Consider the following 55,008-nt stretch of genomic DNA (forward strand, 5'->3'; position numbering starts at 1 on the left):
TCCGCGAGACGTTCGAGGAGACCGGCCTGCTGCTCGGCACCAAGGAGTTCGGCGCCCCGGAAGGTGTGCCGGAGGGCCCGTGGTCGGAGTTCGCCGGCCACGGCGTGTTCCCGGACCTCGAGGCCCTGCACTTCGTGGCCCGCGCCATCACGCCGCCGCGCCGGCCCAAGCGCTTCGACACGCGCTTCTTCGCCGTCGACAGCCGCGCCATCGCCGGGCAGGTCGAGGGCGTCGTCGGGCCGAACACCGAGCTGGTGGAGCTGTGCTGGGTCACCACGCGCGAGGCGCAGAAGCTCGACCTGCCGGTCATCACCAGCGTCATCATCAACGAGCTGGTGCAGCGGATCGAGGCCGGCATGCCCCTGTGGAAGCCGGTTCCCTTCTTCTACGAGCGCCAGCGCCAGTTCCAGCGCGAGGAGCTGTAGAGCGCCTCGCCCCCGCCTTGACAAGCGGGCGTTTATGGCTAGTTTGCCGGCCAACGCACGGCCGGTCCCTGACCGGCCCGCTTGCTTTTGAATTCACGACACTGGTCGCCCCCGGCGGCTGACACGAAGGAAGACCGCCATGGCGAAGGCGACCACCATCAAGATCAAGCTGCTGTCGACGGCCGACACGGGCTATTTCTACGTGACGAAGAAGAACTCGCGCACGATGACCGACAAGCTGTCGCTCAAGAAGTACGACCCGGTCGCGAAGAAGCACGTTGAGTTCAAGGAAACCAAGATCAAGTGATCTTGGCCGGCGTCGCCGACCGGCGGCGCATCAGTTTTCCAAGGAAAGAGCCGCCTTCCGGGCGGCTTTTTTGCGTTTTCGCGGCGCCCTCGCAAGGTCGCGCCGCGGGCCGCTGCTCGAGAGTGTCGGATCGCCAAGAAAAAAGCCGCCCATCGGGCGGCTTCTTGACCTGCGGCGCTGGCGCGATTCGCGCGTGACGCCCGAAGAGGGTGGCCGGCCAGGAACGTCGGAGGAGGCCTCTCCTTCGCTCCTGAGCCGGCCGAACCCCACGGGACCCAGGAGATGCGGCGGACCTGAGCATCCGTAGGGTGGGTTGAGCGGAGGGCCATCCGGAGAAGGCGTCCCCTGCTCTTGATGAAACACTAGCGCAGGGTTTGGCGGTCGCCAAGCGTTCGGAGGCGACTGAATTTGTTGACCTTGCATTAACGTAAAGCGACAGCGTTAAAGCAACGCACGAGCCCGGCGAAGGTTCCGCTCAAGCATCCCCGAGGTAAGTCCGGACCGTCTCCAAAAACTTGGAGACGGAGATCGGCTTGGACAGGTAGGCCTCGCATCCCTTGCGGCGGATGCGCTCCTCGTCGCCCTTCATGGCGAAGGCGGTGATGGCGATGATGGGGATGGCGCGCAGGGCCTCGTCGCCCTTGATCCACTCCGTCACGTCCTCGCCCGAGACCTCCGGGAGCTGGATGTCCATCAGGATCAGGTCGGGCGTGTGCCGGCGCGCCAGCTCGATCGCCTCGACGCCGCTCGAGGTCTTCAGCGTGGCGTAGCCGTGCGCTTCCAGCAGATCGTTGAAGAGCTTCATGTTGAGCTCGTTGTCTTCGACGATCAGTACTGTCTTGCCCATTCGAACGGTCCCTTGGCGTCGCCGCCTCGCCGGAGCGCCCGGCTTTCGGATATAACCAAAACATGTTGATGAAACACAAAACCGATCCGGAGTCCCGCATGAACAGGCCGGACCGCGCCCAGGACGCGGCGCAGGCCCTCGCCGTCGAGGCGCTGGGCTTTCTCGCCTCCGATCCCGAGCGCCTGACACGCTTTCTGGACCTCACCGGCCTGACCCCGGAGACGGTGCGGCGGGCGGCCGAATCGCCCGGCTTCTTCGTCGCGGTGCTCGACCACCTCGCCGGCGACGAATCGCTGCTGCTGACTTTCGCCGCCAACGCGGACGTGCCGCCGCAGCGCGTGCTGGCAGCCCGCGACCTGCTGGCCGGGCCGAACGCCATGGGCCTGCGCGAAGGCTGATCGTCGATGTCGCAGCCCGGCCCACCCGCCGAAGCGTCCCCGGAACGGCCCGTGCCGGTCTGCCGGGACTGCCTGGCGCGCGGGCCGGCTCGCCCGGGGCGGCGCTGCTCCGCGTGCGGCTCGCCCCGCCTGCTCGACCACCCCGAGCTCGACGCGCTCGCCATCGCCCATGTCGACTGCGACGCCTTCTTCGCCTCGATCGAGAAGCGGGACGACCCCTCGCTGGCCGACAAGCCGGTCATCGTGGGCGGCGGCAAGCGCGGCGTCGTCTCCACCGCCTGCTACATCGCCCGCACCTACGGCGTGCGCTCGGCCATGCCGATGTTCAAGGCGCTGGAGGCGTGTCCCGACGCCGTCGTCATCAAGCCCGACATCGATAAATACGCGGCCGAGGGAAGGCGCATCCGCCAGATGATGCTGGACATGACGCCTTTGGTGGAGCCGGTGTCGATCGACGAGGCGTTCCTGGACCTCTCGGGCACGCAGCGCCTGCACGGGGCGAGCCCCGCCGTGACGCTGCTGCGCTTCGCCCGGCGCGTCGAGGAGGAGACGGGGCTCGGCGTCTCTGTCGGGCTCTCCTGCAACAAGTTCCTCGCCAAGATCGCCTCCGACCTCGACAAGCCGCGCGGCTTCGCGATCATCGGCCGCGCCGAGGCCGAGAGCTTCCTCGCCGGCAAGCCGGTCGACATCTTCCCCGGCGTCGGCCGGGTGACGCAGGAGCGCCTGGCGCGCGACGGCGTGCGGCTGGTCGCCGACCTCCAGCGCTTCGGCGAGCGCGAGCTGGCGCGCCGCTACGGCGAGGAGGGCCTGCGCCTCGCCCGGCTGGCGCGCGGCGAGGACCGCCGGCCCGTCCGCCCCGAGCGCGAAACCAAGAGCATTTCGGCCGAGACCACGTTCGACGAGGACATCGGCGACCTCGAGCGCCTGCTGCCGACTTTGCTGCGCCTGTCCGAAAAGGTAGCCCGCCGCCTGCGCCGCGCCGGCTTCGCCGCGCGCGGCGTGACGCTGAAGCTCAAGACGCACGACTTCAAGACGCGCACCCGCGCCCGCATGATGCCGCCGACCCAGCTCGCCGCCCGCCTCTACGAGGCCGGAAGGGAGCTGCTCGCCCGCGAATGCGACGGCACGCGCTTTCGCCTCATCGGCATCGGCGCGTCGGAGATCGTGCCCGGCGACGACGCCGACCGCGGCGACCTCGTCGACACCAAGGCCGCCCGGCAGGCCACCCGCGAACGCGCCGTCGACGCCCTGCGCGACAAGTTCGGCGGCGAAGCCGTCATGAACGGCCTCGTCTTCTCGGCGCGACGGCGGAAGGACTGAGGAGGTGGAAATTCTCGGCGCGACGGCGGATGGACTAGAGCGCGCCGCTTCCGGGCGGACGCCAGTCCGCCCCTGAAAGTGCGGGCTCCCAGCCCGCACGTCCCCGGAGCGGTGCAGCGCAAGCGGAACCGCATCCGGGGGCCAGCGCAATATGTCGCGCGTCAGCGCGTCCATATGGAAAAGGCTGATAAAGCGCCGCTTCTCGGCAACATCCATGCGCTGGGTCCCGGATGCCCCTCCGCTTTCGCTCCGGGGCTCCGGGAACGGGACGGGCGGACGAGGTCCGCCCTTTGGGTTCCGGGAATGGGCGGATGGGGTCCGCCCTTTAGGCTGCGGGCCTCTGGCCCACCCTTTGAGATTATGCTTCGGGGCTTCGGGGCCGGGGCCGGCCCGACTACTTCGCGCACTCCGCGCTCTTGAGCACGTCGAGGCGCTTGAGGTCGCCGACGAGGCTGAAGTCGCCGTAGTCGAGCTTGAGCTTGCGCGAGACGCCGTTCTCCAGCACCTCGAAGGAGATGACATAGGCCGGCTGCTGCGTCGCCGAGCCCTCCTCGAAATAGGAAATCGACACCGGCCAGCGCGGGATCTTGTCCCAGCCGGCGGCCTTCAGCGGCTCGTCGGCCGCGTCGCCTTCGGCCTTCTTGCCGATCACGGCGAAGGTGTCGTAGGCCTTGCGACCCTTTTCCGAGCCGTCGTAGACGCGCGTTTCGAGCGTCGACTTGCCGTCCTGCGCGGCGGCGATCAGCGCCTCCATCTGGGCAGTCGGGAACATCGCGTCCTTCAGCTCGACGCTGGCGCGCTCGGGCTTGCGCAGGTCCACCGCCAGCTTGCCGCCGACCCGCCTCGCCTCCCCGTCCGTCGCCTCGGAGGGCTGCGGCGGGGTGCGAGTATCGGTGTTGAAGCGCATGCTCGCGCCATCCGCGGACTCGAAGGTCGAGGAGCGCGAGTCGGAGACGCGGCGGCCGACATCGCCGCCCGACAGCTCCGTGACCTGCCGGAAATTCACCGTGTAGCCCTCGCAGGCCGAGCCGGTGAACTCGTAGACGATGCGCCCGCGCGCGTTCTCCAGCCCGCCCGACGAGCTGCCCTCGGCGAGCACGAGGTCGTAGGTGGCGCGGTGCGCGGCCATGACGATGGCCTGCCCGGCCGAGGCGGACGACGCGGCGGCGAACAGCGCGACGCCGGCGAGCAGGGCCGCGAGACCGGCGCGGGCGGGGGAGCAAGGACGGGGCATGGGAGTCTCCGTTTGGCGACTAAGATAGGCGCGGCCCCTTGCGGCGGCAATGCGGCGGCGGCGTGTCGGACCGGCGTCTCGCAGGCGCGCCGCTGTCATCCCTCCGAGCGCGGGCTTGAAGGCGGCCGGGCGATGCGCCACAAGTCGGGCCTCAGAGCGTTTCGGGCCGGATCGCCGGCCGCCTGCCAGCGAGGACCGTCATGACCGTGGAAGCCCGCCTCAAGGACCTGGGCATCGTGCTGCCCTCCCCCGCCGCCCCCGTCGCCAACTACGTGCCGGCGGTGCGCAGCGGCAATCTGCTGATCGTCTCCGGCCAGCTCTGCCTCGGGCTCGACGGCAAGCTCGCGCCCGAGCATGTCGGCAAGCTCGGCGCCGAGGTGACGGCGGAGACCGGGTACAAGGCCGCCCGCCTGTGCGCCATCAACGTGCTGGCGCAGGCCCGCGCGGCGCTGGGATCGCTGGACGCCGTCGCCCGCTGCGTGCGGCTCGGCGGCTTCATCAACGCCGTGCCGAGCTACGCGGCGCTGGCCGGCGTGATGAACGGCGCTTCCGACCTGATGGTCGAGGCGCTCGGCGACAAGGGACGGCACGCCCGCTCCACCATCGGCGTCGCCGAACTGCCGCTCGACGCCTGCGTCGAGGTCGAAGCCATGTTCGAGGTCGCCTGATGGCGGCCCCCGCCTGGCTGACCGCGCGGCCCATCGCCCATCGCGGCCTGCACGACCGCAAGGCCGGGGTGATCGAGAACTCCATCGGCGCGGCCCGGGCGGCGATCGCCGGCGGCTTCGCCATCGAGTGCGACGTGCAGCTGACGCGCGACCTCGACGCGGTGGTGTTCCACGACTGGACGCTCGACCGCCTCACCGCCGCGACCGGCCGCGTCGTCGAGCGCACGGCGGCGGAGCTGGCCGGCCTGACGCTGCGCGACAGCGCCGATGCCATCCCCACCCTCGCCGCCTTCCTCGGCGAACTCGCCGGGCGCACGCCGCTGGTGCTCGAGATCAAGAGCGCCTTCAATGGCGACCTGCGCCTCGCGCGGCGGGTCGCCGAGGTGGTCGGTGCGTACAATGGACCGGTGGCGCTGAAGTCGTTTGACCCCGACGTCGTCGCCGCCCTGCGCGACCTCGCGCCGGACCGGCCGCGCGGCGTCGTCGGCGAGCACGACTACGAGCACGGCGAGTGGGAGGCGCTGACGCCGGCGCGCAAGCACGCCTTGCGCAACCTGCTGCACTGGCCGGACTCGCGGCCGGACTTCCTGTCCTGGCAGGTCAAGGACCTGGAAACCGCGCCGCCCTTCCTCGCCCGCCACGCCATCGGCGTGCCGGTGATGAGCTGGACGGTGCGCACCCCCGCCCAGCGCGAGTTGGCGGCGGCCCATGCCGACCAGATGGTGTTCGAGGGCTTCACGCCCTGACCCGACACTGACGCGACCCGGGCGCGCAAAGCCGCCGCGCGCTCGCCCGGGTTGCGGCGGCCGCGCGCGGCCCTAGCTTAGAGGACACCGTCGCCCGAGCGCCCGCCCGCATGTCCACGACACTGCCGCCAGACCTGACGCTGCGGATCGCTCCCAGCCTGGGCGCGATCCGCGCCGAGGACTGGGACGCCTGCGCCAACCCCGTTGTTCGACCCGAAGTGCCGGTTTCCGCATCGGACGACATTGGAACAGCGCAATTCGATGAATCGAGGTGCGAACTCGATACGGAAAACCCGTTCATTTCACATGCTTTTTTGAAGATTCTGGAGGACTCGGGCTGCGCCGTGCGGCGCACAGGCTGGGCCGGCGCGCACGTCCTGGTGGAGGACTCCGCCGGCACTCTGCTGGCGTGCGCCCCCACCTACGTGAAGAGCCATTCGCAGGGCGAGTACGTGTTCGACCACGGCTGGGCGGAGGCCTATGCGCGGGCGGGCGGGAGCTACTACCCCAAGATCCAGGTGTCCGTGCCCTTCACACCCGCTACGGGTAGGCGTCTGCTGGTCCGCCCGGGCCCACGCGCCGGCGAGGCGACGGACGCGCTGGTGGCCGGGCTGAGGGCGCTGCGCGCGCGAACCGAGGCGTCGTCCATCCACCTCACCTTCCTGCCCCGCGAGCAGTGGGACGGGCTCGGCGAGCGCGGCTTTCTGCTGCGCAAAGACCAGCAATTTCATTGGTTTAACGAGGGATATTCGACCTTCGAGGACTTCCTCTCCGCGCTCGCCTCGCGCAAGCGCAAGGCGATCCGGCGCGAGCGCCGGGAGGCCGTGGCGGACGGCATCGTCATCGAGAAGCTGACCGGCGGCGACATCAGGGAGGAGCACTGGGACGCCTTCTACGCCTTCTACATGGACACCGGCTCCCGCAAATGGGGCCGGCCCTATCTCAACCGCACCTTCTTCTCCCTGGTCGGCGAAAGGATGCCCGAAAAGGTGCTGCTGGTGATGGCGCGCCGGGCCGGCCGGTATATCGCTGGCGCGATCAATTTCATCGGCGCTTCAACGCTTTACGGCCGCAACTGGGGATGCATCGAGGACCATCCCTTCCTGCATTTCGAAGTCTGCTACCACCAGGCCATCGAGTTCGCGATCCAGCGGAAACTGGCACGCGTCGAGGCCGGCGCGCAGGGCGAGCACAAGCTGGCGCGGGGCTACCGGCCGGTGACGACCTACTCCGCCCACGACCTCGCCGACCCCGCCCTGCGCCGCGCCGTCGCCGACTATCTGCGCCGCGAGGCGGCCTATGTCGACGCCGCCCAGGAGGAGCTGAGGGAGCACGTCCCCTTCCGCAAGGACGCGCCGGATTGACCGCTTGACGCCGGCCCCGCCGGTTGCGAGACGAAGGCGACCGTCATCGGAGCATGCCCATGAGCGAGACCTACGACAGCAACAACGTGTTCGCGAAGATCCTGCGGGGCGAACTGCCTTGCGAGAAGGTCTACGAGGACGAGCACACGCTGGCGTTCATGGACGTCATGCCCCGCGCCGACGGGCATGTGCTCGTGATCCCCAAGGTTCCGGCGCGCAATATCCTCGACATTCCCGCCGACGCGCTCGCCCACCTCGCCCGCGCCGTGCAGACGGTCGCCCGCGCGGTGAAGGCCGGGATGCAGGCCGACGGGCTCACGCTCCAGCAGTTCAACGAGCCGGCCGGTGGGCAGGTGGTGTTCCACATCCACATGCACGTGCTGCCGCGATGGAACGGCGTCGCTCTGCGCCCGCACACCGGCGCGATGGCCGATCCGGCCGTGCTGAAGGCCCATGCCGAGCGCATTCGCGCCGCCCTCGCCTGAGCGCGGCGCGTCAGGCGGTCAGGGCTCGCGGGCGGCGTCCTTGCCGGACATGATGCTGAGCAGAGGCGCGGCCTTCACGTAGTCGCGCACCTGGAGCCAGCCCCACCACGCGGCGAGCGCCAGCGCGGGCACGACGATCCAGGCGACGATTTCCTCGAACCGCTCCCGCCGACGACGCCGCTCGCGCCGCTTCTCCAACCACGTGGCCACCTGCCGCCCAAGCTCCCCACCTTCAACCGCGTCCCGGACGGACACGGACGAGGCTCATCCTAGCGAAAAACGCCGCCGGCGGACAGGGATCCGCGCGACGGCGTCTCGCAAAAGCGTCTTCAGCCGCGCAGAAGCGGCACTTTCGGCACGGTGCGCACCGGCGGCTTCCCGCCGCCCGGGCCCGCCGACGGGCCCGGACCGCCGCCGCCGGAACCCTCCCCGCCCCCGGCGCGGCCCTTGCGGGCCGCCTGCGCCTTGCGCTTCTCCGCGCCCTTGCGGGCGGCGGCCGAGCGCTTTTCGCGCGCCTTGCGGGCCTCGATCACGTCCTTTTCCGGCTTGGGCGTCACCGGCCCCTCGGGAAACTCGAAGCCGAGCCCCTTCTTGCCGTTCTCCTTGTCGACGACGACGACCCTGACCGCGCCGCCGTCCTTGAGCCGGCCGAACAGCACCTCGTCCGCCAGCGGCGTCTTGATCGTCGTCTGGATCAGCCGGGCCATCGGGCGCGCGCCCATCGTCTCGTCGTATCCGTTCTCGACCAGCCAGTCGCGCGCCCCATCGGTCAGCTCGATGGTGACGTTGCGCTCGGCGAGCTGGGCGTCGAGTTGGGCGACGAACTTGTCCACGACGCGCGCCACGACCTCCTTCGGCAACTGGCCGAACGAGATGATCGCATCCAGACGATTGCGGAACTCGGGCGCGAAGAGCCGCGAGATCGCCTCGTTGTCATCCCCGTCCCGCTTGCTGCGGGTGAACCCGAAGGCGGGCTTCGCCAGATCGGCCGCGCCCGCGTTCGTGGTCATGATCAGGATGACGTTGCGGAAATCGACCTGCTTGCCGTTGTGATCGGTCAGCTTCCCGTGGTCCATGATCTGCAGGAGGATGTTGAACAGGTCCGGGTGGGCCTTCTCGATCTCATCCAGCAAAAGCACGCAGTGCGGGTGCTGGTCGACACCGTCCGTCAGCAGGCCGCCCTGGTCGAAGCCGACATAGCCGGGAGGCGCGCCGATCAGCCGCGACACGGTGTGCCGCTCCATGTACTCGGACATGTCGAAGCGGATCAGCTCGACGCCGAGGCTGGTGGCGAGCTGGCGGGCGACCTCGGTCTTGCCGACGCCGGTGGGGCCGGCGAACAGATAGTTGCCGATGGGCTTCTCGGGGTCGCGCAGGCCGGCGCGGGCGAGCTTGATCGCCGAGGTCAGCGCGGTGATGGCCGCGTCCTGCCCGTAGACGACGCGCTTCAGCGTTTCGTCCAGCGACTTCAGCACCTCCGCGTCGTCCTTGGAGACGGTCTTGGGAGGAATCCGCGCCATCGTGGCGATGGCGGCCTCGATCTCCTTCACGCCGATCGTCTTCTTGCGCTTGTGCTCCGGCAGCAGCATCTGCGACGCGCCGGTCTCGTCGATCACGTCGATCGCCTTGTCGGGCAGCTTGCGGTCGTGGATGTAGCGCGCCGACAGCTCCACCGCCGCCTTGATGGCGTCGTTGGTGTAGCGAATGTGGTGGAAGTCCTCGAAATAGGGCTTCAACCCCTTCACGATCTCGATCGCATCGGGCACCGACGGCTCGTTGACGTCGATCTTCTGGAAGCGGCGGACGAGCGCGCGATCCTTCTCGAAATACTGGCGGTATTCCTTGTAGGTGGTCGATCCGATGCAGCGCAGCGTGCCCTGGGCGAGCGCCGGCTTCAGCAGGTTGGAGGCGTCCATCGCGCCGCCCGAGGTCGCCCCTGCGCCGATGACGGTGTGGATCTCGTCGATGAACATGATCGCCTTGGGGTGGTTCTCGATCTCCTTCATCACCTGCTTGAGGCGTTCCTCGAAGTCGCCGCGATAACGCGTGCCCGCCAGCAGCGTGCCCATGTCGAGCGCGAACACGGTCGCGTCGGCCAGCACCTCCGGCACCTCGCCGGTCACGATCTTGCGGGCCAGGCCCTCGGCGATGGCGGTCTTGCCGACGCCCGGCTCGCCCACCAGGAGAGGATTGTTCTTCTGGCGGCGGCAGAGCACCTGGATGGTCCGCTGCACTTCAGACTCGCGGCCGATCAGCGGGTCGATGCGGCCCTCGCGGGCGCGCTTGTTCAGGTTGACGCAGTAGGCGTCGAGCGCCTCGCCCTTCTTCTTTCCGCCCGGGGCTTCCTCGCCCGGCGTCGCGCGGTCCGTCGACTCCTCTTCGGCCCCGCGCGGGGAGCGGGACTCGGACATGCCGGCCCGCTTGGCGATGCCGTGCGAGATGTAGTTCACCGCGTCGTAGCGGGTCATGTCCTGCTCCTGCAGGAAGTAGGCGGCGTGGCTCTCGCGCTCCGCGAAGATCGCCACGAGCACGTTGGCCCCCGTCACTTCTTCCCGGCCGGACGACTGGACATGGATGACGGCGCGCTGGATGACCCGCTGGAAGCCCGCCGTCGGCTTGGAGTCGTCGCGCGAATCCGTGACGAGGTTGCTCAGTTCCGCGTCGACATACTCGGTGAGATTGCGGCGCAACGCCTCGATGTCGACGTTGCACGCGCGCATGACCGCGGAGGCGTCCTGGTCGTCGACCAGCGCCAGAAGGAGATGTTCGAGGGTGGCGTACTCGTGGTGGCGCTCATTGGCGAGCGCCAGCGCCTTGTGAAGGGCCTGTTCGAGATTGCGCGAGAAGGACGGCATCGATTCTCAGCCTTTCACTTCTTTTCCATGACGCACTGCAACGGATGCTGGTGCTTGCGTGCGAAATCCATCACCAGCGTAACCTTGGTTTCGGCGACCTCGTAGGTGAAGACGCCGCATTCCCCCACGCCGTGCTGGTGGACGTGGAGCATGATCCTTGTCGCCTCGTCTGCGTCCTTGCTGAAGAAGCGTTGCAAGACGTGGACCACGAACTCCATGGGTGTGTAGTCGTCGTTCAGCAGCAGCACGCGGTACATGCTCGGGCGCTTCGTCCGCGTCCGAGTCTGCGTGATCACCGCCGTGCCGGAACCGTTGTCGCCGGGGCGGACGGGCCCGCGACGGCGCTCCGCCATCTGGGTCGGACGCCCGCGTCCGAACCCCGACGCCAGGGCCAGCGCCGAAGCCATGACGATCCCGGAGGCGAGTTCACGCCCCCTCGCGAGGGCCTGTCTCAACCGCTGAACCATGAGGGGAAGCGTCGGTATCAAATCCATCGCGGGAAACGGCTGACCAAAGGAGAGGAAGCGTCGCTGGCCCAACGAGGCTGCGCCACCGCCGGTTCCTGTTAATCTAATGCCGGTCGGGCCACTTCGCCAGACCGCAATCGGGCCGGCGGACAGGCCTTCGCGTCGCATCTTCGCGAGCGTCGCATGGCCCAATCTCTCCATCCCGCGTGGGGCTGAAAAAGGCTGCTCGAACGCAAAAAGGCCCGGCTTGCGCCGGGCCTCGAAACTCGCCGATGAATGCGGCGGAATTACTTCGCGGCAGCGGCCTGCGCCTTGGCGAAGATCGTCTCGTACGGCTTCACCGTGTCCTTGGCGAGGTTGGTGTAGAGCTCGCCGAGCTTGGAGGCGTAAGCGACGAAGCCCTCGTAGGCCGACTTGAGGTACTCGGTCTGGATCTCGACGGCCTTGTCGAGCGTCTTGGCGGCGACGAGCTTCTCGGCGGCGGCCGAGGTCTGCTCGAAAGCCTTCTTGGAGAAGTCGGCGGCCTCGGTGGCGATCGCCTGGACGCTCTTCTGCGTCGAGCCGAAGCTCTTCATGGCGACGTCCACATTATCCTTGCCGAGCTTCTGGAAATCTTCGAACTGAGCGAACATGGTGCACTCCTTCGCAAAGAGTCGCCCCGCGCGACCCGTCTCGTGGAATGGTCCTGCCCCGCTTCGCGACCGCAGCGACCTCTCTCCATGGCTTATAGGTGCACTGCACAACACCCGTCAAGAGATTTGTTGCACCGCAACATAACACCTTGGACGGGCCTCGGCCGATGGTCTGCAAACCTCAATTTAAGCAGCCTCTTAACCACCCCGTAACCTCATCTCGATAGCTTTTGAGCCTGTGCCGCGGATGTGACAGGGGGCCACGACCTCTCTCGGAGCCGGGCAACGGCCCGTGGCGGTGCGGGTCGGCAGCATTGGGGACGTAATACGAATGACAGGTCTCGCTCGCGCGCGCCTTGGCGCGCTCGCAACGGCTGTTGTCGCGGCAACGGTAATGGTTTCGGTGGCGGCTTCGCCCGCCGAGGCGCGCAGGCGTCACGTCTCGAAGGGCGGCGGCTATAATCCGCCCTATTCCGACATGGTCGTCGACGCCAAGACCGGCCGCGTGCTGCACGCCGTCAACGAGGATGCCCTTCGTCATCCCGCCTCGGTCACGAAGGTGATGACCCTCTATCTCCTGTTCGAGCAACTCGAAAAGGGGCGCTATTCGCTCGACTCCGAGCTCAAGGTTTCGGCCCACGCCCAGGCCCAGGCGCCGTCCAAGATCGGCGTGCGCGCCGGGCAGACCATCGAGGTCGAGGACGCGATCAAGGCGCTGGTCACCAAGTCCGCCAACGACGTCGCCGTGGTCGTGGCCGAGAACATCGGCGGTTCCGAGGACGAATTCGCCGACATGATGACGCGCAAGGCGCGCCAGCTCGGCATGACACGCACGGTCTACAAGAACGCCTCCGGCCTTCCCGACCCCGCCCAGGTGACCACTGCGCGCGACCTGGTGACGCTCGGGCGCGCGCTGCAGGACCGTTTCCCGCGCTACTACACCTACTTCCGGACGCCCTCCTTCACCTATCGCGGGCAGACCCACCGCAATCACAATCACCTGCTCGGCCGCGTCGAAGGCATGGACGGCATCAAGACGGGCTACACCCGCGCCTCGGGATTCAACCTGCTGACCTCCGTGAAGACCGAAGGCCGCCACGTGGTCGCCGTCGTGCTGGGCGGTCGCTCCGCCGCCGCCCGCGACAACCAGATGGCCTCGCTGCTCGACGACACAATCGAGCGCGCCTATGCCGGCGCGCGTACCGCCCCGCCGATGGGCGAAGGCGCTGCCCCGGTGGCGGTCGCCGACGCGTCGCCGCAGCCCCGGACGCTGCGCTCGGCCTACGTAGAGGATGAGTCGCCGGCCACCACGGCGGCGGTCTCCCCGAAGCAAGCCGCCCGCCCCAATGACCCGCCGGCGCTCGTGCTCTCCCCACCCGCCGCCGTTCCGGCGACGACGACGCCGACGGCGAACGTCCGCCCCGCCCCGGTGCAGGTGGCGGCCAACGCCCCCGTTCCCGTGACGCTGGCTCGTCCGGCCGTGGTTGCGGCAAGCGGCGCTGCGACGACGACCCCGTCCTCGGGCGGCAACATGAAATGGGTGGTAGGCGCGCCCAGCCGCGGCGAGGCCGACACCAAGACATCCCGCGCCGAAGCCAAGCCCGGCAAGGCCGAGAAGGCGGAGCCGAAGGTCGAAGCGTCCCGCATCCCCAAGTCGGCGCTTTCGGGCTGGGTCATCCAGCTCGGCGCGACCGACGACGAGGCCAAGGCCCGCCAGATCCTGGCGAAGGCAAAGGCGAAGACCAAGAGCGGCGTTCTCGCCAAGGCCGACCCGTTCACCGAAAAGGTGTCGAAGGGCGGCGAGACGCTGTATCGCGCCCGCTTCTCGGGCTTCGACGAGGACAAGGCGGCCTCGGCCTGCAAGCAGCTGAAGCGCACCGGCTTCGCCTGCATGGTCGTCCGGGGAGGCTGACGCTCATTCGCCCCGTCGCCCTGTCGCGACGGATCGTTCGCCTGCGCAGGCAGGCCTGATTTCGGTCGAGTAGACCGCCGGGACGCGTGTGGAGTTCAGCGATGCCGGTTCAGCAGGACATCCTTGGCCTGGTTCACCCGGGTGGCCAGATACGTCGACCCCCCTTGGTCGGGATGGAGTTTCTTCATCAGAGCGCGGTGAGCGCCTCGGACCTGCTCCTCGGTCGCCCCCGGCTGAAGGCCAAGGATCTCGTAGGCCTCCTGCTCGGTCATCGCCCCGCTGTCGCGACGCGGGGGCGCCCCCGCGTCCGCATCAGCCTCTGCTGCTTTACTCCGGCCGGGAAACCGGCGGTCGAGATAAGCCTCAAGTAGCCGCAGCCCATCGGGGTCCGAGCGTCGGCACGTCGCGGCGAGCTGGGCCAGCTCCGGCTCGCCGAGGCTGTCCAGGCTTCGGCCCTCGAGCGGCCCGGCCAACACCCGCCCGCCCAGCGCGCCGGTGTCGTGGTCCAGCACCATTTCCAGCATCGCCGACCGCACGCGCGATGTCCCGCCCGGGGTCTTCGTCGTGCTGCCGAACCCCGGCAGCGGAATGCCCTGAATTCCGAGCAGCCACGCTCCGAAGCCGCCGAGCGGGATCGCGATGTCGATCCGTCCGCGAAACGCCAGCAGGCCGGCCGCGCCGAGCGCGGCGACGCCGCCCATCTTGCGGGTCGCCGACGCCAGGCGCGTGGGGTTGGCCCCCGCGAAGCTCTTGGCGAGCCACCAGATCAGGATGAGGGTGGCGACTCCGGCGATCAGGGACACATGGACCTCGTCATTTCATCTGCCGCAGCAGGCGATGCGCCTCGCCGCCTTCGGCATGGGCCAGGCGCTCCAGCGCGGCGCGCCCGCCGGCCGCGTAGGCCGCGGCGGCGCGGAGAAGTTGGGCGAGTTGGTCGGCCGCATTGGCGTCGAACCGCGCATAGGCCCCGCCGGTGAGGCGCGCGATCTCCCGGAACGCCGTCTCGGCGGCGCGATCGTGCCCTTCGTGGAACATGAACGCCTTGACGCCAAGCAGGCCGATCTCCCCGGCCAGCCCGCAAAGCGCGTCCAGGTGTTCCTCCATGGCGTCGCCGACATAGACCAGCGCGCCGACCGGCCGGACGCGGGCCTCGCCGCGGACATGTTCCAGCACGCGGCGAATCTGCGTGTTGCCGCCCTGGCAGGCGATCTGCGTCATCAGGCCCGTCAGCGCCCGCCCGTCGCGCACGAAGCGGGAAGCGCGGCACTCGGCGAAGCCCCGGAAATAGACGAGTTGCACATCAAGGCCGCCGATCGAGGCGGCCGTCTCGAACATCCGCGCCTGGACGGCGCAGGCCATGTCCCAGGTCGGCTGGCGGCTCATGGTCGCGTCCAGCGCGAAGATCAGCCGCGCCCGCCCCGAGGCGCGATCGGCGGACACGCTCTTCGCCTGGTCGAGGAAAGCGTCGATCTTGCCGGCCGTGTCGCGGCGCGCGACGTCGCCGGCCGCTTCCGGCCGGCCCGTCAGGTCAGTGCCGTCTCGTGAACTCATGCTCGCTCCGCCCCGCTGATAGATTGGCGGGAGCGCGCGCGATTGCAACAGCGAGGACGGCGGGGATCAGGGACGGTTGACGTTCATCTCGCCGCGCACGCGGCCCTGAACGCGCAGTTCCGTGCTGCCGAAGCGAAACGTGTTCGCTTCCGGCGGCGTCCTGAACATGTCGGACGGCAGGTCGACCGATGCGGGGCGGTCCTGCGGGCGGGCGTAGAACATGGGGCAGTTCGCGTTGCGCATCTTCACGCCCGGCGCGACCTCGGTGACGGCGCAACGCGAGTCCGATGCGTGCGCGGCAGGCGCGAACGCGCCCAGCGCGACAAGAGCAACGACGTAGGTTCCACGCATCAAGCCGACTCAGCCCCCGACAACGACAATCGTACCAGCACTTCAAACATGGGCAGAATGAGGCAGATCAGTTTCCCGAACGGCGTGATGAGCCGGCCGGCGCATCCGACGGGCCTCAGATCAGCCCCAGCTGGCGCAGTTCGCGACGCAATTCCTCGGGCATCGCCACCAGGTCGCCGCCGCCCGCCCCGAGATCGCGGGGAGCCTCGCCGGCCTTCAAATAGCGCCAGCCCTGGAATGGCCGGCACGGGCGCGGCTCGACGGCGGTGACGACCGGCTCGAGCACGAGATGGCAGCGCCCGATCCCCTCGGCGTCGGTGAACGGCCTGATGTCGACGAGGCGCTGGCGGCAGGCGACCTGCCCCTTGATGACCCAGTAGAGCGAGCCGCCGTCGAGGATGTCTTCGACGCGCTTGGGCGTCATCCTGGTGGTGTGGACCTGCTCCTCGGCCTTGCCGAGGCGGCGGTACAGGGAGAGCGTCTCGTCGATCCAGCTTTCGAGGTCGGCGATGGAGTCGCAGCCGACGCAGAGCTTGATGAGGTGAAGGGCCATGCCGAACCTCTAGCGCGCCGCGCGGCGCGCGCCAATGCGCGGCGTCGCCCTGTGGACAACCGTCGGCGGGTCAGCCGTTCTCGCCGATCACCGCCAGCCGCGCTCCCTCGGCGACCTGCTGGCCGGCTTCGGCCAGCACCTCCGCGACGACGCCGGCGCGCGGGGCGACCAGCGCGTGCTCCATCTTCATCGCCTCGACGATGGCGACGCGCTGGCCCTTTTCCACGGCCTCGCCCTCGACCACGAAGATCGCGACGACCTTGCCGTGCATGGGCGACTTCACCACGCCCCCGCTGTCGCCTTCGTCCAGCGCGACGCCAAGCGGGTCGTGGAGCCGCACATGGGTCTGCCGCCCGGACGCGAGCGCGATGATTCCGTCGTCCGTGGTGACGAGCGTGAAATCGGCCTGGCCCGTCAGCTCGGCTCCCGGAACATCGAGCATCGGCCCGGCCGCGTCCCAGCCGAGCGCCGCCTCGATCCGCTCTCCCTCGACGACGATCGGCAGGCCGGTGCGGCGAGGCCCGGAGAGCTGGAAGGCGTCCGCGACGTCCCAAGGCCCCTGCCCCGACCCGCCGGCTGCGCGCGCGGCCTCGCGCACCCCCTCCTGGCGCTCCCGCACCAGCGCCAGCGCGCCGGCCGCCGCGGCCGCGAGATCTGGTCCGCGCGGGGCCGCGCCGAGCGCATCCATGTTGCGGTCGATGAACCCGGTGTCGAACTCGCCCGCGCGAAACCCGTGCGCGTCGCAGAGCGCCTTCAGGAAACCGACATTGGTGCGCGGACCCGCGACGACCGTCTCCTCCAGCGCCTGCGCCAGCAGGTCCAGCGCCGCGAGCCGCGACGGAGCGTGAGCGATCACCTTGGCGATCATCGGGTCGTAGTACGGCGTCACGACATCTCCCTCGGCGACGCCGGTATCCACCCGCACTCCTTCGGCTTCCGGAAAGCGCAGGGCCCAGAGCCGCCCCGTCGAGGGGAGAAAGCCGCGCTCCGGGTCCTCGGCGTAGAGGCGGGCTTCCACCGCGTGGCCGTGGACGGCGAGCTCCTGCTGGGCCAGCGGCAGCTTCTCGCCCGCCGCGACGCGGAACTGCCATTCCACCAGATCGAGCCCCGTGATCGCCTCCGTGACGGGATGCTCCACCTGCAGGCGCGTGTTCATTTCCATGAAAAAGAAGCCGTCCGGCCGCAGCCCGTGGCTGGCGTCCGCGATGAACTCCACGGTGCCGGCCCCGACATAGCCGACCGCAAGCGCGGCATCGACCGCGGCCTTGCCCATCGCGTCGCGCACCGCGTCGGTCATGCCGGGCGCGGGAGCCTCCTCCATCACCTTCTGGTGGCGGCGTTGCAGCGAACAGTCCCGCTCGAACAGATGCACCGCGTTGCCGAACCGGTCCGCGAACACCTGCATCTCGATATGGCGCGGGGACCGGATATATTTCTCCACTAGCACGCGCGGATCGCCGAAGGCGTTGGCCGCCTCCCGCTGCGCCGACAGCAGCGCGTCCTCGAAGTCGATCAGCCGGTCGACGCGGCGCATGCCCTTGCCGCCTCCGCCGGCCACCGCCTTGATCAGCACGGGGAAGCCGATATTGGCGGCGCGCTCCCTCAGAAAGGCCGGATCCTGCTTAGCGCCGTGGTAGCCGGGCACGACGGGCACGCCGGCCCGCTCGACCACGGCCTTGGCGGCATCCTTGAGGCCCATGGCGCGGATGGCCTTGGGAGGCGGGCCAACGAACGCGATTCCGGCCTTGGCGCAGGCTTCGGCGAACTCCGCGTTCTCCGAGAGGAAGCCGTAGCCCGGATGGATGCAGTCCGCCCCCGCCTCCTTGGCCACCGCGACGATGCGGTCGCCGATCAGATAGCTTTCGCCCGCGGGCGCGGGGCCGATCCGATGCGCCTCGTCCGCTTGCGCCACGAACAAGGAATCGCGGTCGGCGTCGGAATAGACCGCGATGGTGCGCAGGCCGAGACGTCGGGCGGTGCGGATGACGCGGCAGGCGATCTCGCCGCGGTTGGCGATCAAAACGGACGAGAACATGAGCGACCCAACCTTGGACGACGCCGAAGGCTAGCCCGTCGCGCCCCGCCGCGCCAAGCATTGTCTGAGGGCCGCGGGCCGGCCCGGCCGCTCAGTGCCGCAGCAAGCGCTGGACGATCCGGCCGACGGGGCCGGTCAGGCGGAGCGGCGCGTCGGTGACGGCGAAGCAGATGCAGTCCTCGCCCTCCCCGGCGCGGGGGCGATGATCGACTTCGGAATCGGCGATTGCGATGTCGCCGCGCCCGTAGTGGCCCGACGCGTCCGCAAAGCTGCCCTTCAGGACAAGCGTGATTTCGGACCCCTCGTGGGTGTGCGACGGAATGGCCCGTCCCGCCGCGATCCAGTACAGGGTGGCTTCCGCTCCCTCGGCCGCGTCGACGTGGAATTCCCGAATCCCCGGAAGGCGCTTGCGCCACGGCACTTGGCCGAAGGGACGGCCGAGATAACGCGCCAGCGCCGGGGGCACGACGGAACAGGCCGGCGGGGCCAGTTCGCAAGGCGGTCGCGCGGCTCCCTCGAAAATGGCCGACAGGCAGGCGTCGCGGCGCGAAAACTCGAGCGGCGGCATGTCCTCGATGGCCGCGCCACCAAGATCCTCGAGCGCGGCCACGAAGGCGCGGTTCTCCGGCCGCAGCTCGAGATGCGCCGCCACGAGGCTTTGCAGGGGAGCCGGAAGCGTGCCGGCCGCATAGGCGGCCAGCAGTTCGTCGAGCGGCCGGCCGGCGCTGGAAAGGGAAGTGCTCACGTCGTCGGTCCGGCCTCTGGCGTGTTTCGGATAGGCGAGTGTCCATTGTGCCATACGCGGACTTGCGGGCAACGGATCACGCGCCGGTGAGCGAACCGGCCTTGCCCAGGCGCGCGACGCCGTCTTGCCCTCCCGCCGACCCCGCTTTAGCGTCGCGGTCCCGTCTCACCCGGACCCCCTCCATGGCGACAGCACTGCTCTTCCGCGACGATGCCTACCAGACCTCCTGCGACGCGACCGTTCTCGAGGTCAACGACCGCGGCGGCGTGATTCTGGACCGGACCGTGTTTTACCCCACCGGCGGGGGCCAGCCGGGAGACCGCGGCGTCCTCGTGACGAAGGACGGGCGCGAAATCCCCATCGCGACGACGGTCTACGGCGAGGACAAGGCGACGGTCGTCCATGTCGCCGAGCCCGGCGCGGAACTCCCTCGCCCCGGCGACGTCGTGTCGGCCCGAATCGACTGGGACACTCGCCTGAAGCGGATGCGCATTCACACCGCCCTTCATCTGCTGACCACCGTCCTGCCCTACCCGGTGACGGGCGGCGCAGTCGGAGAGGGCGAAGGACGGCTCGATTTCGACATCCCCGACGCGGGGCTCGACAAGGAGGCCATCGCAGCGGAGCTGGCCTCGCGAATCGCCCGGAACGCGCCGGTCACGCAGCGGTGGATCGCCGACGAGGAACTGCTCGCCAATCCGGGCCTGGTGAAGACGATGTCGGTCAAGCCGCCCATGGGAACGGGGCGGGTGCGCCTGGTGGAGATCGAGGGCCTGGACCTCCAGCCCTGCGGCGGAACGCATGTCCGCAACACCAGCGAGATCGGCGCGGTGCTCGTCACCGCCATCGAAAAGAAGGGCAAGATCAACCGGCGCGTGCGGATCGCTCTCGCCTGACGGCATCGCCGGCCGCATCGGCCGGCCGCAACCTCGGGGACGCCATTATGAACCTCGTCTCGACCCAGTGGCTCGAAGACCACCTGTCCGCGCCCGACCTCGTGGTCGTCGACGCCTCCTGGTACCTGCCCGCCCAGAACCGCAACGGCCGCGCCGAGTACGAGGCCGGTCATATTCCCGGAGCGGTTTTCTTCGATATCGACGAGATCTCGGACAAGACCTCCGCGCTGCCGCACATGCTGCCCAGCCCGGAGGAGTTCGCCCGCCACATGCGACGCCTCGGCATCGGCGACGGCATGCGGATCGTGGTCTACGACGGAGCCGGCCTGTTCTCCGCCCCGCGCGTCTGGTGGACGCTGCGCACGTTCGGCGCGCGCGACGTCTCCGTTCTCGACGGCGGCGCGCCCGCGTGGCGCGCGGAGAACCGTCCATGGACGGCCGAGCCGACGGTCCGGCAGCCGGCGACCTTCACGCCGCGCCTCGATCACGGCGCGGTCGCGACCGCCGACGACGTCGCCCGCCACCTCGCCGGCGGTGGGGCGCAGGTGGTCGACGCAAGGCCGGCCGAGCGCTTCCGGGGCGATACGCCCGAACCCCGCCCGGGTCTGCGCTCCGGCCATATGCCTGGCAGCTTCAACGTTCCCTCATCCCGGCTGATCGAGAACGGCCGGCTGAAAGCGGCCGAAGCCTTGCGCGCCGAGTTCGAGGCCGCGGGGGTCGACCTCACGAAGCCCGTCGTGACGAGTTGCGGCTCCGGGGTCTCGGCGGCGATCTTGAGCCTTGGCCTGGAAACGCTCGGCAAGCCCGGCCTCGCGCTCTACGACGGCTCCTGGGCGGAATGGGGCCTCGGCGCCGAGCGCCCGGTGGTGACGGGCGACAGGTAGCGCCCTCGCCTTCCGGCATGAAAAAAGCCGGACGGCCACGCCGTCCGGCTTCGATGCTGTCGCACCCGCCCGGCGAGCGCCGGGGTTTAGTGCAGGATCTGGCTCAGGAAGAGCTTGGTGCGCTCGTGCTGCGGGTTCGAGAAGAACTGGTCGGGCGTGTTCATCTCGACGATCTGTCCCGCGTCCATGAAGATCACCCGGTTGGCGACCTGCCGGGCGAAACCCATTTCGTGGGTCACGCAGATCATCGTCATGCCTTCCACGGCGAGCGACACCATGGTGTCGAGCACCTCCTTCACCATTTCCGGGTCGAGCGCCGAGGTGGGCTCGTCGAACAGCATGATCTTCGGGCTCATGCACAGCGAGCGGGCGATGGCGACGCGCTGCTGCTGGCCGCCCGAGAGCTGGCCCGGATACTTGTTCGCCTGCTCGGGGATCTTGACGCGCGTGAGATAGTGCATCGCGATCTCCTCGGCCTCCTTCTTGGGCATCTTCTTCACCCAGATCGGCGCGAGCGTGCAGTTCTCCAGAATCGTGAGATGCGGGAACAGGTTGAAGTGCTGGAACACCATGCCGACCTCGCGGCGGATCTCGTCGATGCGCTTGAGGTCGTTGGTGAGTTCGATGCCGTCGACGATGATGCGGCCCTTCTGGTGCTCCTCCAGCCGGTTGATGCACCGGATCATCGTGGACTTGCCGGAGCCCGACGGACCGCACACCACCACGCGCTCGCCGCGCTGGACGGTGAGGTTGATGTCCCGCAGCACGTGGAAATCCCCGTACCACTTGTTCATGCCGATCATTTCGATGGCCATTTCGTTGTTCAGCTTGGCCGGCTTCAGACTGGCGGGAGCAGCGCTCATCGGAGGTTTCCTCAGCGTTTGTCAGCTTTGGCCAGGCGCGCCTCGACGGTACGCGCGTAGCGGGACATCAGGTAGCAGCACGTGAAGTAGAACACGGCGGCGTAGGCGTAGCCCGTCGCCGACACCGTCGGCGCGGCCCAGCGCGGGTCGATGCGCGCCGCCTCGATCGCCTTCAGGAAGTCGAAGATGCCGACGATCACCACCAGCGTAGTGTCCTTGAACAGGCCGATATAGGTGTTGACGATGTTGGGGATCGTCACCTTCAGCGCCTGCGGCAGGATGATGAGACGCATCATCTGCACATAGGGCAGGCCGAGCGCCATCGCCCCTTCGTACTGTCCCTTGGGCATCGCCTGCAGGCCCGCGCGCACCACCTCCGCCATGTAGGCCGAGGCGAACAACGCGATGCCGATCAGGGCGCGCAGCAGCTTGTCCGGCTGGAGGTAGTACGGCACGAACAGCGGCAGCATCACGCTGGCCATGAAGAGCACCGTGATCAGCGGCACGCCGCGCACGAACTCGATGAAGATCACCGAAATCAGCTTCGCGGCCGGCATGGTCGAGCGACGGCCCAGCGCCAGCAGGATGCCGAGCGGCAGCGACACCACGATGCCGACCGCCGAGCACACGATGGTGACGAGGATGCCGCCCCACAGCGTCGTCTCGACATAGGGCAGCCCCAGCGCCGGCGCGCCGACCAGCAGCAGGTACGAGACGATCGGCAGCACCACGAAGGCGTAGATGGCGCCGATGTCCCGCCGGGGGGCGCGAAGCCAGAGCAGCCACACGACGCCCACGGCGAGCAGCGTGAAGAACACGTCCACCCGCCACCGCTGCGGCATCGGGTAAGCGCCATAGGTGAAATAGGCGGCCCTGTCGCGCACGAACGCCCAGCACGCGCCCACGACCGGCCGCTCGGGTGTGATGATGCAGGCCTCGCGGTCGGCGCCGGACCACACCGCGTCGATGAACATGAAGCGGATCAGCCCCGGCAGCACATAGAGCCCGAGGGCCACGATGAGCAGCGTCAGGATGATGTTCACGGGCCCTGTGAACAGGTGCTCGCGCATCCAGGCGATCGGCCCCACGATGGACGAGGGCGGCGGTGACGGTTCGATCGCGACGCTTCGCACGAAGCGCTGGCCGTCCCTCGCGGGGGCGTGAGCCGACATGTCGGTGGCGGTCATCTGCGGGCCCTCACCGTTCCACCAGAGCCTTGCGGCTGTTGTACCAGTTCATCAGCGTCGAGGTTCCCAGGCTGATACTGAGGTAGACGAGCATGGTGACGCCGACCACTTCGATGGCCTGACCGGTCTGGTTGAGCACCGTGCCGGTGAAGACGTTGGCGAGGTCCGGATAGCCGACGAACACGGCCAGACTCGAGTTCTTCGTCAGGTTGAGATACTGGCTCGTGAGCGGCGGAATGATCACCCGCAGCGCCTGCGGAATGATGATGAGCCGCGTGGTGAGGTTCGGCCGCAGGCCCAGCGCGTAGGACGCCTCGGTCTGTCCGTGCGACACGGCGAGGATGCCGGCGCGCACCACCTCCGTGATGAAAGCTCCCGTGTAGATGACGAGGCCGAACAGCAGGGCCAGGAACTCGGGCTGAACGACCATGCCGCCCGAGATGTTGAAGCGCCCGGCGCTCGGGAAGTCGAATTGCAGCGGCGCCCCCGTGGCGAGGAACACGAGAACGGGCAGTCCCACGACGAGGGCGAGGCGCACCCATAAGACGGGCGATTGCTGGCCCGTCCGCTCCTGCCGGATGCGCGCCCACCGCGCATAGAGACCCGCGCCGAGCAGGCCGGCGAAGAAGGCGGCGATGACGAAGTTGAACCCCGGCTGCGCGATGGGCTGCGGCATGAAGAGGCCGCGCTGGTTGAGATAACTGCCGAACGGCAGGCCCATGCTGTCGCGAACGGCAGGCAGCGCCTTCAGCACCGCGTTGTACCAGAACAACAATTGCAGCAGCAGCGGCAGGTTGCGCACGATCTCGACGTACCAGCGCGCCACGCCCGAAACGAGGATGTTCTTGGACAGGCGCGCCACGCCCATCACAAAGCCGAGCAGCGTGGCGAGAACGATGCCGATGGCTGCGACGAGCAGCGTATTGAGCAGACCCACCCAGAAGGCCTGCCCGTAGCTGCTGACGGCTTCCGAATACGGGATCAGCGTCTGGCTGATCGCGAAGCCCGCGATGTTGTCCCAGAACCCGAACCCGGACGCGATTTTCTGACGCTGCAGGTTCTCGCGGGCGTTGTTGATCGCGGTGAACACGGCGAAGCCGATGACCAGCACCAGCATGGCCTGGAAAACGAGGCTTCGCACGCGCGGATCGTTGATCGGCGAGACACGCGGTTTGGTGTCGGCGGCGCCGCTGGCCTGGCTCATGGATTTCCCCCACCCCTGCCCCGCAGAAGGCAATTGTTATGCCGGATTTTGGTCTGCGGGAAGGACGGGCGCGGCGACGCGCCCGTCCAAGTCATATCTTGACGGCCGCTTAGCGGATCGGAGGCGCGTACTGCAGGCCGCCCTTGGTCCACAGGGCGTTCAGGCCGCGGGCGATCTTGAGCGGAGAGCCCTGACCGACCGTGCGCTCGAACATCTCGCCGTAATTGCCCACGTGCTTGATGATCCGGTAGCCCCAGTCGTTCGGCAGGCCCATCGCCTCGCCGAACTTGCCTTCCGTGCCGAGCAGGCGCTTCACGTCCGGGTTCTCGGACTTCATCATCTGGTCGACATTGGCCTGCGTCACGCCGAGTTCCTCGGCGGTGAGCTGGGCGTAGAGCGTCCACTTCACGATGTCGAACCACTGATCGTCGCCGTGACGGACCGACGGGCCGAGCGGCTCCTTCGAGATGATCTCGGGGAGAACCATGTGCTCGTCGGGCTTGCTCAGGCGCAGACGCTCGGAATAGAGGCCCGAGGCGTCCGTCGTGAACGCGTCGCAGCGGCCGGCTTCGTAGGCCTTCAGCGTCTCGTCCGAGGTGGCGAACGTCACCGACTTCAGCTCGAGCTTGTTGGCGCGGAAATAGTCGGCGAGGTTGAGCTCGGTGGTCGTGCCCTGCTGCACGCAGACGGAGGCGCCGCCGAGTTCGAGCGCGGACGCCACCTTCAGGCTCTTGCGGACCATGAAGCCCTGGCCGTCATAATAATTGACGCCGGTGAAGTTCAGGCCGAGCGACGTATCGCGCGAGATCGTCCAGGTCGTGTTGCGGACCAGCACGTCCACTTCGCCGGACTGGAGCGCCGTGAAGCGGTCCTTCGCGGAGAGCGGGGTGAACTTGATCTTGGTGGGATCGTTGAAGATCGCGGCCGCGATGGCGCGGCAGGTATCGACGTCGAGGCCCGTCCAGTTGCCCTGGGCGTCAGGCTGGCCGAAGCCCGCGAGGCCTGTGTTGGCGCCGCATTGCACGAAGCCCTTCTGCTTCACCGTGTCCAGCGTGCCCGCGGAGGCTACGCTCGACACCAGCGCGGCGAGCGCGCCGGCCGCGGCTGATACGAGGATTTTTTTCATCGAGTGCGACTCCTACTCGTGTGCTGCCCCTCTGGGCAATAGCCTGTTCTCGCGCCCGCCCGATGCGGCGGTCGCGCCGGCTTGAGAGCATTGGATTGAACTTTCGGAAAGCGGTCAAGCCCGGGGCAAAGCTCGCGCTTAAGCCCGGTTGCGATCCGCGATGGTTGCTCCGGGAACGTGCCGGCGCGGCGCTTTCGGTTTTGCAGTGTTGGAAAAGCCGCCTGCCCGGCCTTGACCGGGCGATCTTGGCGCGCACCAATGGCGCCCGCTCGCCCGCGTCGGCATACCTGGAAGTGACCATGACCAAGATGACTCCCGAGGCGCTCAGCCGCCTCGGTTCCCGCACCCGCCTCGTCCACGCGGGCCGCGACCCATGGGAACAGCACGGCTTCGTCAACACGCCGATCTATCGCGGCTCCACCGTGCTCTCGCCCACCATGCACGACCTCGTGCATCGCACCGGCCGCTATACCTACGGGACCAAGGGCACCCCGACGACGGAGGCGCTCGAGACGGCGTGGGCCCAGGTGAGCGGCGCCGCCGGCGCGGTGGCGGTCCCCTCCGGACTCGCGGCGGTCTCGCTGGCCCTGCTGTCGTGCCTGAAGGCCGGCGACCACGTGCTCGTCACCGATTCCGTCTATCGCCCGACGCGCCTTTTCTGCGACGGGTTGCTGAAGCGGTTCGGCGTCGAGACCACCTATTACGACCCGCTGGTGGGCGGCGGTATCGAGGCGCTGATGCGCCCGAACACGGCGGCCGTGTTCACCGAGGCGCCCGGCTCGCAGAGCTTTGAGATGCAGGACATCCCGGCAATCGCCGAGGTGACGCACCGCCGAGGCGCCGTGCTGCTGATGGACAATACCTGGGCGACGCCGCTGTTCTTCCCGCCGCACGACATGGGCGTCGATCTCTGCATCGAGGCCGGCACCAAATATCTCAGCGGCAGTTCGGACCTGCTGCTCGGGCTCGTGTCCGCCAATGAGCGCTGCAACAAGGCGCTGCGCGACACCTACGATTCGATGGCCATCTGCCCGGGACCGGAGGACGCGTTCCTGGCGCTTCGCGGGCTGCGCACCATGCAGCTCCGGCTCAAGGAGCACGAGCGTCAGGCGCTCGATCTGGCCCGGTGGCTCGAAGCCCGCCCGGAGGTGAAGCGCGTGCTGCATCCCGCGCTGGAATCCTGCCCCGGGCACGACATCTGGAAGCGCGACTTCAAGGGCTCGTCGGGCCTGTTCTCCGTCATCCTCAACCCCGCCCCGCAGGAGGCCTTGGCCGCCATGCTGGACGGGCTCACCCTGTTCGGCATGGGCTATAGCTGGGGCGGTTTCGAGAGCCTGGTGATCCCGTTCGACTGCTCCACCTACCGCACCGCCACGACGTGGAACCCCGGCGGGCCGGCGCTGCGCTTCCAGGTGGGGCTCGAAGACCTCGACGACCTGAAGGCCGATCTCGACGCCGGCTTCGCGCGGCTGCGCGGGGCGACCTCCGTAGGCTGGGAGCCGGAGCCGTGAGGGTCACGCGGCCCGGCGACGCTCCCGCAGGATCAGCATGACATTGCGGACGTAGATAACGACGGAGAGGAGCTGGCCCATGATGATGACCGGCTCCCTCCGGACCAGTCCGTAGACCAGCGTCATGAGGCCGCCCGCCATGGAGAACATCCAGAACGCCATCGGAATGACGCTGCGCCCTGCCCGCTCGCTGGCGATCCACTGCACCAGGAACCGGGCGGTGAAGAGCAACTGCGCCAGGATGCCGAAGGCCAGCCAGAAGTCGAACCGCGCGACGAAGACGTCGTAGAGGTAGTCGGTCAGGCCGTGGGAGAAGGCGACGAGCATCACGCGTCCTCGGTGACGACGGGCACGCGGCGGCGACGGCGGATCAGCCACCAAACTCCCATCAGGTCCATGATTCCGACCCAGAGCCGGTCGAAGAAACCGTAATTGGACTGTCCGGTCAGGCGCGGACGGTCGACCACGTCGACGAGGACGACGTCGTAGCCTTCGCGGCGCACCAGCGCGGGCATGAACCGGTGCAGGGCGTCGAAATAGGGCAGCGCCAGGTAGACGTCGCGCCGGAACCCCTTGAGCCCGCACCCGGTATCGCGCGTGCCGTCCTTCAGCACGGCGCCGCGCACCGTGTTGGCGATGCGCGATTGCAGCTTCTTGAAGCCCGTGTCCTTGCGCCCGAGCCGCTGCCCCGCGGCGATGCCGGCCCGGGGGCCGGCCGTGTCGAGGGCCGCGACGAGCTTCGGGATATAGGCCGGATCGTTCTGGCCGTCGCCGTCGAGGGTCACGACGAGGGGCGCGCGGGCGGCGCGGACGCCGGTGCGGACCGCGCAGCTCTGCCCGCAGGAGGCGGCGTGGTGCAGTCGCCGCAGCCAGGGCCGCGTCGCGGCGAGGTCGCGCAGCACATCGCCGGTCGCGTCGGTGGAGCCGTCGTCGACGTAGATCACCTCGAAAGCCGGGAAATTCGCGCAGGCGGCCTCGATCTCCGCGACGAGGGGGGCGACGTTGCCGGCCTCGTTGCGGACCGGCACGACCACCGACACGGCCGGGATGGAGCCGGCGCTTCCGGAGGGCTGCGAAAGGGGCGACGATCCGTTCATTGCCGTCTCATTGTCCGAGATAGACGCCGATGTCGAGCCGCCGGCCGCCATTGAGGTTGATACCTTCGACTCGCGACAGAAGCTTCGGCGACACGCCCGCGCCGATCCCGGCCGCGACGAAGGCCGGCTCCAGCCGCTTCTCGACGAAGGCGATGCGACACCCGCCCTTCTGGACGAAATCGGCCGCGCCCGCTCCGTCGGTCATGACGAGGTCGGTGGAGGTGAGGAAGACGAGGCTCGGCTCGCGATAGCCTGCCGTCGCATAGCCGACGGGCTGGCAGCCCGCTGAAGCGGTAGCTGCGACCAGCCGGGGGCTGATCGCCACCGAGCGGAACAACGGCGCCGCAAAGGCGAACGCACCCCAGGACAGCAGCGCCGCCGCGGCCGCCGCCCGCAGCGCCGCGGTTCCGAACGCCCCCGCGAAATAGGCGCGCCAGGCGAGCACCCCCACCGCGAGCGCCGCGACGAAGACTGCCAACGCAGCGATCGGCACCACGCGGTCGAGCCAAACCAGCCCGGCCGTCGCGGCGACCGCCAGGATCAGCACGAGGCCCGGCAACAAGCCCATGACCACGCGCGGAACCCACCCTTCGCGCGGCAGCTTCTGCTTCTCCGCCGCGACCGCGACCAGGATCGCCAGCGCCGGATAGAGCGGCAGCACGTAGTGAGGCAGCTTGGTGGGGACGAGCTCGAACACGATCCACATCGGGACGGCCCAAGCCAGACAGAACAGCACGGCCGGGTCGCCCCGGAAGCGCCACGCGAACGGCAGAGCGAGCAGAACGAACAGGGAGAGCGGCCAGGCCGTGCCCATGAACACGGCGAGATAGGTGCCCGGGTATCCGAAATGAGACTCCTGCCCGCTGCCGACCTTCGCGAGCATGTCCTGCCCGACCGATTCCGCGAAGAACGCGCCGCCGCTCTTGAACGTGATCGCGACCAGCCATGGCGCGGCGATCAGCGCGACGATGGCGAACCCCGTGAGCGGGCGCAGCCGCTTGAGCCAGCCCGCCCGGCGTTCCGACACGGCGAGGACGATCGAGGCCAGCAACGGCACGGCCGGCGTGACTGGCCCCTTCACGAGCACCCCGACGCCGATCGAGATCCAGAAGGCCAGCGTCCACCCCCAGGAGAGGCGGCATTCAGGCTCGGCCCGGCGCACCCACGCCCGCGCCAGCGCCGCCATGGACAGGCATACGGTGGCCGCCACCACGGCGTCCGTCTTGGCGAGCCGCGCCTCCACGCCGAGCAGAATCACCCCGGCCATCAGCGCCCCGGCCATGAAAGCCGCCCGCCTGGTGGTGAGTCCGGCAGCCGCCACGTAGGTGAGGAGCACCGTCAGGATCGCGCCGAGCAGCGACGGGATGCGGTACAGCCAGATCGACCGGCGGGCGTCGGGGACGCCCAGCGCCTCTCCAGCGGCCACCGCCGCACTCTGCATCCAGTAAATGCCGACCGGCTTCTTGAACCGGGCCTCGGTCTGGAAGCGAATGTCGACGAAGTCGCCGGTCTCGAGCATTTGCTTCGTCGCTTGGGCGAAGCGCGGCTCGTCGCGATCCATCGGCTGCAAGCCGACGAAACCCGGCATGAAGCAGAGGAGCGCGAGCAGGGCGAGCAGCGCCATGGCGCGGCCGTGGCTGCGCTCTGCGAAGGAGAAGACCTGGCCCGCGATGGACGACGACATGGGAAAACCTGGCGAAGGAGCGTCGGACGCGCCATGCACCGGCGCTCCCGTCGAGCCCCGGGTTCATAAGGGCTTTTCACGCCGAACTAAACCCCCCTGGGGACAGCGGCGCCCGCGGGAGCTTCGCGGCGCCGGGAACAGTGGCGCGGCCTTGGGCGTTCGTCGGGACCTTCAAGGGAGACAGAACCATGCGAACCATCAGCCTCGCTATCGCCGCAACGCTTTTCAGCGCGCTTCCCGCCCTCGCCCAGAGCAGCACGACCGTGATCGAGCACCGTGACCCGCCGCCGTCGGGTGTGGTCATCGAGGAGCACAAGGCCCCGACCGCGGTGATCGAGCACCGCACGACGGAAACGACCGGCTCGGTCCGCGAGTGCGAGTCGACCTCGGTGAAGAAGGAAGGCGTGCTCGGCGATTCAAAGGAAGTGACGAAGAAGACCTGCAACTGACGGCCTCGCCGACAGTTTGCAACCGGCCGTCCCGCCCCCGAGGCGGGGCGGCCGCGCGGGCCGTCGAGGCGTTTCAGGCGCTGGCGACCCCGGCAGGGCTCGAACCTGCGACCTGCCGCTTAGAAGGCGGCTGCTCTATCCAGCTGAGCTACGGGGCCGTCACTCGATGCCGGGCGACGCCCGGCGGTCGCCGTCAATGGGTCCGGATCAATGGGTCCAGGGCGTGACCCGATTGAAGCGGAAATTGTCGGAATACGAGATGGTTCGCCGCTTCGCTTCGTGCGGTTCCTCCACACGGGCGGCGATGCCATTGCGCGCCGCATAGGCGAGCGCCTCTTCCTTGGTGTCGAACCACAGCTTCACCTGCTGCGTCGTGTCGCGAGAGCTGGTCCAGCCCATCAGCGGGTCGATCTCGCGCGGGACCTCCGACACAAACTCGAGCAGCCACCGGGTCGTCTTCGCGGCGCCCGATTGCATCGCCGTCTTGGCGGGCCGGTAAATCCTGGCGTTCATGACCGTTCCAAGTCCTGCTTCAAGGGTCCACGGGCCTGTCGCGCCTCATGACGGCGCGGCACGCCACTGCTCTTCGTGTCGCATTTTCCGGCGAAAAGCCCCACACGCCTTTCGCAGCATGCGCCGCGACCGGCGATGAACCGCACCGGCGCCGGCTTGGTCGGGGCAGCAGGATTCGAACCTGCGACCCTCTGCTCCCAAAGCAGATGCGCTACCAGGCTGCGCTATACCCCGCCGCCATGGCGCCGGAAACGGCTCGCCACCGTCGGCATCGCGTAGCATCCGCTCCCGGCCGCGGCAAGCCTCGCGCCTATTTCGCCGTGCCGAAAAGCGCGTGTTGGACGCGATCCCCGGGCTTGATGCCGTCCTTGGCCGCCTGACCGCCGTTCAGTTCCAGGACGCCCAGCACGGGCTCGCCGGACGAAATGGTCCGCGTGGAGTGAGGCTCGGTGTTCTCCGCGATGCGCGCGATGGTCCCGTCCTTGCGGATGAACACCATGTCGAGCGGGATGAACGTGTCCTTCATCCACATCATCGCGGTCTGGACGTCCTTGAAGTCGAACAGCATGCCCCGGTCCGGCGGCAGATAGCGGCGGAACATCAGGCCGCGCGCCCGCTCCTCGTCCGTGCGCATCACCTCGACTTCGAAGGTCTTCGGGCCCTGCGCGGTGACGATGACCAGTTTCTCGAGCGCCGCCTCGGCGCGGGCGCCGCCCGCCCAGATCAGCGGCAGGAGGCCGAGCGCCAGCGACAAAACCGCGGCCAGGAAACGATGGACCGCGAAGCGGTGACGTAGGGATGTGTTCGACATGAAGACGAGATTGCCCTGCCGCCGCCGAGCCGGTCAATCGCTCTCGAGCCGCCGATGAGCGCAAAAAACCGCAAAACCGGGCGATGCCGGGACGCTCAGTGCGAGGCTGGCGACGCGGAGAAGTCCAGCGGGCGGATTTCGGCGGCCATCAGCCCTTTCGGACCGTCGCCGAACCGCACGAGCACGAACTCGCCGGGGCGTAACTCGGTGATGCCGTGGCGGCGAAGCGTCTCCATGTGGACGAAGATGTCCGGAGTGCCCTCCCCGCGCGACAGGAAGCCGAAGCCGCGCAGGCGGTTGAACCACTTCACCTCGGCGCGTTCGAAGCCGCCGCTGGGCGTCACGCTGACGTGGGTGCGGGCCGGCGGCATCTGCGCCGGGTGTACCGCGCGCGACACGTCCATCGAGAGGATGCGGAAGGCCTGCAGGCCGCGCGCCCCGCGCTGGGCCTCGCAGACGATCCGCGCTCCCTCGTGGGCGGTCTGGTAGCCGTCGCGTCTCAGGCAGGTGGCGTGCAGCAGAACGTCGGCCCCGCCGCCATCCGGCACGATGAACCCGTAGCCCTTGCTGACATCGAACCACTTGATGACGCCGGCGACCTCCACCAGCTCGATCGCTTCGCGCTCCTCGCGGGGACGCTCGTCGACATGGCCGCGGGGGACGGGCGGAATAAGTCTGCTCTCGGCGAAATCATCCGACATCTGGCCGCACCACGAAAGAGACCGAGGACCAATAAGACTTGGGACTGCTGCCTGCTGGGTTTGATTCTCAACAACAGCATAGCATCCGCGTCGAGTCGGGACAGTCCTTTCCGGACTTGGTCACAGCCAATATTTCGAGCGGGGGCGCGTCAGAGCACGCGCGAGAGCGCATCGCCGATATCGGCCCGCAGAACGAGGTCCGCGAAACCGTCCAGCGGCGTCGGATCCCGGTTGAGGATGACGAGCGCGGCGCCCTCCGTCTTGGCGATCAGCGGCAGACGGGCCGCCGGCTGCACCACGAGTGACGACCCGATGGCGAGCAGCAGGTCGCAGCGCGAGACGGCGTGCATCGCCCGGCGCATCGCGTCCTCTGGCATGGGCTGGCCGAAGGAGATGGTGGCGGACTTCACCGGTCCCCCGCAGGCGTCGCAGCGCGGGGCCTCCCCGGTCCGTTCGAAGGAGGCGCGCACGTCGGCGAGTTCGTGGCGCTTGTCGCAGCCGAGGCAGACGGCGTAGGAGCCGTTGCCATGCAACTCGATCACCTTCTCCGGCGGCAGGCCCGAGCGAAGGTGAAGATTGTCGATGTTCTGCGTCACCACGGCGCGCAGCACGCCGCGCGCATGCAGCGCCGCCAGCGCCGCGTGGCCCCGCCCGGGCTCGGCGTGGCGGTAGGTGTCGTCCATAGCGAACTTGCGCCGCCAGGCCTCCCGGCGGGCCTGCTCGCTCGCCATGAAACTCTGGTAGGCGATCGGCTTGTGAACGAGCCAGGGGCTGCCGGGCGAGCGGAAGTCCGGTACGCCGCACTCGGTCGAAATCCCAGCCCCGGTGAACGCGACGATGTCTCGCGCTCCGGCGACGAGGTCACGCAGTCGGTCCAGGCCGTCATGGGAAGGTGGAAGGAAGCGGTCCGTCATCGCGGCATTAGATGGGGCGCGGACAGCGGCCGTCAAAGGGCGAACAGCCGCGTCTCGAGCCCCTCGCCCGCCGCCGCGACGCTGGCCGGAAGCCCGTCCAGGTCCGCCCAGGCATAGCGCCCCCCGAGTGCGTCCGACGCCACGAAGCCCCGCGTCCCGGACAGGCCGACCGCCAGACGGCGGGGATCGACCGCGAAACCAACCCCCGCGGCCTTCAGCAAGGCTTCCTTTCGCGTCCATGCGCGCAGAAAGGCCGCCGTTCGCTCGGCCAGCGGAAGCGCGCGGAACTCGCGGATCTCGGCGTCGCCAAGAATGGTGAGCGCCACGGCCTCGAAATCGGGCGGCGCGGTCTCCTCGATGTCCGCCCCCACCTCCACGCCGGTCCCGACCGCCGCCAGGACGCGAGTCTCGCCCACCGAAATGCTGAAGCGCAGGTCGACGTCGTCACCGCCCGCGAGGCGCGGCTTGCCCGATGGCGGAACGTCAAGGGCAAGATCCGCCGCCGGACGGTTCAGGACGCGGCCCAGCACGCGCCGCAGCAGGATGCGCCCGTCCACGAACCGCGCCCGGCTGCCCGGATGCGAGATCGCGGCGGCTCGTCGACGCTCCTCTCGCGAGAGCACATCCTCGGTCGCCCCGAGATCGGCGCGGCGCGCAGCGACGGCGAACAATTCGCCCGGGCCGGGCGGCGCGTCGGGCAGGCGCGCGGGAGCCGGCGTCACGCGCCGGCCTTGCCGGAGCGCAGCGGGCGCTCCTCCATGCGCGCGATGAACGCCAGCGCGACCGCCAGCAGCGCCGCGGCGGCGAGGAAGAGATGGCGGAACGCGGCCAGGACCTGGTCCAGCGACCCGGCGACATTCCCCCCGCCGATGCCGTGGAACCCCGCCGCGACGCCGCCCCCCAGCAGAATCGCGCCGAAGGCGGCGACCACCATCGCGCCGCCGAGGCTGCGGAAGAAGTTCACCCCGCCGGTCGCAATCCCCATCTGGTGGATGGAGACGGCGTTCTGGACCGCCACCGTCGTCACCGGCAGCACGGTGCCCAGCCCGGCGCTCAGGCAGCCGAACAGCGCCATGAGCCCCGCCACGGGAAGCCGTGACGCAAAGAGGGCCAGGCCCATGGTCGCCGCGATGGCGATCGAAAGGCCGATCAGCGGCGACCGCTTGTAGTGCTCGATCCGCTTCATCGCCTGGCCGGACACCGTCGCGCCGACGACCGTTCCCACCATCAGCGGCAGCAACGCGAGGCCCGAGGAACCCGCCGACAGCCCCGCGACCAGTTCCAGATAGACCGGGACGTAGATGGTGAGGCCGACGAACACGCCCATCGCGCAACAGGCCGCGCCGGTGGCGTGCCGGACCACCGAGTTGGCGAACAGCGACAGGGGAATCAGCGGTTCGTCGGCGTGGCCGAGGCGCAAGCCGAACAGCACCCACAGCACCGCCGCCGCCGCGATCAGCCCCAGAATCGGCACGGACCCCCACGGATAGCGCACCCCGCCCCAGCTCAGCGCCAGCATCAGCACGCTCGTCGCCGCCATGATGAGCAGGGCTCCCGGCACGTCCAGGGCGTGCGGCCTCTCGTGCCTCGGCAGTTTGCGCAGCAGCGAATTCGTCATGGCGAACGCGACCGCGCCGAGCGGAACGTTGATCCAGAAGATCGCCGACCAGTGCAAGTGCTCGGAAAACAGGCCGCCGAGGACCGGCCCAAGCAGGCTCGCGCTCGTGTACATACCGGCGATGTAGACCTGGTACCGGCCGCGCTCCTTGGGAGCGACGATGTCGGCAATGATGGTCTGCGCCAGCGAGATCAGGCCGCCACCACCCAGGCCCTGCAGCGCCCGCGCCGCGATCAGCGAGAGGATGTTGGGCGCGAGCGCGCAGGCCACCGAGCCCGCGACGAAGGTGAGGATGCCCACCAGCAGGGTCGGCCGCCGCCCGACGATGTCGCTCACTTTTCCATACAGGGGCGTAATGGCCGTGGAGGTGATGAGGTAGGAGGTGACGATCCAGGGCAGAAGCTCGAACCCGCCGAGATCGCGCCCGATGGTCGGCAGCGCGGTGGCCACGATGGTCTGGTCGAGCGCGGCCAGGAACATCGCCATCAGCACCCCGACGATGATCAGGCGAATCTGGGCGTGGTCCAGAGGCGGCGCGACAATCGGGGCGACAGGCTCGGGGGCGTTCATCGGGGGGGCCTCTCACCGTGGCCGGATCGGGGTGGAGCGAGTGTCATAAGCCGCCCACCGCGCCTGTCCAGAGGCTGCGTGGGCTCCGCATGTCGCGATAGGCTTCCGGCAAGCGAGTGAGGCGCCGCCATCTGGCCTTCCACTTGCAAAGTGCTCCGGCATCGCAGCCCTCGATCCCGCCGACAGGAGCCGATCGCCATGACGCCGCACCGCGCCGCTCACGCCGTTGCCTGGATTTCAGGCAAATTCCGCTTGTCCGCGAGGCACTCCGCACTCCTCGCCTCGCTCGTCCTGTGCGGCCCGGCCTGCGCTCATCCGTCGCCCGACGCGTCCGGCCAAGCGTCCGCCATGGCCGGCCTGTTGCATCCGATGGCGGGATTGGACCATGCGCTCGCCATGGCGACCGTGGGGCTGCTCGGCGCGGCAATCGGCGGGTGCGCCCGGTGGACCGTGCCCGCGAGCTTCCTGACGGGGATGGCGCTGGGCGCGCTGGCCGGCGTCCTGGGGCTCGTCATGCCGTTCGCCGACCTCGCGATCCTGCTGTCGGTCGTCGCGCTGGGTCTCGCTTTGGCGCTGGTCCGGCGCATGCCCCAGGCAGCGGTCTATATGGCGGTCGGCCTGTTCGCCCTGTTTCACGGCGCGGCGCATGCATTGGAGGCGCCGACGCATGGTCTTTCTGCGTGGTTGGTCGGCGTGCTGGCCGGGACCGCCCTGCTACACGGCCTGGGCGCGGCTGGCGCGGTCGCCTTGCTGCGATTCACGCCGCGCGCCGAGACGAAGCTGCGCGGCCTCGGCGTGGTGATCGCCGCCTCCGGAGTCGTGCTGGCCGTCGGCTGACCCCCTTCGGCGCCATTCACATCTCTGCGAACTAAGTACCTGCTCGCGCGTTGCCCGCGCGGGTCGGAAGGGGTGTGAAGAGGACGCATCGCATGAAAATCCTGACAATGGCTGTCGCCGCGGGCGGCATGGCTCTGGCTCTCGCAGCCTGCACAACAACCCAGGAACGAGTCGGCGGCGCGGGCGTGGGCGCCGTGGCCGGCGCGGCGGTGGCGGGCCCGGTGGGCGCGGCAGCGGGCGGCGTCGCCGGAGCGGTGGCCGGGCCTGCGGTTGCGACCGCGGCGGGCACGCCGAAGAAGGCGACGCACAGGACCGTCCACAAGCGCAAGACCACGACGACCACCACCACACGCTGACGCACCCCGTGGCGCGACGTGCGGAGCCTTCCGCACGTCGGCTCGCGCGGGCGTAAGTCCCGCCCATCAGGACGACTTCGCCAGTCGACGGTCGACGCTGGAGCGTGGCCGGGCTACACGAAGCCATGCTCGTGTTTTCCATCCTCCTGTTCGCCTACGTGCTCAGCCAGTTCTTCCGCGCCTTCCTCGCAATCGTCGCGGGCGAACTGTCGCGCGATCTTGGCCTCGACGCCGCGCAACTCGGCGACCTGTCGGCGGTCTGGTTCGCCTCGTTCGCGCTGGCCCAATTCCCGGTCGGACTCGCGCTGGACAAGCTGGGGCCGCGCCGGACGATGGGCCTGTTCTTCGTGCTCGCCGTCGCCGGGGCGGGGGCGTTCGCCGCGGCCACGAGCTTCACGGGGGCGCTCGCCGCCATGGCCCTCATCGGCGTCGGCTGCTCGCCGGTGCTGATGTCGAGCATGTACGTGTTCGGCCGGCTGTATCCGCCGGAACGCTTCGCCATGCTGTCCTCGCTGATGATCGGCCTCGGCTCGGCGGGCAACCTGCTCGGCGCCGCGCCGCTGGCCTGGTCGGTTCAGGCCGTCGGCTGGCGAGCCTCGATGGCGGCCATCGCCGCCGTCACCGCGCTCAGTTGCGCGCTCGCGGTGCTGCTCCTGCGTGACCCGCCCGCCTTGCCGACGAAACACGAGCACGCCAGCTTCCGGGCGGGACTCGGCCAAATCCTGCGCCTTCGCGTCCTGTGGCTGATGTTGCCGCTGGCCCTGACGAGCTACGCCGTCGTAATCGCCGTCCGAAGCCTGTGGATCGCGCCCTTCCTGGGCCAGGTGCACGGCTTCGACGCGGCCGAGCGGGGCAACGCCGCGCTCGTCATGGCGGTGGCCATGAGCCTCGGCGCGCTCGCCTATGGGCCTGTCGAACGCTATCTCGGCGACGCGCGGCTCACCTGTCTCATCGGCGGTGTCGTGACCGGGCTGGCGCTGCTGGCGCTTGGAATGCTCGGCGACCGCAGCGCGGCCCTGGCGCTCGCGCTTCTGGCCTTCATCGGCGCGGCGGGCCTCAGCTATGGAATCCTGATGGCGCACGCCCGGACGTTCTTTCCGCCCGGCTTGCTCGGACGCGGCGTCACCTTCATGAACTTCCTCTTCATCGCCGGCGCGGGCGTGGTGCAGTGGGCATCCGGCCGTTTCGTGCGCGCCGGCGGCGAGGCGGGCGATGCGCCGTCCCTCGTCTTCGGCCAGCTCCACACGGTTTTCGGGGCGCTCTTGCTGGCGGCTTGCGCGGTGTACGCCTTCGCGCCGTCGCGCGCTCCCGAGTGACCGCCCGGCCTATCGGGCGAGGTCGGCGTAGTCCGGATGCGCGTCGATGAAGTCGCTGACGAAGGGACAGGCGGGGGTCACCACCCGGCCTTGTGCGCGCAGCATGTCAAGCGTGCGCCTGACCAATTCCGCCCCCACGCCTCGCCCCCGCCGGGCGCGCTCCACCTCGGTGTGGTGGATCACCACGCGACCGTCGCGCTCGACATAGGCGGCGTAGGCGACGGGGCCGGCCGCGTCCGCCAGCACGTAGCGCCGCCGATCGGGATCGTGTGTCAGGGTCCAGTCCATCTCGCCTCCGCGGCGGGCAACGCGCGTCTGGCCATTCTGTTCACGGCCGCCGCTGCCGCGCCAGCCGGGTCGGCGTCTTGGCGGGCCGCTTTGACAGGCCGGACGAGTTGATGCGAACTGATCAGCCCATTGATCGCAGCGACTCCCGCGCCTCGTGACCGGCGCGGCCGAACAGGATTTTTCCCGATGCATCGTTTCCGCCGCGCCAAGATCGTCGCCACCGTCGGCCCGGCCAGCGCTTCGCCCGACATGCTGCGCGCCCTTTTCCTGGCGGGCGCGGACACGTTCAGGCTCAATTTCAGCCACGGCACGCATGCCGACCACGCCCGCGTCCACGCCGCCATCCGCGAGCTGGAAAAGGACGTCGGCCGGCCCATCGGCATCCTGATGGACCTGCAAGGGCCGAAGATTCGCGTCGGCACGCTGCGCGATGGGCAGATTCGCGTCGCGGCGGGTGACAAGATTCGCTTCGTGCGCGAGGGCAGCGAAGGCGACGCCAACAATATTCCCCTCCCCCATCCGGAGATTTTCGACGCCGTGGCGCCGGGCCACGACCTGCTCATCGACGATGGCCGCGTTCGGGTGCGCGTCACCGGGATTGACCATGACTCCCTGACGGCGGACGTGATCGTCGGCGGCGTGATCTCCAACCGCAAGGGCGTCAACCTGCCCGGAACGGTGCTCGACCTCTCTCCCCTCACGACCAAGGACCGCACCGACCTCGCCTTCGGCCTCGGGCTCGGCGTCGACTGGGTCGCCCTCTCCTTCGTGCAGAAGCCCGGCGACCTCATCGAGGCGCGGGGGCTGGTCGGCGACAAGGCGGGCCTGCTGGCCAAGATCGAGAAGCCGTCGGCCCTCGAACACATCGAGGACATCATCCGCCTCTCGGACGCGCTGATGGTGGCGCGCGGGGACCTCGGCGTGGAAATCCCGCACGAGGACGTGCCCGGCCGCCAGAAGGAGCTCGTGCGCGCCTGCCGGCTCGCCGTGAAGCCGGTCATCGTCGCCACGCAGATGCTCGATTCGATGGTCGGCGCGCCGACGCCGACACGGGCGGAGGCGTCGGACGTGGCGACCGCCATCTATGACGGCGCGGACGCGGTGATGCTCTCGGCGGAATCGGCCTCGGGGCATTATCCGGTCGAGGCGGTGGAGATGATGGACCGCATCATCCGCAGCACGGAGCAGCACAAGCTGTACCGCTCGATCGTGCGGGCCACCGAGCCCGGCGAGGAGCAGACCGCGCCGCATGCCGTCGCCGCCGCCGGCGCCGACCTCGCCGAGATGATCCACGCCCCGGCCATCGTCGCCTACACCTCCAGCGGCACGACAGCCGCCCGCATCGCCCGGCGTCGGCCGGCGGTGCCCATTCTGGCGATCACGCCCGACGAGAACGTGTCCCGCCGCCTGTGCCTGCTCTGGGGCGCTCACAGCATCCTGGCGGAGGATGTCCACTCCTACGAGGAAATGGTCGCGCGCGCCGCCGAGGTGACGCTGTCGGAGGGGTTCGCGAAGGTGCCCGAGCCCATCGTGGTGGTCGCGGGCATCCCCTTCGGCAAGGCCGGCAGCACCAACAATCTACGCGTCGTTCACCTGCGGTGATCGACGGCCGGCGGGCGCGGCCAGATCCGGCGCTCAGATGGATCGGGTGAGGCCGCCGTCGACCCGGATGTTCTGGCCGGTGATGTAGCCCGCGCCCTCGGAAGCGAGGAACGCCACGGTCGCTGCGATTTCATCGCTCGAGCCGTAGCGGCCCATCGGGACGCTGCGCCGCCGCTCGTCGGTCTGCGGCAAGCTGTCGATCCAGCCGGGAAGGATGTTGTTCATACGCACGTTGTGCGGCGCGTACTCGTCCGCGAAGATCTTCGTATAGGCCGCCAGCCCGGCGCGGAAGACGGCGGATGTGGGGAACATCGCCGACGGCTCGAACGTCCACGCCGTGGAAATGTTGACGATCACGCCCGCCTTTTGCGCGACCATGATCGGCGCCACCAGGCGCGTCGCCCTGGCGACATTGAGGAAGTAGACGTCCATTCCCCGCCGCCAATCCTCGTCGGTGATGTCGAGCAGCGGCGCGCGCGGGCCGTGGCCGGCGCTGTTGACCAGCACGTCCACCCGGCCCCATCGCGCCATCGTCGCGTCCACCAGCCGCTTCAGGTCGTCGTTGGACTGGTTCGATCCCGTCACGCCCAGGCCGCCGAGCTCCCGCGCGAGCGCCTCGCCCTTCCCCGACGACGACAGGACGGCGACGTTGAACCCATCCGCCGCAAGCCGACGGGCGGCCGCCGCCCCCATCCCGCTTCCTCCCGCCGTGACGATGGCGACCTTCGCCGAAGGCTGGCTGTTCGATGGCATAGGGGTCCTCGCTGAAGCACGACACTCGAAGCTCGCACCAGAGCCCGGCCCCGACCGGATTTCAAGCCGGGCGGGCGTCACGATTCTGGTTCGTCGCGTCTGGATGAAAATGGCGCACCGTGGGGAATGAAGATCAGAACTGGGCTTTGAGTGTGCCGCGGTTGGCCAACTAGCAGGTTCACAGCAGGGACGCGATACCACCTTTACCGAACGACCGTAAGGCGGACCTCGACCTGCTCAGCTCGAACTCTCGGTGGTTGAGTGGACACGCAACCACCTTTACCGAACTGCTGCACTGAGGTCGCGCGAGAGCGGATGCGCGGCGAAACCAGCCCACTAAGGGCGGGAGATTGTCGGGATCGACCAACGTCACTAGGCGAACGCCTGCGAACCGCAATGCCTTGAACAGGGCTGCGACGTCCTCCTGGGGGTCCAAGCTCATCGAGAGCCGCGCCGGCTTGAACCTGGTCAGGGTTTTCGACACAACTTTTCGATCAGGTTAAGCTAAGGCTCGTTCTAATCTGCCCTTCAGGTTCGACCAGTTTGGAAGTTTTTTGCCCAGCAAATCGTAAAACATGGCCATGATACGGAATCAACGCATGACATAGTTGATGTGTAATGACGTAATCGATGCAGTGGATGGACGCCCCCACGAGGCGGATGTGCAAGGTCATATTGCGTAAGGCGGTGAGCGAGCCCCAGCGGCGCGTCATCGCCCGAACGGTGAGTTTGCAAGGCCTCACGTCCTCTTCCGGCGAGAACCGACGCAGACAGACCTCGAGGCGCTCTGTGAACTTAACCTTCGCGCGTTTCTTGAACCATCCATGCAGAATACGCGCGGTCACCCGGATGGGCGAATACGCCCTGCGGCTTCGTCGCCGTCGAGGCGATAGAGCCCGTACCGCGAAGCGGAGGCGGCAGCAGACAGGACTTCCACCGCCATCCGTCGTGGAAGTCAGGGTTGGCTTTCACCGCTATCGCCCTGGTCCCCGCCTTGCAATGCCTGGACGAGTCGGTCGTGAAGATCGCGTTCACGAACAAACGGCCAGAGCCTTTCCGCCACGAAGGCCTGTGTGCGGGCGACAACGCCCTCGTCAAACGAAGCCCAGCCCAGGGGCACGGCATATCCCGACGAGGCGCCGATCGGCGCATGAACAAGCGCCGCGACGGCGATGTGCGGAACGATCATAATCTCCAGCGCGGGCGGGATGCCGCTGGAATCCGCGCTCAGCACGTCATCAAACGTCCTGTCGATAAACCACGCGGCCTTGCCGGGAAACAGGCAGACGGCGCGCAACTCCGTCGTGGTTGCCGGCGCGGCCGCCGCGATCCTGCGGCGCAGATACGAAAGCGTATCCCTCTGCTGGGTAGTCCCTCCCCATAGACGGGTCTGCGGCGCTACGGAAAAGACGAACTCCGGCTGCTCAGCGCAGCTGCGCAAGCCGTAATCGACCACTTCAAGAAACCGCCGCGCGTTAGCCTCCGTATAGAGCGGACCGATGACCGGCACTGTCTTCCGGTCCGCGCGCGGCTCGCCCGCCCGTCCGACCGCCTCGCGCCAGTAGCGGTTCACGTTCAGGCCGGTCCTTGTGACAAACTCCTTCAGAAAGTCCGGTGCCAGTTCCGCGAGCACCTCGTAGGCTTGCAGGGCGCCGACTTGGTTGCCGTTGACCTTCAGGTCATCGACCAGCATGGCCGCCGCGCTCTCGATCTGCGGCCGGTCGGAAATCTCATGCTCGGCCCGCCAGGAGCCCAGGTCTATTTCCGGGAGGCTGGGCGCGGACGCCTGTGCGAATACCCGCATGCGGACCGGCACCTGAAAACGATCCTTAGGAACGACCCTGTCCACCGAATACAGGTCCCGCTGCTGAATCTGCTCGCGGTCGCGGCGTTCGGCAAGTTCATAGAAGAACCTGCTGAAACGCTCGAATATCCTGTCCCCGACCTTTCCTGTTCCGGCGGGGTCCGCGAGCGGCAGCTCCGGAAGCGACATTTCTACGGAGTCGATGGCGCGCGGGGGTTGCGGCGCGATGGCGAGCAGGTCGAATCCGAGGTCGCGGCGGCGTTCCTCGACGGTATAGATGGCAGGATCGTCGGCACCTTCCCTGAAGAGTGCATCGCCTGCGGACGTTAGCCAGAGGCGGCCCTCGCGCCGCTCGACGAATCCGGGTCCCGTGGCCTCGTTGAGGACGTAGCTGATCTCGGTCTGCTCAAAACCGAAGAACGCGGCGGCGGACTCCTCCTCAATCCCGGGAACCGCCTTCACCAGCCGCAACAGGAATTCAAGGCTCTGGCTGACCTTGCCCAGTATCGCGACCTTGTACGCGACCTCATACTTGCGGCAGGGCAGAAGCACGTCATAAACACCGAGTTCCACCTTGCGGTCCTCGTCGGCCGGAAGCAGTTCATGTCCCTTCAAACGCAGGAGCGGGCGCGGTTGGTTAGCCATGCGCACCTTCCTCGGCCCGCGCCTTCCGGGGACGCGACGCCGCTTCCCGCGCTGGCTGCGCCCCTGCGCGCCCGATGATGTCCTCGGCGCTGACCGCGCGTGCCGTCCCCCGCGTGACCTGCCGCCCGAACGCTTCCGCCATGCGCCCCATCGGCCCATGCGGGGACCACCGCCCCCGTACGCCCACGACCACCAGCCGGTCCATAGCGCGGCTGACGGCGACATTGATCCGGTTGGGCGTTGTCAGGAAACCCTCGCGCACGCGACACACGCCCGCCTCCATCGGCCCCTCTTCGTTGTTCCTCACCAGCGAGAGAAGGACCACCGGGTTTTCCTTGCCCTGGTAGCTATCGACCGTCCCGACCTTCAGGTGACGGTCCAGAAGATAGGCGAGCGCCGACTGGCGCAGCTTGCGGCGTATGAGATCGCGCTGCGCGGCGTACATGCAGATCACCCCGATGCCGGCGGGATGCTTCTGCTGCGTGAGCAGCCAGGTCCGGAACGGCTCGTGGCTGTGCCAGTCCTCCAGCATCGCCACGATGGCGTCCGCCTCCACCCGGTTGATGCGGCTCTTGCCGCCTTCTTCCGGCCGCTCTGCGGCGGCTTCGCCCATGCCGTCCGTCTGGATCCAGAGCAGTGGGACATCGAGTCCTGCCGGGAGAAGTGCCGGGTGGATTTCCGGAGTCTCACGCCCGGCATGCAGCGGCATATCGGGATAAAAGGCTTCTGAGACGACCTGCCCGATGGGCGCCAGCATTCGGTATTGCGTCTTGAGCCGCGCACCGGCGGCGGCGCCGTATGGCGTGGTGAAGACGCGCTCGAAATCGCTGCGCTTGATTTCACGCTTCGCTACCCCCGTGCGCTCGGCGACAGCGTTGACGACCTCCGCCTTGTGCTGCGGCTCCAGCTGCGCGTGATCTCCCACAAGGACGGCCCAGCGCGCCGCTTGCAGCGGCACCAGCAGTTCGCTGGCGGTGCAGCGGGCCGCCTCATCGACGATAACGAGGTCGAACGCCGTGGCGGTCAGTCCCAATGCCGTACGCCCCAGGCCCACGCAGGTTCCGGCAACGATCTGGCGCGTCCCGGCAAGAAAGCTCTCGAAGCTGCGCTGCGCGCGCGAAACGCTCCCCACGAAATCCCGGCCGATGGCCGCCGCCCTATACAACCTGTCAAACCGGTCGGCGCCGGCGCCGCGCGCGTGGCGCTCCATAACCGCCTGCGCGACCTCGTCCGGCAATGTTGACCATTCGCGCGCCTCTTCCCCGTCGAGCAGCGCCGCGGCATCAAGCCTTTCGAGGTGCCGGCGCAGGGTGTCCAGCAGGCTGTTCAGGCGCTGCTCATCCTTGTCCCCCTGCTGCGTCAGGTCAGCGAGGCGTTCCGCCAGCGGGCGGATAGTCGTCTCGATCGCGGCGATTTCGTCGGCGGCGCTGTCAGGGAGCCCCAGGGCACCGGCGATCTCCGCGAGGCGGTCGCGGAAAGAAGCCCGGAAGCGATCCTTGAAACCCTGCTCGACCTTCGGCGTGTGGTAGGCGCGAAGCGGCAGCGAAACCTGCTCCTCGTCCCGCCCGATCCGCAGCAGGCTCGGCTGCACCCCGCCGTTGCGGAACAGGGTAAGCACCGCTTCGGCCGCCGTGTTCACCGCTTCGTGGGACTGGCTCGCCAGCAGCACGTTGCGTGCCAGGCCTTTCGTCAGGGCATAGTGCGCAAGCGCCGCGATGAAGCGGGTCTTCCCGGTTCCCGGCGGCCCCTGCAACAGCCCGACCGGCCGGTTCGCCACGATGCGCGCGAAGGCCGCTTCCTGGTCGGCATTCAGCCCGTAGATGCCGAGCGAACCCGCAGCGGGCTGGTGACCGACGTTCGAGGGCAGTGCGCCGGTTCGCGGGTCGAATACACCCAGAAGGTCGCGGGATCGCCCGTTGCCCGCCAGTATCCGGTCAACGGCGTCCGTCCGGCGTTTCAGGCTCTGGCGTTCCAAGTGACTCCAGAAGCGCAGGCGCTGCCCGGCATCGACGATATGCGCCTGGTGCGCCATGTTTGTGTCGCTGGCGTCGATGACCGCCAGGTCCGACCGCGATGACTGGAGGTCAAGCTGGCCGATGCGGCGCCACGCGCCCTTTTTGTCCTGTCGCTCCACGCCGACGGTATCGTGGCGCGCGAACTCGAACGCTCCGCTTTCAAGCTCGATGGGCACCTTGTGACGGCCCGATCCGCGATCGAAGACGCTTTCGATCTGTGCGATACCCTCGATGGTAAGCTCGTTCTCGACGTCGATCAGCGCGCGCCAGAGCGCCGGCACGTCGAGGGACGCCAGCGCGACGACAGGCCGTACGGCAATCTCCTCGGCAAGGGCGTCCTCGGCCGCCTCTTCCGCGACGGGCGCGGCGGCAGGATCTTCGACATCGACCGGCGCGGGGGCCGATCCCGTCCGTTCCGCCGCGATCCTTTCCTGCACCTCAGAGAGAGCCAGAAGAGGCGCCAGCGCGGACAGGTCGTTCATAAGAGCGCTTTCCACCGAAAGGGTGGCCACGACCATGTGGAATTCCTGGGCGGCGCTACGCCTGATCTGCCGCTGCTCCAGCCTGCGGCGCCTTGCGGATACGGGCTGAGCGTTGTTGTCCAGCCGGATATCCAGCTCCTCCGCGGCGCCGCGCAGCACGAGGAACAGCGTGCCCCGCGCGGCATCGCGGCGCACGCGCAGGAGGATGTAGCCCTCGTCCGGTTCGATCGGGCCGGTGGCCGCGCCGATAATGCTGACGGCGTAGTGGGCGGCAACATCGCCCGCGTCGTCTGCCGCCGGCGCGTTCAGCCGCGCGAGCGCCGCCTCGACCTGGTCGAGAAGCGGCAGGAGCGTGGAAAGGCGCGGCTCCTTTTCCCGGCAGTCCGCGATGGCTCTCGCGATCTCGCGCGCATCGCGCTCGGCCAGCGCGGCGCAGTTAAACACTTCCTCCGCTATTCTGGTGACCGCGAACCGGTCACGCTCGAAAAGGCTGCCCGACGAAGGGGCATAAGCCGCTGTGGTGTGCTCCCCGTCTGCGCGCGGCGAGAAATCCAGCGCGTCAATGAGGACGGGCGCATTTTCGGCGGAAACAACAATGTTGGCAGGCGATATGTCGCCATGGCCCCGGCCGCTCTCATGAAGCGCATCGACCGTTCGCGTCAGGCGCTCCACGAACGCCAGCGCCGCCGCAGGCGTGGTAAAATCCTCCGGCGGTGCAGCTAGCACCGCCGCGAGCGTCGGGCCTTCGACCCAGTCCTGTACGAGGGCCAGGGAGTCTCCGAGCCACAACGCCTCCCGAACAGTCGGCAGGCCCGCAGGACGGTCGGCCTTTGCTGCGGCTGCTTTATCAAGGAAGGCCAGGATGGATGCACCCTCGCGCGCCATGTCGCCCCATGAGGCCTGTTTCCAGAGCTTCACGACAACCGGCGCGCCGTCGTTCTGGCTCCGCCACATTTCCACGCGGTCGTTCTCGACGATGAGGTCTCCCGACTCCGGAAAGGCCGTCATGAGCTGGCGAACCGACCGGATGGCGCCGCGATGCCGGTCAAGCCCGGAGATGATCTCATCCCGCGTCGGGCGCTGCGCGGTTGCGCGGTTGAATCCCTGCAAGGCCTGGATGGCGTCCGGGTAGCGGCGGGACGGATCGAGTTCCAGCGCCTCGGCGAACCAGTCGTGGAGCGCGCCAAACGTCCCGGCCCCGTCGATCGCCGGATTCCACTCCGGCGGACTGCCGCCGGGAATCTTTCCGAACAGCAGCTGGTGGACGGCGACCGCCGCGAGGAACACGTCGCGGCACTGGGGTCCGCGCTCCACGCCCAGGTGGTCTTCGGGCACATCGACGCTGGCGAGAAACTGGTAACGGGACCCGCCAAGGGATTTGACCTCCGGGAAGCGCGCGGCCATCAGGTGCGAAAACTTGGCGGTGGTCGGCGCCTCAAGCCAGATGCTGTGTCCGCCAAGGTCGAGATGGGCGGCATCCTGCCCATGAAGATTCGCCGCCGAAGCGAGAATCTGGCGCGCCAGCTCAATCTTCTCGGAAGGCGCGAGCCGCACCGCTTCGGTTTCGGCGAACACGCCGAGTCTCTGCATGCGGCGGCGGCGGTCATAGACTTCCCAGTAATGCACTCCCCGCTCCGGGTCGTCGATCTTCGGGGGAAGCAGGGTTTGCTCGGCGGCGCTGCTGCGATCCTTGAGCCAGTGATAGACGACGTGTTCCCGCCCGGCGATTTCCCGGCGTCCTTCCTCGTTCTGGAAACGGGGGTCCGGGCATTTGGTGAAATCCCAAAGACGCAGTGTGCCGAGGTTGTTCTTGTTGCCTTCCTCGGCGGCCTCATACTCGCGGTATATGTCCTGCGGATGCGAGAATGTGGGCACGTCCTCGGCGGCGAACCGCTCAAAACGCCGCCGCCCCGGCTGGAACGGCGAACTGGGACCGGCATTGAAAAAACGGTGAAGACGCTCCTTCCAGAATGTGTCCGTCAGCGGCGTGGAAAGGTATGCGCCGGGGACATTCCCGAACGTCGCGCGTTCGCGGCCGCTGTCCTTCACGATGCTCAAGAACTCGTCGGCGGTCAGAACCTTTGCTCTTTCTGTTTCGGCTATGTCCGTGCGGTCGGCCTTTCCCGTCAGGACGACCAGCCCCTCTATCCGTGGCAAGGGAAGGTCCTTGGTTTCAGGCCTCTTCTTGAACTCTGCGCTCAGCAGCGGAAGTATGTCGCGCGTGATGCCGGCGATCTTTGCGACGGGAGACGGGTCTCTATCGATGCCGTTCAGGTGCCAGCGGCCATCGACACTCGCAATGTTTCCATACCAGTCTTTCAGGTCGATCAGGAATATCCGCTTGTCGGAGACGATCACGACATCGATTTCGCGCGCCCGGCCCACGCCGAGAACGAGGTCAAGATTTGTGAACGCATACCAATCGGCGGGCAGGTCGGTCCGGAACCGATCAATGCCTTTGATCTCGCGTTTATGCAATCCGCGGCCGGCGTTTGTTATTTTCATAAAGCCCCGCCCCAAAAACATTGCCCAAAGTATAGCCAAACACCGATGATTCATCGAAGCCTTTTTGGGCGCTGGCAGAAAAAAGGCCGTAACCTCCTGCGAGGACGCGGCTAGAAAGCGTCAGGCCGCTTCCTCGACCGTGTCGCCAATGGCGCGCAGCACCTCCGGCAGCCACCGCGTGCCCGCGATCTCGCGGGCAGCGATGACAGCCAACTCGGCCTTCTTCATGCGGCTCCACGCCGGTGCCGCCGGTACGCCTTTCGCCTCGCACAGCGTCGTAACGATTTGCGGGCTGCTGACCCGGCTGAAATAGGTCGGCACGTCCGGGGTGTAGTGATCGGCAATATCGAACCCAATCGCTTCTGCCAGCGCGTCGGCGTGACCAAACCGCTTGTGTTCAAGACGGTCGGACTTCTGCCGGATCGCGTCGATGGATAGCGCCCCGATATGGGCGAGCAGCGCCAGTGACCTGCTTCCCGTTTCCTGGAGCGCCGAAAGCTGGGAAATTCCAGTTTTGCAGCCCGGGCCGGAGACGGAGAGATCGATGAAGAAGTCGAAGTTCACGGAGGCGCAGATCGCCTTCATCCTGAAGCAGGCGGAGGAAGGCACGCCGGTTGCGGAGGTGTGCCGCAAGGCCGGGATTTCCGACGCGACCTTCTATGGCTGGCGCAAGAAGTTCGCCGGCCTGATGCCCTCGGAGATGAAGCGGCTGCGAGTGTTGGAAGAGGAGAACGGCTAGCTGAAGAAGCTCGTTGCCGACCTCTCCCTCGACAAGGCCATGCTGCAGGATGTGCTGTCACGAAAGCTGTAAGGCCTGCGCGGCGGCGCCGACTGGTCGATGAAGTCCGCGGCACCTGGAAGAAGCTCGGATGGCAGACGCCGGTCGACTTCGCGGCCACGTTCCACCCGCGATGTGATCAGACGCTACGCAACGTGAATAGCTCCGCGTCTGCCCACGCCGCTCAACCCGCCCGAGAGGGCCAAACCAACCGCCGGAACGAACTCAAGGCTGGATAAAAACTGGGGGCAACGTCATCACCAACTCCAAAATGCCGCTAACTTAATCGGTCTCGACCTGCCTCATCTGCGCCTCACGGCCGGCAGTGCCGAGCTTTTCTGTGGCCTCGAACTTGCCATTGCGCTCGGGGAGCGTTGGCGAGCATCGTCCACCGACGGCGATCAGGGTGCCGCGCCCAGAATGGCCGCCAGCTCATCCAGCGAGAGAGGCGGCGATCGCCGATGAACAACGGCGTGGCAGTTTGGGCAAAGCGGAATCAGGTCCCGGCGCACATCCAGACGATAGTCGGCGCCCAGTTCCGATACCGGCGTCGTGTGATGAACTTCGATAAATCCCGCAGCTATTGCTCCATAGGCCTGCTCGAAGTTCATACCGCACGCTTTGCAGGCCCTGCCATGTATCGCAAGCGCGGCGGACCGGTTGCGTCGGTCCCGTTCGTAGCGGTTGACCTCGACGCGGATCAGGCTCCCTTCGGGATAGCCGGCAATGTCGGGTTCCCCCGTGTCGGCACGCTCCAGCGGAAGCAGGGCAACGACTGCGGCCGCGAAGCGTACCGCCCATTCCCGCGCGATGCCCTCGTCCTGGGCGCCATCCTCTGCGCCGAGCTCCAGGTTCCCCCGGCTCAGTGTCATCCCGAATCTTGCCCACCGAATCGGCCAGACAGCAGAAGCACGATAGTCGGCGTCTACACCGTTGATGCGGAGCGACACCGTTGCACCGAGGTTGTTGCATTCGCTGATGATGCTCTCGAAAAGGCCGCGGCCGTCAGCGTCGGCTTCGGACATCCCTTCAAGCAGCTCGCCGGCAAATCTGCCAGGCTCAAAGGCAATGTCCAGCCTTCGCCACTTCAGCGTGGTGCGGATTGAGAACCCGTGCGACCCGGCATGTCCTTCCGGTTCGACCAGAATCCATCGGTTTTTTTCGGCATCAAGACCTGATCTGCCGACGAACGGCAGACCCGTCTCTTCTGTCAGGAACGCCGCGAAAGAAACAGGATCAAGCGGCATCGGAATCCGTTCCAAGGTCCGGCTCCGGCAGGCCTTCGACCAGTTTGCGGAGGATGCGGGAGACCTCGAAACGCATATCGGCGAAGTTCTCCTCGGTCTTGTCGGTCGTGGCGCTGAGTTCAGCGACTGCAAGCGCCCACAGGAGCGAGTCCATCCCCTGGATCGTCACGCCATTCTTGAGATTAGGGACATAGACCTTCCGGTAGTAGTCGTGCTCGGTATTGACCCGCACTGCCTTGTGCTGCTCAATGATGCACGGCTCGAACAGCATACCGTCCCGTATTCCGGAAGCTGGCTGGATGAACACCTCACCCGGCCGATTGGCTGAGCCAACCGGCAGCTTCAGCGTAAACTTACCTCTCGGATTGATAACGGTCACCGAGCCGGTATTCGGGTCGTTGACGTTGACCTCCGCCCCGCCGACTTCGGCTTCCTTGGTGCCGATCGTGCGGTTGGAAGCGTCGTGTGCGCCCTTGGAGGCCTTGCCGATCTCTTTTTTCTCGCCTTCACGGTATCTGCGGTTCGCCTCGCGGCGGGGCGCGGGCAGGAACTGGTCCTTCAGCCAAGCCCAAAGCTCGTCATCGAGAATGATCTGCGACTTCTTGATGTCCAGATGGAAGAACTCATCCAGCTCATGCGTGAAGGAGAATTCGACGCGCAGGAGGTTGAAGTGCGGCTCGATCTGGAACATGCCGAGCCAGTCGGCGTCGTGGATCAGCCGGTCCTGACGGTAGACATAGATACCCTGTCTTGTGGTGGCGATCCTTGCAGCCTTTGCAGCCTCCTCGTTTGGAAACTCCTCGGGACGCGGCAGAAGATATGCACTGACGATGAATTCCGCACTGCTCCCCTCGACCTTGACCGTATCGCCTGCCAGCAGCTCGGAATAACCGACTTGGAATGGGTCCCAAGCCTTGACCTCTGCCCCATTGACCCTGATGGAAACGTTCGGAGCGCGTTTGTCCTTCGCATCGAGGAACCGCTGATAGACCATCGCCAAGTGTTCGATCAGGGCATTTTTCTTTTTTTCGAGTCCCCTGCGTGCGTGACCGCTGGCGGCATCCTTATAGTTCATCAGCCGGTCCACTTTCGTCCAGATGACGACAGTCCCGGAGTGCCCGGATGCAACCGCGTCGAGGTGCTCCAGCGCCTCGTCATCCGGTTCATCGGTAAAGAGCAGTTCCCATTCACGGCGCGTCGCAACATGGTCTAGGTCCCAGGTTGCCATCAGCGCGGGCGCGTCGCCGCTGTTACGTGAGACGACCGACAGACGGCGGCAATAGGCTGTTGAGGCGGTTTTGAGCCCCAGACCGAACTTGCCGAGGCTCGCCGGATCGGAGCGCTTTGGTGAGCCATACTGCATGGCCAGAATAAGTCCGTCCCGGTTCATGCCATCGCCATTGTCGGCAATGGACAGGCGGATGTCCCCGCGAATGTCGGCAGTCAGCCGAATGTCCAAGACTGTTGCATGAGCGGCAATCGAATTGTCGACGAGGTCGGCAACTGCGGTATCGAACTCGTAGCCGGTATCCCTCAGCCCTTCCATCGTCCGGGCCGGATCAGGTACTGATACAATGCTTTCGTTTGTCATTTGCCCCCTCCGTGAAGCTCTATGATGCGCCAGCCACCGCCCAACTGAAGCACGACCCGGCCTTCCGCATCGCGTCTGGCCGTCGATTTCTTAAGTCTTCTGGCGGTGATGGAATAGCTGCCGTGCCCGTCGCGGCTGAGAAGTACCTCGTCGCCAGGCACGAGCGCCTGCTCGCGGATGTATCGGGTCATCCGGGTCAGGCGGTATTCGTTGCGTGTGCCGCCAAACAGGCGGTTATTGTAGTAGATGAATGCGAACTCCCATTCTGCCCCGGATTCGTCGCGGAACAGCAAATGCGCTCGGGGATTACGTCTGTCTGCGGCTAGGTGTGGGAAGAAGGACAATATCTTTTCCTCCTTTGGCACCAGGATACCTGCCTGATGTGCGCCGGTATCCCCGGCGTCGTTCGCACTGAGCGTTTTTGAGATTGCGAGGGATTCCCCCATCAGCGTCCTCCCCGCCGGACCGGCGATCTTTCAAGTGCCGCGATCACGTCCGCATAGTCGTCGTCGCGTCCCTGCATTCCGACAATTGCGGCACCTGCTATCGCCCGCTTTGCCTGCACTCGGTCATTGACCACATCCTCCACGGTATCTGCACAGAAAAGGCGGTGTACCGTGACGGGGAGCGTCTGCCCGCGACGGTGGGCACGGGCGGACGCCTGGTCCTCCAGCGCCGGGTTCCATTCGAGATTGTAGTGAATGACATGGGTCGCGGCGGTGATATTGAGTCCGGCGCCGCCGGCCTTCGGATTCAGGACCATGACCGCAGGGCCTTCTATTGCGCTGAACCGATCGATCAGCGGCTGGCGGCCGTCAATCGGCAGACGACCGTCGAGCGTCGCTGCGAAATATCCCATCTGTCCTTCTACATATCCGGCTATCATATCGGCCATCTCGGTGTATGAAGTAAATACGATGGCCTTTTCTCTGATGTCAGCGATTTCTGATAGAATGTCTGCAAGTCGTGCAAACTTTGTAAATCCTGTTGGAGCGGTCTTTGCTGCTCCCTGAGTGATAGAGGGATGCGCGCAGAACTGCCGCAGGCGGGTGAGGGCGATCAGCGTTGCCGCTCTTCCATGCTCATCGAATATTTCCTGCCGTATGCGCTCGTATTCAGCCGCCTCGGCATCCGAGAGCTGAATCACCTCGGGAACGTCAATCCGCGCAGGCAGGTCCTGCGCTACTTCTGAGACACGGCGGCGGAGCATGAGCGGCGTCACAAGCGGCTCCACCTTCTGCGCGGCGTCGACGCTTTCTTCATGTCGCGCGATGAACGATTCGAGATCGCCCAAGTAGCCCGGTGCTATGAAATCCATGATGGACCAAAGGTCCGTCAGGCGATTTTCCATCGGCGTCCCGGTCATCGCAACGGCGACCTTGCGCGGAAGGCTCTTTACGGTCCTGGTTCTGATGGCTTCGGGGTTCCGGATGTTCTGCGCCTCGTCGAGAACAACGGCATCCCACTCGATCATCTTCATCAGCGACTGGTCGCGCACAATGGTGTCGTAGGAGGCCACGACAACATCGTATTTCTGAAGGTCGGCATATCGGCCGGTCCGGCTCGCGCCGTGGTGTTTCAGGACGGAAAGCGACGGCGCGAATTTCGCGAACTCGCGCCTCCAGTTTTCAAGGAGCGACCCCGGAGCCACAACCAGCGTCTGCGACAGCTTTTTCTTTCCGCAGTCGGCAAGCACGCTGATGACCTGCAATGTCTTGCCGAGGCCCATTTCGTCCGCCAGAAGGCCGCCGATACCCTCGCCGATGACGAATTTCAGCCAGCGCCAGCCGTCGATCTGATACGGAAAGAGGGTTGCCGATATGCCCGCAGGCGATCCGGACTCGGGCGGCACGAACCTAAGCGTTGCTTCGCTGCCGCTTGGCAATACGTCCTCGACCGCAAGTCCCTTAGATGCTGCGCTTTTGAGCGCCAGCAGTCCCCCAAATGTCAGGACACGGCCGGTATCATCCACACCCGCCTCGGTGAGCAGGGCGCGCAGCTCGTCCAGGCTGCTTTGTTCGATGCTGTACCAGCTACCGTTCGCAACGACATGGCCGCTATGTAGGACGGCATTCGAGACGGGAAACGATCCCCCGAACTGCGGACGAACCGCAAGGATGACAGCGGGCAGATTTTGGCCTGAACGCTCCTCCACGACGCCTGAGAGTACTGCTGGGTAGCGGGAAAAACGAAGCGAAGCAGCATCCCCGCTCTTTCCCGGATCTAGGCCTTCCAGCGGTGATGTGCCTTCGACAATCGTGTCGATGATTTCCGCAGCAGTAACAGCGGCTGGCACACCGTCAATATCGACCTTTAGCTGGTCTCCATACAGTCGCCAACACTTCATGGATCCCTCGTAATACTACCGGAATCCCGGCGCAATTCATTGTCAGAACCATTAAACAAACTCTTCTCCTCCCCGAGGCAATTCGGCTGACAACTCGCATATAAACAGACATTGTAGCCAGCCGTCGCCGTTGTAATAGACCGCCCGTACCAGCTGATGATCGGCATGCGAAAGCGGTATCGATCTGAGGCAGAATTCGGAACACGAAATTTTTCGGAATATATGGTCCGGCCTGATGCGCGTTCGTTTGCAAGCGTGTCGTTGGCAGCCAGCCGCTTCACATACCATATTGCCCGCTGCGGACGATCAAACTCGTCCATCCAGTCGGCAAGATCGACAAGCGCCATCAAAATTCCCCCCTGATTTCCCGGCTGCCTTCATCACTTCGTATCCATGCCGCAGTCTGGCCGATGACCGAAGCGAGGCCGATGCCTCCCCGTCCCCGGAAGGCGCATTCCCAAATGGTCAAATGCCGCCAGCGGGCGGTGTCCAGCTCCGCGGCCACTTTCGCATCGCGCGTTCGGTTACCCGCGATCTTCCCGGCCCAGAATTCAGTCCGGGTGCCTGGAAGACGGAACAGCGCGCAGTCATGCCCGTGCCAAAAGCATCCATGGACGAATATGACGGCCCGGTAGCGCGGGAATGCCATATCGGGACGGCCCGGAATGTCGCGAGCATGCAGCCGGTATCGGAAACCGAGGGCGTGCAGGGCCTTGCGGATAGCCAATTCCGGGCGGGTATCCTTGCCCCGGATACCCGCCATCATACGGCTTCGGGTCTGCTGATCGATCATATCAGGCAATGGCCGCCTTTCGTGTGGCGCCTGCGCCGCTCCGGACAGCCTCAAGCAACCACGGCTCCATGTGCCGCGCCACGGCCTCCACGACCGGCACAACGACGGCATTGCCAAACTGGCGATAGGCCTGCGTATCCGAGACGGGGATGACCATTGGCGGTCGGCCGCGACCGTCGAAACCCATCAGCCGTGCGCACTCCCTTGGCGTCAGACGGCGTGGGACATTGCCTTCCCGCAAAATCAGTATTTCGGAGCCGTCCTTGTAGTAGCGGGCGGAGAGTGTCCGGGCCACGTCACTTGGGCCGAATAGACCGAACCCGAAGCCGTTGCCTTTCTGGCGGTGCTTTTCGGCGTAGTCTCGGAGATAGCCCCACAGATGGACTGACAGGGTGTATTTTGCCGCCGCCTGTCCGTCCTTCTCGGTAAAAGGCTTTTCAGGCGAGTCTCCCGAACGATGCAGGATGCTGCCGAGCTTCGGACCATTTAGCGGATCGGGAACTTCCATGTCGTCGAACGAAAAACCGTTTTTTTCCCGGAAGCCGACAATGAAGATACGCTCACGGTGCTGTGGTACCCATGACTTTGCGTCGATCACCCTTTTTTCGACGTGATAGCCCAGTTCCTTCGTCAACACGTCGTAGATCACGCGGAAGGTATGCCCGCGATCGTGGTTGACTAGATTCTTTACGTTCTCCAGTACTAATGCCTTCGGCTGATGGTCGC

General features: G+C 67.2%; 55 protein-coding genes, 2 tRNA genes and 1 pseudogene (2 of these 58 only partly in view). 18 read left to right on the forward strand and 40 right to left on the reverse strand.

Annotated elements, in window-relative coordinates:
* Window positions 1–425 carry the 3' portion of an NUDIX hydrolase gene (locus NK718_RS15175; RefSeq protein WP_254743908.1) on the forward strand. Its footprint begins 316 nt before the window's first position, so only the last 425 of its 741 coding nucleotides appear in the window; its start codon lies beyond the left edge, outside the window; its stop codon occupies window positions 423–425.
* A 139-nt stretch (window positions 426–564) separates the two neighbouring features.
* On the forward strand, window positions 565–732 hold the full coding sequence (gene rpmG, locus NK718_RS15180; protein WP_254743910.1) for a 50S ribosomal protein L33: 168 nt from the start codon (window positions 565–567) through the stop codon (window positions 730–732).
* 475 nt (window positions 733–1,207) lie between these two features.
* Here the strand turns inward: rpmG and NK718_RS15185 are convergent, their stop codons facing one another.
* Entirely contained in the window at window positions 1,208–1,579 is a 372-nt protein-coding gene (locus NK718_RS15185; protein ID WP_254743912.1) for a response regulator, read from the reverse strand.
* A 98-nt stretch (window positions 1,580–1,677) separates the two neighbouring features.
* On the opposite strand from NK718_RS15185, the gene NK718_RS15190 reads away from it, so the two are divergent.
* Together NK718_RS15190 and NK718_RS15195 are read left to right on the forward strand one after the other, a co-directional pair.
* The gene (locus NK718_RS15190) at window positions 1,678–1,977 is read left to right on the forward strand and encodes a DUF3572 domain-containing protein (RefSeq protein ID WP_254743914.1); all 300 of its coding nucleotides are present in this window, start codon (window positions 1,678–1,680) and stop codon (window positions 1,975–1,977) included.
* A gap of 6 nt (window positions 1,978–1,983) precedes the next feature.
* Window positions 1,984–3,297, forward strand: a complete 1,314-nt coding sequence (locus tag NK718_RS15195; protein ID WP_254743916.1) for a DNA polymerase IV — start codon at window positions 1,984–1,986, stop codon at window positions 3,295–3,297.
* A gap of 394 nt (window positions 3,298–3,691) precedes the next feature.
* Here the strand turns inward: NK718_RS15195 and NK718_RS15200 are convergent, their stop codons facing one another.
* Window positions 3,692–4,531: a cell envelope integrity EipB family protein gene (locus NK718_RS15200; protein WP_254743917.1), complete on the reverse strand. Its 840-nt coding sequence runs from the start codon at window positions 4,529–4,531 to the stop codon at window positions 3,692–3,694.
* A 200-nt stretch (window positions 4,532–4,731) separates the two neighbouring features.
* On the opposite strand from NK718_RS15200, the gene NK718_RS15205 reads away from it, so the two are divergent.
* From NK718_RS15205 to NK718_RS15220, 4 genes are all read left to right on the forward strand, one after another.
* Window positions 4,732–5,199 carry a RidA family protein gene (locus tag NK718_RS15205; protein ID WP_254743966.1) on the forward strand — a complete coding sequence of 156 codons (468 nt, stop codon included), beginning with the start codon at window positions 4,732–4,734 and terminating at the stop codon, window positions 5,197–5,199.
* Entirely contained in the window at window positions 5,199–5,945 is a 747-nt protein-coding gene (locus NK718_RS15210; RefSeq protein WP_254743968.1) for a glycerophosphodiester phosphodiesterase family protein, read from the forward strand. The genes NK718_RS15205 and NK718_RS15210 overlap by 1 nt, the downstream gene beginning before the upstream one ends.
* A gap of 110 nt (window positions 5,946–6,055) precedes the next feature.
* Window positions 6,056–7,309, forward strand: a complete 1,254-nt coding sequence (locus tag NK718_RS15215) for a GNAT family N-acetyltransferase (protein ID WP_254743970.1) — start codon at window positions 6,056–6,058, stop codon at window positions 7,307–7,309.
* A gap of 59 nt (window positions 7,310–7,368) precedes the next feature.
* Entirely contained in the window at window positions 7,369–7,794 is a 426-nt protein-coding gene (locus NK718_RS15220) for an HIT family protein (protein WP_254743972.1), read from the forward strand.
* Between the two features lie 18 nt (window positions 7,795–7,812).
* Here the strand turns inward: NK718_RS15220 and NK718_RS15225 are convergent, their stop codons facing one another.
* From NK718_RS15225 to NK718_RS15240, 4 genes are all read right to left on the reverse strand, one after another.
* Window positions 7,813–8,004: a hypothetical protein gene (locus NK718_RS15225; protein ID WP_254743974.1), complete on the reverse strand. Its 192-nt coding sequence runs from the start codon at window positions 8,002–8,004 to the stop codon at window positions 7,813–7,815.
* 119 nt (window positions 8,005–8,123) lie between these two features.
* On the reverse strand, window positions 8,124–10,649 hold the full coding sequence (clpA, locus tag NK718_RS15230) for an ATP-dependent Clp protease ATP-binding subunit ClpA (RefSeq protein WP_254743976.1): 2,526 nt from the start codon (window positions 10,647–10,649) through the stop codon (window positions 8,124–8,126).
* A gap of 14 nt (window positions 10,650–10,663) precedes the next feature.
* A complete protein-coding gene (clpS, locus tag NK718_RS15235) occupies window positions 10,664–11,002 on the reverse strand; it encodes an ATP-dependent Clp protease adapter ClpS (RefSeq protein WP_254744096.1) in 339 nt (112 codons plus the stop codon).
* Between the two features lie 401 nt (window positions 11,003–11,403).
* Window positions 11,404–11,748 (reverse strand): phasin family protein, encoded by a 345-nt coding sequence (locus NK718_RS15240; RefSeq protein ID WP_254743978.1) that lies wholly within the window; start codon window positions 11,746–11,748, stop codon window positions 11,404–11,406.
* A 394-nt stretch (window positions 11,749–12,142) separates the two neighbouring features.
* Here NK718_RS15240 and NK718_RS15245 point away from each other — a divergent pair, with 394 nt between their 5' ends.
* Window positions 12,143–13,660, forward strand: coding sequence for a serine hydrolase (locus NK718_RS15245; RefSeq protein ID WP_254743980.1), 1,518 nt, complete (start codon window positions 12,143–12,145; stop codon window positions 13,658–13,660).
* 95 nt (window positions 13,661–13,755) lie between these two features.
* On the opposite strand, the gene NK718_RS15250 is transcribed toward NK718_RS15245, so the two are convergent.
* The 6 genes from NK718_RS15250 to NK718_RS15275 form a co-directional block, all read right to left on the reverse strand.
* Window positions 13,756–14,463, reverse strand: coding sequence for a DnaJ domain-containing protein (locus NK718_RS15250; protein WP_254743982.1), 708 nt, complete (start codon window positions 14,461–14,463; stop codon window positions 13,756–13,758).
* A gap of 10 nt (window positions 14,464–14,473) precedes the next feature.
* Entirely contained in the window at window positions 14,474–15,211 is a 738-nt protein-coding gene (locus tag NK718_RS15255; RefSeq protein WP_254743984.1) for a VWA domain-containing protein, read from the reverse strand.
* A 66-nt stretch (window positions 15,212–15,277) separates the two neighbouring features.
* Entirely contained in the window at window positions 15,278–15,562 is a 285-nt protein-coding gene (locus NK718_RS15260; RefSeq protein WP_254743986.1) for a hypothetical protein, read from the reverse strand.
* A gap of 115 nt (window positions 15,563–15,677) precedes the next feature.
* The gene (locus NK718_RS15265; RefSeq protein WP_254743988.1) at window positions 15,678–16,115 is read right to left on the reverse strand and encodes a DUF1489 family protein; all 438 of its coding nucleotides are present in this window, start codon (window positions 16,113–16,115) and stop codon (window positions 15,678–15,680) included.
* 70 nt (window positions 16,116–16,185) lie between these two features.
* Window positions 16,186–18,150: an acetyl/propionyl/methylcrotonyl-CoA carboxylase subunit alpha gene (locus tag NK718_RS15270; RefSeq protein WP_254743990.1), complete on the reverse strand. Its 1,965-nt coding sequence runs from the start codon at window positions 18,148–18,150 to the stop codon at window positions 16,186–16,188.
* Window positions 18,151–18,241: 91 nt separating this feature from the next.
* Window positions 18,242–18,895 (reverse strand): ChrR family anti-sigma-E factor, encoded by a 654-nt coding sequence (locus tag NK718_RS15275; protein WP_254743992.1) that lies wholly within the window; start codon window positions 18,893–18,895, stop codon window positions 18,242–18,244.
* Between the two features lie 182 nt (window positions 18,896–19,077).
* Between NK718_RS15275 and NK718_RS15280 the strand changes: the two genes are divergently transcribed.
* Both NK718_RS15280 and sseA read left to right on the forward strand, forming a co-directional pair.
* Window positions 19,078–19,791, forward strand: a complete 714-nt coding sequence (locus NK718_RS15280; RefSeq protein ID WP_254743994.1) for an alanyl-tRNA editing protein — start codon at window positions 19,078–19,080, stop codon at window positions 19,789–19,791.
* A gap of 47 nt (window positions 19,792–19,838) precedes the next feature.
* The gene (gene sseA / locus NK718_RS15285) at window positions 19,839–20,675 is read left to right on the forward strand and encodes a 3-mercaptopyruvate sulfurtransferase (protein ID WP_254743996.1); all 837 of its coding nucleotides are present in this window, start codon (window positions 19,839–19,841) and stop codon (window positions 20,673–20,675) included.
* Between the two features lie 86 nt (window positions 20,676–20,761).
* On the opposite strand, the gene NK718_RS15290 is transcribed toward sseA, so the two are convergent.
* The 4 genes from NK718_RS15290 to NK718_RS15305 all read right to left on the reverse strand — a co-directional run bounded on the left by NK718_RS15290 (window position 20,762) and on the right by NK718_RS15305 (window position 25,055).
* On the reverse strand, window positions 20,762–21,538 hold the full coding sequence (locus NK718_RS15290; RefSeq protein ID WP_305883675.1) for an amino acid ABC transporter ATP-binding protein: 777 nt from the start codon (window positions 21,536–21,538) through the stop codon (window positions 20,762–20,764).
* Window positions 21,539–21,549: 11 nt separating this feature from the next.
* Complete coding sequence (locus NK718_RS15295) at window positions 21,550–22,725, reverse strand: amino acid ABC transporter permease (RefSeq protein WP_254743998.1); 1,176 nt, start codon at window positions 22,723–22,725, stop codon at window positions 21,550–21,552.
* Window positions 22,726–22,735: 10 nt separating this feature from the next.
* Window positions 22,736–23,929 (reverse strand): amino acid ABC transporter permease, encoded by a 1,194-nt coding sequence (locus NK718_RS15300; RefSeq protein WP_254744000.1) that lies wholly within the window; start codon window positions 23,927–23,929, stop codon window positions 22,736–22,738.
* A 109-nt stretch (window positions 23,930–24,038) separates the two neighbouring features.
* Window positions 24,039–25,055 carry an amino acid ABC transporter substrate-binding protein gene (locus NK718_RS15305; RefSeq protein WP_254744002.1) on the reverse strand — a complete coding sequence of 339 codons (1,017 nt, stop codon included), beginning with the start codon at window positions 25,053–25,055 and terminating at the stop codon, window positions 24,039–24,041.
* 299 nt (window positions 25,056–25,354) lie between these two features.
* On the opposite strand from NK718_RS15305, the gene metC reads away from it, so the two are divergent.
* Window positions 25,355–26,566 carry a cystathionine beta-lyase gene (gene metC, locus NK718_RS15310; RefSeq protein WP_254744004.1) on the forward strand — a complete coding sequence of 404 codons (1,212 nt, stop codon included), beginning with the start codon at window positions 25,355–25,357 and terminating at the stop codon, window positions 26,564–26,566.
* A 3-nt stretch (window positions 26,567–26,569) separates the two neighbouring features.
* On the opposite strand, the gene NK718_RS15315 is transcribed toward metC, so the two are convergent.
* Genes NK718_RS15315 through NK718_RS15325 form a run of 3 tightly spaced genes read right to left on the reverse strand, consistent with a single transcriptional unit; the run spans window position 26,570 to window position 29,347 of the window.
* Window positions 26,570–26,893: a lipid-A-disaccharide synthase N-terminal domain-containing protein gene (locus tag NK718_RS15315; protein WP_254744006.1), complete on the reverse strand. Its 324-nt coding sequence runs from the start codon at window positions 26,891–26,893 to the stop codon at window positions 26,570–26,572.
* Window positions 26,893–27,663 (reverse strand): glycosyltransferase family 2 protein, encoded by a 771-nt coding sequence (locus NK718_RS15320; RefSeq protein ID WP_254744008.1) that lies wholly within the window; start codon window positions 27,661–27,663, stop codon window positions 26,893–26,895. Before NK718_RS15320 ends, NK718_RS15315 begins: the two co-directional genes overlap by 1 nt.
* Window positions 27,664–27,670: 7 nt before the next feature.
* Window positions 27,671–29,347: an ArnT family glycosyltransferase gene (locus tag NK718_RS15325; protein WP_254744010.1), complete on the reverse strand. Its 1,677-nt coding sequence runs from the start codon at window positions 29,345–29,347 to the stop codon at window positions 27,671–27,673.
* A 188-nt stretch (window positions 29,348–29,535) separates the two neighbouring features.
* Here NK718_RS15325 and NK718_RS15330 point away from each other — a divergent pair, with 188 nt between their 5' ends.
* Complete coding sequence (locus NK718_RS15330) at window positions 29,536–29,796, forward strand: hypothetical protein (protein ID WP_254744012.1); 261 nt, start codon at window positions 29,536–29,538, stop codon at window positions 29,794–29,796.
* Between the two features lie 81 nt (window positions 29,797–29,877).
* Here NK718_RS15330 and NK718_RS15335 read toward each other — a convergent pair.
* The 8 genes from NK718_RS15335 to NK718_RS15370 form a co-directional block, all read right to left on the reverse strand.
* Window positions 29,878–29,954, reverse strand: a tRNA-Arg gene (locus NK718_RS15335).
* 49 nt (window positions 29,955–30,003) lie between these two features.
* A complete protein-coding gene (locus NK718_RS15340; RefSeq protein WP_254744014.1) occupies window positions 30,004–30,309 on the reverse strand; it encodes an ETC complex I subunit in 306 nt (101 codons plus the stop codon).
* 157 nt (window positions 30,310–30,466) lie between these two features.
* Window positions 30,467–30,543: transfer RNA gene (locus tag NK718_RS15345), tRNA-Pro, on the reverse strand.
* Window positions 30,544–30,619: 76 nt separating this feature from the next.
* Window positions 30,620–31,120 (reverse strand): DUF192 domain-containing protein, encoded by a 501-nt coding sequence (locus NK718_RS15350; protein WP_254744016.1) that lies wholly within the window; start codon window positions 31,118–31,120, stop codon window positions 30,620–30,622.
* Window positions 31,121–31,215: 95 nt separating this feature from the next.
* On the reverse strand, window positions 31,216–31,821 hold the full coding sequence (locus NK718_RS15355; RefSeq protein ID WP_254744019.1) for a cold-shock protein: 606 nt from the start codon (window positions 31,819–31,821) through the stop codon (window positions 31,216–31,218).
* A gap of 149 nt (window positions 31,822–31,970) precedes the next feature.
* Window positions 31,971–32,735: an SIR2 family NAD-dependent protein deacylase gene (locus NK718_RS15360; RefSeq protein WP_254744021.1), complete on the reverse strand. Its 765-nt coding sequence runs from the start codon at window positions 32,733–32,735 to the stop codon at window positions 31,971–31,973.
* Between the two features lie 32 nt (window positions 32,736–32,767).
* Window positions 32,768–33,457, reverse strand: coding sequence for a 4'-phosphopantetheinyl transferase family protein (locus NK718_RS15365; protein ID WP_254744023.1), 690 nt, complete (start codon window positions 33,455–33,457; stop codon window positions 32,768–32,770).
* The gene (locus NK718_RS15370; RefSeq protein ID WP_254744025.1) at window positions 33,454–34,923 is read right to left on the reverse strand and encodes an MDR family MFS transporter; all 1,470 of its coding nucleotides are present in this window, start codon (window positions 34,921–34,923) and stop codon (window positions 33,454–33,456) included. Before NK718_RS15370 ends, NK718_RS15365 begins: the two co-directional genes overlap by 4 nt.
* A 198-nt stretch (window positions 34,924–35,121) precedes the next feature.
* Between NK718_RS15370 and NK718_RS15375 the strand changes: the two genes are divergently transcribed.
* The 3 genes from NK718_RS15375 to NK718_RS15385 all read left to right on the forward strand — a co-directional run bounded on the left by NK718_RS15375 (window position 35,122) and on the right by NK718_RS15385 (window position 37,432).
* Window positions 35,122–35,760 (forward strand): HupE/UreJ family protein, encoded by a 639-nt coding sequence (locus NK718_RS15375; protein WP_254744027.1) that lies wholly within the window; start codon window positions 35,122–35,124, stop codon window positions 35,758–35,760.
* 92 nt (window positions 35,761–35,852) lie between these two features.
* Window positions 35,853–36,116 carry a hypothetical protein gene (locus NK718_RS15380; protein WP_254744029.1) on the forward strand — a complete coding sequence of 88 codons (264 nt, stop codon included), beginning with the start codon at window positions 35,853–35,855 and terminating at the stop codon, window positions 36,114–36,116.
* Window positions 36,117–36,247: 131 nt separating this feature from the next.
* On the forward strand, window positions 36,248–37,432 hold the full coding sequence (locus NK718_RS15385; protein ID WP_371877299.1) for an MFS transporter: 1,185 nt from the start codon (window positions 36,248–36,250) through the stop codon (window positions 37,430–37,432).
* Between the two features lie 9 nt (window positions 37,433–37,441).
* Here NK718_RS15385 and NK718_RS15390 read toward each other — a convergent pair whose 3' ends face one another.
* Window positions 37,442–37,720 carry a GNAT family N-acetyltransferase gene (locus tag NK718_RS15390; protein WP_254744033.1) on the reverse strand — a complete coding sequence of 93 codons (279 nt, stop codon included), beginning with the start codon at window positions 37,718–37,720 and terminating at the stop codon, window positions 37,442–37,444.
* A gap of 186 nt (window positions 37,721–37,906) precedes the next feature.
* Here NK718_RS15390 and pyk point away from each other — a divergent pair, with 186 nt between their 5' ends.
* The gene (gene pyk, locus NK718_RS15395; protein WP_254744035.1) at window positions 37,907–39,322 is read left to right on the forward strand and encodes a pyruvate kinase; all 1,416 of its coding nucleotides are present in this window, start codon (window positions 37,907–37,909) and stop codon (window positions 39,320–39,322) included.
* A 33-nt stretch (window positions 39,323–39,355) separates the two neighbouring features.
* Here the strand turns inward: pyk and NK718_RS15400 are convergent, their stop codons facing one another.
* The 5 genes from NK718_RS15400 to NK718_RS15415 form a co-directional block, all read right to left on the reverse strand.
* Entirely contained in the window at window positions 39,356–40,075 is a 720-nt protein-coding gene (locus tag NK718_RS15400) for an SDR family oxidoreductase (RefSeq protein ID WP_254744037.1), read from the reverse strand.
* Between the two features lie 494 nt (window positions 40,076–40,569).
* Complete coding sequence (locus NK718_RS22190; RefSeq protein WP_371877300.1) at window positions 40,570–40,920, reverse strand: YgjP-like metallopeptidase domain-containing protein; 351 nt, start codon at window positions 40,918–40,920, stop codon at window positions 40,570–40,572.
* A 110-nt stretch (window positions 40,921–41,030) separates the two neighbouring features.
* Window positions 41,031–42,524, reverse strand: coding sequence for a hypothetical protein (locus NK718_RS15405; protein WP_254744039.1), 1,494 nt, complete (start codon window positions 42,522–42,524; stop codon window positions 41,031–41,033).
* Window positions 42,517–47,526: an AAA domain-containing protein gene (locus NK718_RS15410; protein ID WP_254744041.1), complete on the reverse strand. Its 5,010-nt coding sequence runs from the start codon at window positions 47,524–47,526 to the stop codon at window positions 42,517–42,519. The genes NK718_RS15405 and NK718_RS15410 overlap by 8 nt, the downstream gene beginning before the upstream one ends.
* 120 nt (window positions 47,527–47,646) lie before the next feature.
* Window positions 47,647–48,090 (reverse strand): hypothetical protein, encoded by a 444-nt coding sequence (locus NK718_RS15415; RefSeq protein ID WP_254744043.1) that lies wholly within the window; start codon window positions 48,088–48,090, stop codon window positions 47,647–47,649.
* On the opposite strand from NK718_RS15415, the pseudogene NK718_RS15420 reads away from it, so the two are divergent.
* Window positions 48,071–48,375, forward strand: a pseudogene (locus tag NK718_RS15420) (transposase); the annotation flags it as partial. The gene NK718_RS15415 and the pseudogene NK718_RS15420 overlap by 20 nt on opposite strands.
* A gap of 330 nt (window positions 48,376–48,705) precedes the next feature.
* Here NK718_RS15420 and NK718_RS15425 read toward each other — a convergent pair.
* The 7 genes in view from NK718_RS15425 to dcm are tightly spaced (at most 1 nt apart) and all read right to left on the reverse strand, a layout consistent with a single transcriptional unit that may run on beyond the window.
* Complete coding sequence (locus tag NK718_RS15425; RefSeq protein ID WP_254744044.1) at window positions 48,706–49,566, reverse strand: HNH endonuclease; 861 nt, start codon at window positions 49,564–49,566, stop codon at window positions 48,706–48,708.
* Window positions 49,541–51,142, reverse strand: a complete 1,602-nt coding sequence (locus NK718_RS15430; RefSeq protein ID WP_254744046.1) for an ATP-binding protein — start codon at window positions 51,140–51,142, stop codon at window positions 49,541–49,543. Before NK718_RS15430 ends, NK718_RS15425 begins: the two co-directional genes overlap by 26 nt.
* A complete protein-coding gene (locus tag NK718_RS15435; protein ID WP_254744048.1) occupies window positions 51,139–51,588 on the reverse strand; it encodes an EcoRII N-terminal effector-binding domain-containing protein in 450 nt (149 codons plus the stop codon). Before NK718_RS15435 ends, NK718_RS15430 begins: the two co-directional genes overlap by 4 nt.
* Window positions 51,588–53,489: a DEAD/DEAH box helicase gene (locus NK718_RS15440; protein ID WP_254744050.1), complete on the reverse strand. Its 1,902-nt coding sequence runs from the start codon at window positions 53,487–53,489 to the stop codon at window positions 51,588–51,590. The genes NK718_RS15435 and NK718_RS15440 overlap by 1 nt, the downstream gene beginning before the upstream one ends.
* The gene (locus NK718_RS15445; RefSeq protein WP_254744052.1) at window positions 53,486–53,836 is read right to left on the reverse strand and encodes a hypothetical protein; all 351 of its coding nucleotides are present in this window, start codon (window positions 53,834–53,836) and stop codon (window positions 53,486–53,488) included. The genes NK718_RS15440 and NK718_RS15445 overlap by 4 nt, the downstream gene beginning before the upstream one ends.
* The gene (locus tag NK718_RS15450; protein WP_254744100.1) at window positions 53,836–54,282 is read right to left on the reverse strand and encodes a very short patch repair endonuclease; all 447 of its coding nucleotides are present in this window, start codon (window positions 54,280–54,282) and stop codon (window positions 53,836–53,838) included. Before NK718_RS15450 ends, NK718_RS15445 begins: the two co-directional genes overlap by 1 nt.
* A 1-nt stretch (window position 54,283) precedes the next feature.
* Window positions 54,284–55,008 carry the 3' portion of a DNA (cytosine-5-)-methyltransferase gene (gene dcm / locus NK718_RS15455; RefSeq protein WP_254744054.1) on the reverse strand. The gene runs 514 nt beyond the window's last position, so the window shows 725 of its 1,239 coding nt (coding positions 515–1,239); its start codon lies off the right edge, out of view — the gene reads right to left on this strand; its stop codon occupies window positions 54,284–54,286.

Source organism: Alsobacter ponti (assembly GCF_024294805.1).
Lineage (GTDB): Bacteria > Pseudomonadota > Alphaproteobacteria > Rhizobiales > Beijerinckiaceae > Alsobacter > Alsobacter ponti.

Bases quoted from the DNA above. Each gene is read 5' to 3' on its own strand.
- rpmG (WP_254743910.1), top strand. From the start codon at position 565: ATGGCGAAGGCGACCACCATCAAGATCAAGCTGCTGTCGACGGCCGAC.
- NK718_RS15185 (WP_254743912.1), bottom strand. From the start codon at position 1,579: ATGGGCAAGACAGTACTGATCGTCGAAGACAACGAGCTCAACATGAAG.
- NK718_RS15190 (WP_254743914.1), top strand. From the start codon at position 1,678: ATGAACAGGCCGGACCGCGCCCAGGACGCGGCGCAGGCCCTCGCCGTC.
- NK718_RS15195 (WP_254743916.1), top strand. From the start codon at position 1,984: ATGTCGCAGCCCGGCCCACCCGCCGAAGCGTCCCCGGAACGGCCCGTG.
- NK718_RS15200 (WP_254743917.1), bottom strand. From the start codon at position 4,531: ATGCCCCGTCCTTGCTCCCCCGCCCGCGCCGGTCTCGCGGCCCTGCTC.
- NK718_RS15205 (WP_254743966.1), top strand. From the start codon at position 4,732: ATGACCGTGGAAGCCCGCCTCAAGGACCTGGGCATCGTGCTGCCCTCC.
- NK718_RS15210 (WP_254743968.1), top strand. From the start codon at position 5,199: ATGGCGGCCCCCGCCTGGCTGACCGCGCGGCCCATCGCCCATCGCGGC.
- NK718_RS15215 (WP_254743970.1), top strand. From the start codon at position 6,056: ATGTCCACGACACTGCCGCCAGACCTGACGCTGCGGATCGCTCCCAGC.
- NK718_RS15220 (WP_254743972.1), top strand. From the start codon at position 7,369: ATGAGCGAGACCTACGACAGCAACAACGTGTTCGCGAAGATCCTGCGG.
- clpA (WP_254743976.1), bottom strand. From the start codon at position 10,649: ATGCCGTCCTTCTCGCGCAATCTCGAACAGGCCCTTCACAAGGCGCTG.
- clpS (WP_254744096.1), bottom strand. From the start codon at position 11,002: ATGGCGGAGCGCCGTCGCGGGCCCGTCCGCCCCGGCGACAACGGTTCC.
- NK718_RS15240 (WP_254743978.1), bottom strand. From the start codon at position 11,748: ATGTTCGCTCAGTTCGAAGATTTCCAGAAGCTCGGCAAGGATAATGTG.
- NK718_RS15245 (WP_254743980.1), top strand. From the start codon at position 12,143: ATGGTTTCGGTGGCGGCTTCGCCCGCCGAGGCGCGCAGGCGTCACGTC.
- NK718_RS15255 (WP_254743984.1), bottom strand. From the start codon at position 15,211: ATGAGTTCACGAGACGGCACTGACCTGACGGGCCGGCCGGAAGCGGCC.
- NK718_RS15260 (WP_254743986.1), bottom strand. From the start codon at position 15,562: ATGCGTGGAACCTACGTCGTTGCTCTTGTCGCGCTGGGCGCGTTCGCG.
- NK718_RS15265 (WP_254743988.1), bottom strand. From the start codon at position 16,115: ATGGCCCTTCACCTCATCAAGCTCTGCGTCGGCTGCGACTCCATCGCC.
- NK718_RS15270 (WP_254743990.1), bottom strand. From the start codon at position 18,150: ATGTTCTCGTCCGTTTTGATCGCCAACCGCGGCGAGATCGCCTGCCGC.
- NK718_RS15280 (WP_254743994.1), top strand. From the start codon at position 19,078: ATGGCGACAGCACTGCTCTTCCGCGACGATGCCTACCAGACCTCCTGC.
- sseA (WP_254743996.1), top strand. From the start codon at position 19,839: ATGAACCTCGTCTCGACCCAGTGGCTCGAAGACCACCTGTCCGCGCCC.
- NK718_RS15290 (WP_305883675.1), bottom strand. From the start codon at position 21,538: ATGAGCGCTGCTCCCGCCAGTCTGAAGCCGGCCAAGCTGAACAACGAA.
- NK718_RS15295 (WP_254743998.1), bottom strand. From the start codon at position 22,725: ATGACCGCCACCGACATGTCGGCTCACGCCCCCGCGAGGGACGGCCAG.
- NK718_RS15300 (WP_254744000.1), bottom strand. From the start codon at position 23,929: ATGAGCCAGGCCAGCGGCGCCGCCGACACCAAACCGCGTGTCTCGCCG.
- NK718_RS15305 (WP_254744002.1), bottom strand. From the start codon at position 25,055: ATGAAAAAAATCCTCGTATCAGCCGCGGCCGGCGCGCTCGCCGCGCTG.
- metC (WP_254744004.1), top strand. From the start codon at position 25,355: ATGACCAAGATGACTCCCGAGGCGCTCAGCCGCCTCGGTTCCCGCACC.
- NK718_RS15315 (WP_254744006.1), bottom strand. From the start codon at position 26,893: ATGCTCGTCGCCTTCTCCCACGGCCTGACCGACTACCTCTACGACGTC.
- NK718_RS15320 (WP_254744008.1), bottom strand. From the start codon at position 27,663: ATGAACGGATCGTCGCCCCTTTCGCAGCCCTCCGGAAGCGCCGGCTCC.
- NK718_RS15325 (WP_254744010.1), bottom strand. From the start codon at position 29,347: ATGTCGTCGTCCATCGCGGGCCAGGTCTTCTCCTTCGCAGAGCGCAGC.
- NK718_RS15330 (WP_254744012.1), top strand. From the start codon at position 29,536: ATGCGAACCATCAGCCTCGCTATCGCCGCAACGCTTTTCAGCGCGCTT.
- NK718_RS15340 (WP_254744014.1), bottom strand. From the start codon at position 30,309: ATGAACGCCAGGATTTACCGGCCCGCCAAGACGGCGATGCAATCGGGC.
- NK718_RS15350 (WP_254744016.1), bottom strand. From the start codon at position 31,120: ATGTCGAACACATCCCTACGTCACCGCTTCGCGGTCCATCGTTTCCTG.
- NK718_RS15355 (WP_254744019.1), bottom strand. From the start codon at position 31,821: ATGTCGGATGATTTCGCCGAGAGCAGACTTATTCCGCCCGTCCCCCGC.
- NK718_RS15360 (WP_254744021.1), bottom strand. From the start codon at position 32,735: ATGACGGACCGCTTCCTTCCACCTTCCCATGACGGCCTGGACCGACTG.
- NK718_RS15370 (WP_254744025.1), bottom strand. From the start codon at position 34,923: ATGAACGCCCCCGAGCCTGTCGCCCCGATTGTCGCGCCGCCTCTGGAC.
- NK718_RS15375 (WP_254744027.1), top strand. From the start codon at position 35,122: ATGACGCCGCACCGCGCCGCTCACGCCGTTGCCTGGATTTCAGGCAAA.
- NK718_RS15380 (WP_254744029.1), top strand. From the start codon at position 35,853: ATGAAAATCCTGACAATGGCTGTCGCCGCGGGCGGCATGGCTCTGGCT.
- NK718_RS15390 (WP_254744033.1), bottom strand. From the start codon at position 37,720: ATGGACTGGACCCTGACACACGATCCCGATCGGCGGCGCTACGTGCTG.
- pyk (WP_254744035.1), top strand. From the start codon at position 37,907: ATGCATCGTTTCCGCCGCGCCAAGATCGTCGCCACCGTCGGCCCGGCC.
- NK718_RS15400 (WP_254744037.1), bottom strand. From the start codon at position 40,075: ATGCCATCGAACAGCCAGCCTTCGGCGAAGGTCGCCATCGTCACGGCG.
- NK718_RS15405 (WP_254744039.1), bottom strand. From the start codon at position 42,524: ATGGCTAACCAACCGCGCCCGCTCCTGCGTTTGAAGGGACATGAACTG.
- NK718_RS15410 (WP_254744041.1), bottom strand. From the start codon at position 47,526: ATGAAAATAACAAACGCCGGCCGCGGATTGCATAAACGCGAGATCAAA.
- NK718_RS15430 (WP_254744046.1), bottom strand. From the start codon at position 51,142: ATGACAAACGAAAGCATTGTATCAGTACCTGATCCGGCCCGGACGATG.
- NK718_RS15435 (WP_254744048.1), bottom strand. From the start codon at position 51,588: ATGGGGGAATCCCTCGCAATCTCAAAAACGCTCAGTGCGAACGACGCC.
- NK718_RS15440 (WP_254744050.1), bottom strand. From the start codon at position 53,489: ATGAAGTGTTGGCGACTGTATGGAGACCAGCTAAAGGTCGATATTGAC.
- NK718_RS15445 (WP_254744052.1), bottom strand. From the start codon at position 53,836: ATGGCGCTTGTCGATCTTGCCGACTGGATGGACGAGTTTGATCGTCCG.
- NK718_RS15450 (WP_254744100.1), bottom strand. From the start codon at position 54,282: ATGATCGATCAGCAGACCCGAAGCCGTATGATGGCGGGTATCCGGGGC.